A 57,671-nucleotide genomic window follows, 5' to 3' on the forward strand; every position below is an offset into this window, starting at 1 on the left:
CAGTAATAATAAAAAGTAGATAAATCCAAAATTTCTTATTTTTTGCAACAATTAGATAATTACTGACTAAATGACTAATATTCATTGCTTTAGGATTTTTATCTTTATTAGTTTCTGGTAATAAAAAAAGTACAGCAATAAATAAACTAACTGCAAAAATAAACATAAAAATAAAATTGCTCTGCCAACCAAAATGAAACTGTAAAAAACCTCCAATAACTGGAGAAATAGCTGGAGCTACGGCAAAAAATATACTCATCCAAGATACTGCTTTTAAAAAGTGTTCTTTTCTAAAAGAGTCCTGAACCAGTGTTCTAGCCAAAGTAATTAAAGCTCCTGCACCGAGACCCTGTATAGCTCTACTAAAAATTAGAAATATAATAGAATGAGATAGAATACATAATATTGAACCTAAAGCAAAGATTATAGATCCTATTAAAATTAAAGGTTTCCTACCGTATTTATCTGATGCTGGTCCATAGATAAGCTGAGATATAGCCATTGTTACAAAAAAACTTGAAACTGTCATTCTAGATAATGATGAACTTGTATCAAAATAATCTGTAATTGCTGGAAGAGAAGGTGTAAACATCATCGCACCAAAGAAATAACCACAACCTAAAGCTATTGTAAAAATTGTTAGCATTACAACACCTAAAGGTTTTTTTCTGACTAAAATCATAGGAAGAATCTCTTTATTCAAATTATTGAACACTTGATCAATAATATTATCACCTAATGATCGATCGTTCAATAGAATTTAAAACATACTATCTGCTATAATTTCTAAAAACTTATGAAACTCTTAAAATTAATGGAATCTAAAACTCATAAAACTGCTAAAAAAATTATTAAATCTGCAAAAGTGTTATTTCTTGAAAATGGTTTTAATGGAACATCTATTAGAGATATTGCTAAAAAAGCTAATGTACAAAGCTCTCTTATATATCATTATTTTTCTAATAAGACTGACTTATGGAAAGCTGTTAAAGAATCTTTAATAAATTCTGAAACATTTTCTGATATCAAAGACTGTATAAAGGAAGATACATTTGAAGAGTTCTTAAAAAAGCTAGTCAAAGCAAGGTTTAATATTCATACAAAAAATCCTGATATACTAAAAATGTTAGACTGGCAGCGCTTAGAAAAAAACTCTTCTTTATCAGGTATAAAAAATCAACAAAAATTCGCATCATTTGATCAACTTGAACAAAAAATAAAAGATTTTCAAAATAATGGACAACTATCCAAAGATTTTTCTGCTAAATATGTCCTTCTATTTATATCATCTGCAACATTAACTCCATTTATACGCTCTTATGAGTTAGATAAAGATATATTAGAAGAAAATGACTTTATTAAAACAACCACTACGCTTTTATTAAAAGCATTCAAATAATTATAAAACTAAATATTTCTCGCAAAAACAATAAGAGTTAATCCTAAAATATACGTTATAAACATTAGTACTATCAACTTATTTGTACCTTTTGGTGCTTTGGCAAATTCTTTCCAAATAAATACACCCCAGAATGCCGCTATCATTGTTGCACCTTGACCCAAACCATACGAGATAGAAGGTCCAGCAATACCAGAAGCTATAAAGTTAAGACAAGATCCAATCCCCCAAATCACACCTCCTAATATACCAATAGTATGCAACCATGGTGTACCTTGAGAGAAATAGTCTTTAAACTTAAGTTTCTTGCCTGAAATAGGAAATTTAATCATCCAACCATTGATTACAAAGTTAGATACAAAAATCCCTACAGCAAATATAAAACTTGCTGTATATGGTGTCATTAAGCCAGCTTGAGGAGTTACAAAATCATTTGAGATTGATTTAATAACCAATGGATAGAAAAAGCCCATTAAAATACCTGAAATAATCGAAACCATGAATCCTTTAAGCATATTTTTGCTTTTATTATCAGAAATACGCTTATATATAACAGCATCTATTATTATTGCTGCAAGTACGCTCAAAACTCCTAAAAACAAGACTATAGGCTGACCTAGAGGTGTTGCTATATAGTTTGTAATCACACCTATGACTAGAGCCAATCCAATAGCTAAAGGAAAAGCTACAGACATCCCTGCAATATCAATAGCAGCTACAAGTAGTATATTAGCTAAGTTAAAAACCACACCACCCATAAAAGCATAAATAAAACTCTCAGATGACGCCTGAGAAATATCACTAAAGAATGATCTACCTTCTGTACCAAAACTTCCCATAGTTATAGCCAAGACAAAAGATACTATCAAAATCCCTAAAGCATAATCCCAATAATACTGTTGAAAAGGCCATTCTTTTGTCGAGAGCTTTTGTGTATTTGCCCAAGAACCCCAACATAACATCGTAATTATGCAAAAAAATACCGCAACACCGTACGAGTGTAGTACAACCATTTTAAATCTCCATATATTATATTTTTTGTTCTAGATAAGTATTCAATTTCTCTAAAGTAGGTGCTGAATCTTCTGCTCCCTCTATAGTTACTGCTAGAGCTGCTGCTGTATTAGCTATCTCGATTGATTGTTCTATAGATAACCCTTTGTCTAGACAAAATGCCAAAACACCATTAAAAGTATCTCCTGCAGCTGTAGTGTCTACCACATCTACTTTTTTGGTAGCAAATAATTTTTGTTCTTGGCCATTATTTTTTGATAATAAAGCGCCTTGTTCACCCAAAGTTACTATAACTGTAGATACACCTTTATTATGCAGCTCTTTTGCTGCCTGCTTAGCTGTATTTACATCTTTGACCTCTATACCTGACAAAATAGATGCCTCAGTCTCATTTGGCGTTAAAATATCTACCTTTTTGAGTAGCTCTTGAGGTAGCTCTCTAGCTGGGGCAGGGTTTAATATAAAAGTTTGTTTATCAGTTATTTTATTTGCTAAATACTCAATAGTTTCTAAAGGAGTTTCTAGTTGGGTTAATATGATTTTTGCTTGTTGGATTTTTTGGTTATGTTTATCCAAAATTTGCTGATCTAACTTGGCATTAGCACCCATTACTACATTAATAATATTTTGACCTTGGTTATCAACACAAATAAAAGCTAAACCTGTATTACTATCAGAATCTTGATTAATAGTTGAACTGTCTAAACCTTCTTTTTTATAAAACTCTAAAAGCCTATCCCCAAAACTATCTTTACCAAGATTTGTAATAAAAGTTACAGTTTCTCCAAGTCTTCTTGCAGCTACAGCTTGATTAGCTCCTTTACCACCACAAAACTCTTCATAATTTTGACTTATTATCGTTTGACCTTTTTGAGCAAGTTGATCAACTTTTACAACTAAATCTCTATTAGCACTTCCTACAACAACTACTGACATATTATTATTTCTATATTTTTTATGAGTAAGTTATTATAAGGCTTTATCGATTATAGCTCTATAAAATACACGGTAATAATTATTATAGATCTGAGATACTTAGATAAATATAAAGAAAACTACAACTCTAAGCTCTTACTAACGATTTCAAAGACATTTTTACTAGGATTAGAAGCTTTGATTTTCTCAAGAGCCTGTTTCATCATAGCTTGTCTATCAGAGTCATAGCGTTTCCAGCTCATCAGATTTCGAGCCATTCTTGCCGCAACTTGATGATTAAATTTATCAAGCTCTAGCACAGTATCAGCCATAAAAGCATATCCTAAACCATCTTTGCGATGATATTGTGAGAAATTAGCACCAAAACCACCAATTAGTGAATAAACCTTATTAGGATTTTTTGCATTATATGCAGGATGATTAACTAAGCCTTTAACTATATCTAAAGCTGACTCATGAGAAATTTGAGCTTGAGATACTAGCCATTTATTTACAACTAAATCCTCATGTTTCCAACGCTTATAAAACTCATTAATAGCATTATCACGAACTTGCTTATCATTAGACTTTAACAATGCTGAAAATGCGGTTTGCTGATCTGTCATATTATCAGCATTATCAAATAGTTGTTGTGCTAGCTTTGTACCCTGACTTTGATCACTAGCATTCATCAGATAACTCAAGCAGACACCTTTTAGCTTTCTTTTAGCAATTTGCTCAGCTGATAGGCTATATGGCTTATTATCACTACATTGTTGATATACTGCTAGCCAATCATCTTTTAGCTTATCTGCTAGCTGATTCATGACTTTTTTACGAGATTTTACAATTTCATCAACCATAATTGTCGGCATTGCCTCAGCAATTGTAGACTCTGTTGGTATCATTAGAGCATCACTAATTAAGGCTTTATCTAAATCTTTATCATGTAAAATTGATTTAAAAGCATTTAAAAACTCCGTATCTACATCAGCATTGTTTAATATCATTTTAGTAGCTAATTGCTGTAAAGAATCCCAACGATTAAAAGCATTATTATCATACTTAACGATATGTAATAGCTCTGATTCAGCACGTTCATGCTCAACCTTCACAGGTGCCGAAAAATCTCTAAATAAAGAAGCTACTGGCTTTACAGCAATATTCTCAAAAGTATAGGTTTGCTTTTGCTCTGTTAGCTCAATAACTTGCTCGGCGATATTTTCACCTTCTGGAGTGATAAGCCCCATACTAACTGGTATATGAAGAGCTTGTTTTTCTTTTTGATCTGCTGTTGGCGGAGTAGTTTGCTCTAATGTTAGGCTATAAATTTGATTTTCTGCATCGTAGTTTTCTGTAACTTTAATGCTTGGTGTACCTGATTGAGCATACCATCTTTTAAATAAGCTAAAATCACGATTATTAGCATCTGCCATAGCATTTACAAAATCATCACAAGTAACAGCTTGGCCATCATGTCTTTCAAAATATAGTTTCATTCCTTTTTGGAAGCCTTGTTCACCTAGTAGGGTATGAATCATACGAATTATCTCAGCACCTTTATGATAAACCGTTACAGTATAGAAATTATTCATCTCAATGTAAGACTCTGGGCGGATAGGGTGAGACATCGGACTAGCATCTTCAGCAAATTGAGCACTTCTAATAATACGTACATCATCAATTCTTTTAACATCTCTAGAGTTTAAATCAGAAGTAAACTCTTGGTCTCTAAATACAGTCAAGCCTTCTTTTAAGCTAAGCTGGAACCAGTCTCTACAAGTAACTCTATCGCCTGTCCAATTATGAAAATATTCATGTCCCACTACACTTTGTACCAACTCAAAATCTTTATCTGTAGCAGTCTTATCACTAGCCATAATATATTTGGTATTAAAGATGTTTAATCCTTTGTTCTCCATTGCACCAGCATTAAAATCAGGCACTGCAACAATCATAAAAGTATCTAAGTCATACTCTAAGCCAAACCTATCCTCATCCCATTTCATAGAGTCTTTAACAGCTTGCATTGCATAATGACATTTATCTATATCTTGTTTAAAAGCGTATATTTCTAAACTAACTTTACGTAATGATTTTGTGATATAAGTATCTTTGATACTTGCCAGATCTCCAGCTACAAGAGCAAATAAATAGCAAGGCTTCTTAAATGGATCTTTCCATACTGCAAAATGCTGAGTATCTGAAATATCTCCAGACTCAACTTTATCGCCATTTGATAAAATTACTGGATATTTTTGCTTGTCTGCTATTATTTTGACTGTATAAGAAGACATCACATCTGGTCTATCTAGATAGTAAGTAATTTTTCTAAATCCAGTTGCCTCACATTGGGTACAAAACACCTCTCCAGACTTGTATAAACCTTCTAAAGATGTATTAGCCTCAGGATTAATCTCTACCACTGTTTCTAATACAAACTTTTCTGGAGCATCATCTATGATTAACTGGTTTTCATTAACTATAAAATCTGTATTTGATAGCTCTTTATTATCTATTTTTATAGATAATAGTTTTAGATTATTACCATCTAAAACCAGTGTGTTATTTTCACGATTTGCTGGATTAGCTACTATATATAAATTTGCTGTCACTCTAGTTTTTGACTCATTAAGTTCAAATTTTAGATGTGTTTCATTTATAAGATAATTACTTGGCTTGTAGTTTTTTAAATATTTAATTTCTGGTTGATTCATAGTTAGGGTGATATTAGATATTTTTATTTAGAATAGCAGTAGCTAAATATTGTTGCAATTATATATACTAACTATGAATTACTTTTAATACTTATAAGTTAAAATAAAGTGTGAAATAAGATGCTAGTAGTCTCTTATAACCTCAAAAACTTCTTTTAATTTCTGCTGATCTTTTTGTCCTGGCTCAGATTCTACACCTGAATTAATATCATAAGCAGAACATCTTAGCTCTATTGCTTTTGCTATATTTTTAGGATTCAGACCACCAGCAAGTATTATATTTTTTCTATCTTTGATAAGACTCCAATCAAAAGCTTTACCAGTACCACCTGATTTACCATCTACTTGAGCATCCAATAAGTGATAATCTACATTAGCAAAAAACTCTGGGACAGTTTTGTCAATTCCATAAGCTTTCCATATCTGACAGTTTCTATGTAGTTTTGATTTTAGTGCATCTATATATTCTTGATTTTCGTCACCATGTAACTGCACTGCACTAAGTTTCAAACCATAAGCAGTATTTACAACATCTTCAATACTAGCATTAGCAAATACACCTACATAGTTTAATCTAACTTTTTTAGTTATTTGTTTTGCCATGGCAAAATCTACACAGCGAGGAGATTTCTCTACAAATATAAATCCTCCATACACCGCTCCTGCATTATATGCTTTTTGGGCATTTTCTACAGAAGTAAGACCACAAACCTTATTAAAACCATATACAAGCTTTCTAACTGCAAGTTCTAGATTGCGTTCACTCATAATAGAACTACCTATCAAAAAGCCATTAACATAATTTCTTAAATCACGGATTTCTTGATTTTTATAAATTCCTGATTCTGAAATAATAATTGTTCCTTTAGGTATTTTTGGCGCTAAAAGACGCGTAGTATTTAGATCAATAGAAAGATCTCTTAGATTACGATTGTTAATACCTATAACTTTTGCTTTGAGTTTGATAGCTCTTTCAAGTTCTTCTTCATTACTAACTTCAGTTAAGATACCCATACCTAGACGATTAGCTACTTTTGCTAGTTTCTTATACTCATTATCATCTAATACCGAAAGCATCAGTAACACTGCATCAGCTTGATAATACCTTGCTAAATATATTTGATACTCATCTATAATAAAATCTTTACAAAGTATAGGTTGAGTTACTTGCTTTCTAACAATATCTAGATTTGCAAAGCTACCCATAAAAAATTCTTCATCTGTAAGTACAGATATTACATTTGCGTAATTTTTATATACTGCTGCTATTTCATTTAGATCAAATTTTTTACGGATAACTCCTTTAGAAGGAGATCCTTTTTTACACTCTAGAATAAATACTGCTTTGTCTGATTCTAAAGCCTGATAAAAATCTCTATCTGTTTTGATAACTTCTTTTTTGAATACATCTAGTGGAAATAATCTTTTTTTTGCAAAAAGCCAATTTCTTTTTGCTTCAACTATCTTAGCTAATATAGTTTCCATAATACTTATTATTTATATAATTTTATGAAGTATTTTAAACGAAAAAAGAATAAAAGTTGAATTTTTCTGTACTTTGTTTATTTGAAGATTATTTATTTTAAATATTCGACATTAACTTCAGCATAATCTTCAATAGGATTATATCTATCAAAATCTGCTTTATAAGCTCTCTTTTTAGAATTATCTGCCCAAATTTGTTGCCATTTATCAATAATAGCATCAGGTAGCTCGCCTTCAACACGGTGCGTTTGATGGTTAAGCTCAATTTGCACAGAATTTAACCCTGTTGGTACCTCAAAAGACTCTGCTACCTCATAACCTATCAAAAGAGTATATGGAGCCGTATGATCGCCTTCATAGCCATAATAAACAGATATTATATCCTGAGATATATTTTGACCATTAAGATACTCTAATACCTCACTATTAAAGAAAAGCTCCCAAGCTTCTTCAAGTAAATCTTCCCTATCATTAGAAACTTTTGATGCTACACCTACTACTTTCATTTTACTATCTTGTTAAACATTCTGCATAGCTAGATGGTATATTAAAAGGTGTTATATTACTATATTTCCAATCTATATTTTGCCAAACTTTATTCACTGTTACATCACGACCACATCCTGTACGATAATAGCAATATCTTTTAGGGTTTTTATGATGATAATCTTGATGATAACTTTCGGCTTTATAAAAATGTGTAGATGGTAAAATTTGAGTATATACAGGTTGGTTATGTTTTTTAAATTCTGCTTTTAATTTTTTAGTAACATCTTCAGCAACCTGTTTTTGTTTATCATCGCTATAATATATAGCTGATTGATATTGCTCACCTTTATCACAAAACTGTCCTTTAGAATCTGTAGGATCTATACGACGATAAAAATACTCTACTAAATCTTGATAACTAATTTTAGTAGGATCATATACAACCTCTACTGATTCTTTGTAGTTTGTAATACCTGCAGATACTGTTTTGTAAGTAGGATCTTTTTGCAAACCACCATCATAACCAGAAATAATCTTTATGATACCATCATGGCTTAAATCTTGATGTTTTTGCATATATTCAAAATCTGATTCTAAACACCAAAAGCAACCACCTGCAAATACAGCTTTTTGATATTTAGTATCACTATCAGCTGAGAAACTTAGACTACAAGATAGTATTGATAAACTATAAATAATCTTCTTAATCATAATATAATCCTTAATTTGAATTATGATACTAAAAAATTATATAAACAAATGTTGAATAAATAAATTTGCTGATGATTAGAATATTAAAAATTTTCTAAATCTAGATCTAGTTTCTTCATCCAGTCCTTTCTCATATTACGCAACTCCCACTTCAACTTATCATCAGGAATCAAAAATCCACCCATGCCATCATGAGTAAACAATAAATCAACTACCTGTTCAGTTACAGTTTCTAGTTCTGACTCTATATCGTCTGGATTATCAGGTTTAGCAGGCAAAATTATTGTAATAGCATCATCACTTTGCTCTATAACTTCAACATTTACTTCATCATTGATAGTGGTACCATACTCTTCATTTAAAGTAACTTTTGGATTTTTTATAAGTTTTTCTCTATATTCAAGGTCTGTACATATTTTTTGATAATGATCTTCTGTAAAGCGCTTACTCATCATTAACTCCTGTTCTAAATATGCTATTTCGAAGTTGTAGCAACTTTGCTTTTTGCTCTGCTGATGCTAACCATAAAAACATTTTCCCACTTGACCATATATCTATCTGATTAAGTTGAAATGGCTTTTCTTGACTACGCTTTTTATCAAAGGCAGGAATAGTGAAATATAAAGTATCTTTTTTTTGTTGTACTACTTTTAGCTTTATATTACCGGGAATAGATACTCCCAACTGAGCTAAAGCTTGATAAGGGTTACTAGTTAATAAATCTGCAAACTCCTTATCCTCCCAAGCTTTTTTAGTCAAAAGATACTCAAAATCATTTTTATCCATTTTCTTCTCCTATTTTATTCAAATCAGCGATAAGCTAAATAAAATATAGCTAGTTAATATAAGTAATTTCATTTCTCAAAAATCTTTTTAAGCTCAGGATGAATTTCACATAATTTAGTAAAATATTCAAAATCCCAAAAAGAATTTAGATAATGGATAATACCATTTTTACTATGGAGTACTTGTACCATAGTCATTTTTGCTTTACCTTGATTTACTTTCCAATATAGCTTAAATCTTGCAACACCGTGCAATTCAATTTGTCCATCTACATTAGCATTTTTACAAATCAATTCTTTAAGCTTAATCTTTTGTATATATTGATAACTATCTTTAGGTAAACCATGAGCATATTCTGCTAAAGTCCTAGTTCCATCAGCAGGACATAATTCAGGTCCATCCGGCGAAAATAAACTATCATCCATTTCTAACTTTGTAAAAAGCTGGACATATTTTTCAATAACATTCATTTTAAAAAAATTCTTATATTTATTCTAAAAATATAACAAAATTTATTGTTAAAAAAAATCAAAATACATACATTAATGGCTTTTATCACCATAATTTATAACTTGCTGTAACGTATAAAAACACTTACCTGATTTTATAAGTTCTAGTATTTCTTGAGTATTTTGTTTTAGATTATCTTTACCATAAAGCTTCATAAGCATAGCCACATTTACAGCTACAGCAGCATTATGCGCTTGTTTACCCTTACCTTGAAGTATTTGCTTTATAATCTCTCTATTTTGCTCTGGTAAGCCACCTTCAAGATCTTTGATTGCATATCTATCTATACCAAAGTCTACAGGAGAAACTTTATATTCCATTATCTGATTATTTTGTATTTCAGCGACATAAGTATCATCATGTATTGCTACTTCATCTAAGCCACTTCCATATACCACTACGGCTCTGTCTATCCCAAGATTAATTAGAGTTTTTGCCATTGGCAAAATTAAATCTTTTGAGTAAACTCCTATTACAACCTTATTTGGTCTAGCTGGGCTTATCAAAGGTCCTAAAATATTAAAAATAGTTCTTGTTTTTAAAATAGTTCTAGCCTCTTTTATATACCTAAATCCCTCACTATAAAATGGAGCGAATAAAAATCCAAGATTATATAGCTCTAAACATTCTTTTGTTTGCTCTGGTGATAATTCTATATTGACACCAAAAGATTCTAAAAGATCAAAAGATCCTGATTTACTTGATACACTGCGACCACCATGTTTAGCAACCTTATAACCAGCTGCCGCTGCAACAATCGCAGCTGTTGTAGAAATATTAATAGTATTAAACCCATCTCCACCAGTCCCAACTATTCCAGCTAAATCTCCATTTATTTTTGGGAACTCTTTTGTATTATCAAGTAGAGCTTCTACTGCGGCTGCTATTTCTGTCGAAGTTTCTTGTTTTAGTTTGAGAGCTATTAATATACTAGTTTGTAAAGGTAGCTCTATTTGACCTTTGATAAAATAATCAAAAAGCTGATAACTTTCTTCATAATTAAGATCTTCTGAATTAAATAATTTATCTACAATATCTCTTAAACTAATCATTGTTGCACCCATCTAACTATATTATCTAAGAGTTTAGAACCATGTATAGTCATTATTGATTCAGGATGAAACTGTAAACCACAGACCTTATTTTTATCATCTACTACAGCCATTACCAAATCATTAACTTCTGCCACAGTTTCTAGGCCAGTTGGTACTTTAATAGCTACTAAAGAATGATATCTAGCCACACTCAATGGTGATTCCAAACCTTCAAAAATACCATGCTTTATAAATTTAACTTTAGCAGTTTTACCATGAACAATTTCGTTAGCATGAGATACTATACCACCATAAGCTTCAACTATAGCTTGATGACCTAAACATATTCCTATAATTGGTACCTTACCTTTAATAACTGATATAAGATCAACTATACATCCTGCACTTGCAGGATTACCAGGACCAGGCGATATCACAACTATAGGATTATCAGTTGAATTAATTTTATCCAAAAGAACTTCCAGATATAAATTATTCCTAAATACTTCAACATTATTTCCTAGAACTCTAAATTCATCCACTAAGTTATAAGAAAATGAATCAAAATTATCTATAAATATAATATTAGCCATTAACTACACTCCATGTACATTTTTGATAGCTGATATTACAGCTTGCGCTTTTGTTCTAGTTTCATCAGCTTCTGCTATAGGTATAGAATCCAACACTACACCTGCACCTGCTTGAACCTCTGCTACTTCATCTTCAACATAAGCAGAACGTATAACTATACAACTATCTAAATCACCATACCCATTAAAATAACCAACAGCTCCACCATACCCACCTCTAGTCTGTTTTTCAACTGCTGATATTAACTGCATTGCTTTAATTTTTGGTGCACCTGTTAATGTACCCATATTCATAGAAGCTTGATAAGCATGCAAAGCATCTAAATCATCAGCAAGCTGACCTACCACTCTAGATACTAAGTGCATAACATGACTATATCTATCAACCTTTAAAAGATCAGCAACATAGCGAGTGCCTGTTTTTGATATTCTTGCAACATCATTACGTGCTAAATCTACTAACATCATATGTTCTGCATTTTCTTTAGCATCTAATCTAAGCTCTAGCTCAATCCTACTATCTAAATCTGCATTAATACTACCATCTGGATTTTTTGCTCTTCTACGTGTGCCTGCTATAGGATATATTTCTACTTGATTCGTAGATTTTTGATATTTTAAGGCACTTTCTGGCGATGCTCCAAAAATAATAAAATCTTCATCTTGCATATAAAACATATACGGGCTAGGATTTGTACGCTTAAGCTCTTTATAAACTTCCAAAGAATTTTGACATGGCAAAAAGAAACTTCGTGAAGGTACAACTTGGAATATATCACCATCTATAATATGTGATTTTAGTTTATCTACTACACCACAAAAATCTCTATCATTTATTGATTCTTTAGGTTCTAAATTGCTAAATTTTTCAACTTTTAACTCTATATCATTATTTATATTTTGCTTAATTACAGCAACACTATCCTCTAAATCTGATATTGTTTGATGTCCAAAGCTATTAACTTGTATAAACGTATTTTTTTCTTGATGATCACTTACAAGTATTGTATCAGCTAAATAAAATACATAGTCTGGACATTTATTCTTACGTTTTACTTGACCTATTTCTTCAAAACTACCAACAACATCATAAGCGAATAAACCAGCCAAAAAAATACTAAATTCATTATATATTTCAAAACTATCTTTTATAATTCTTAAGGCATCAAAAACTGACTGTTTTTTTAATTTTTGATGTTCATTGAGTTGATAATCTTTTATTGATTTAAAAGTTAATATTAATTGTTTGTTATCATATATATATTCAATACCTTCTTTGATGTTTTTTTGTATCTCTTTTAGGGCATATTCACCATTTTTGGATAATGGTTTCATAAAAACTTTATTTTCAATACAAGCTATACGCAAGGCACTATTTAGTACCAAAATACTTTTGAGTTTATCTTTTGTATCTATTTCTGCTGATTCTAACAATATAGTATTTTTTTTGTTAGTACATAAATTAGCAAAACATCTATTTAAATCTTCTTGATAATCTAAATTATATATATGCGAAGCTAAAAATTTTTCTGGCTCTTTTACTGACATTTAATCACCTTTTATATTATCAGAGAATATTTCTTTTACTCTTGTAGAACAATCTTTTAGGGCGTTAGAACATCTTGTAACTGTACAAATACTTATACCTATTTCTTTAGATATATCTCTTTGTGATTTAGTTTTTTTTATTAGTTCTTTAGTTAATAATACCCTTTTACTTAATTGTTCTTTTTCTTCTTTAGTTAATAAAAAATCACAAATAACATCAATATCTTTAGGATCTGAAGTTTCAGATAAAATATTTACTAATTGTTGCCATCCATTAATTGAATTCATAAAAAAATAATTTTTAATGTAATTTTGTAATGGTACATCATTACATAAAATATAACAACTTTTGTTCTTATGCATAAAAACATTAAATACTAAAAATCGTTGAGTATATCTAAATAACTTTTAGACACATAGATTTAAACTATCAAATTTAAAGACTGCCGATTTAATTATCAAGTCATTCTCACTAAGGTGAGAATTTCTCCAATATCTAATAGATCCGCGTGTCAAGCAAGGAGGATAACTACTGTTTTTTGTAGTACATACTGATTAAATAAACTGTCTTATTCATTTGTTTTAAAAGAAAAGGTAAAAAATTAAGGTCTAGATCAAGATATCAGAAGTAAAAAGGGGAAAACTGAGTTTTAAGAACTAGACCTTAATGAGAATATGGCGGAATGGACGGGACTCGAACCCGCGACCCCCTGCGTGACAGGCAGGTATTCTAACCAACTGAACTACCACTCCGTTATGGTGCCGACTGCCGGAATCGAACTGGCGACCTACTGATTACAAGTCAGTTGCTCTACCTATTGAGCTAAGTCGGCGACTATGAGTATGTATTATAGCTCTTTTTATTAAGCTGTCAACAATGTTTTGTAATTTTTTTTAATTTAATGGAATTATGTCATATTGGTTGTATATATGGTTACTTTCAGCTTTTAGATATATATTTTTATCAATCTCTAGTTCTAATTCTGCTAACCATATAGACTCTTCTCTTTCAATGTAATCTATAATTTTTTTTGAAGACATAAGCAAAAAATTATTATAATTTGGATAATTTTTTGATTCTGATTTAATTTCTCTAAAAATATCATAACAAATTGTTTGTAGTGTTTTGACGCTTCCCTTACCATTACAATGTTCACACGGCTGACATAATGTCCTTAACAAGCTCTCATGTACCCTTTTACGCGTCATTTCAACCAATCCTAGCTCCGAAATATCACTTACACTAGTCTTAGCCTTATCAAGCTCTAATTCCTTCTTTAAGGCTTCTAAAACTTGATTTTTGTGTGATTCATCCATCATATCTATGAAATCTATAATTATTATACCACCTAAATTTCTCAACCTTAGTTGCCTTGCTATCTCTTTTGTAGCTTCTAGATTTGTCTTAAATATAGTTTCTTCTAGATTTTTGGTTCCAATAAAACCACCTGTGTTTATATCTATAGTTATCATTGCTTCAGTTTGCTCAATAACCAAATAACCTCCTGATTTGAGATATACTGTTTTATCCAAAGCTTTATTTATTTCAACATCAATATCATATTCTTCAAAAATATTATGTTTTTGATAAAGCTCTATTTTATCTCTTAAACCAGGAATATATTTGTCAGCAAATTGGCAAATTTCTTTATATGAATCTATATCATCAACATGGATTTTATCAGGATTGTCATTAGCAAAAATATTAATTGTTTTTATTATCAAACTAAAATCTTCATATACAACACCAGGTTTGATTATAGTGCTTGAAATATCCAAAATATCTTGCCATAAATTATTTAAAAACTTGATATCATTTTCTAATTCTTCATAACTAGCACCCTCTGCAGCAGTCCTTAGAATATATCCACGAGGATTTTCACTTTGGGTAATTTTTTTAATTGAATCTAATAATCTTTGTTTTTCTTCTTCTTTACTTATCTTAAGAGATATACCAATATGGTCTAAATCAGGTAAAAAAACTAAAAAACGAGATGACACTGATAAGTGTGAAGTTAGTTTTACACCTTTATTACCAATACTTTCTTTGACAACTTGAACTAATACTTCTTGACCTTCACGCAACCATTTATTGATATCTTCAGTATTTAATTTATTTAGTTTGAAGTTTTCATCAGATTCTTCATCATCTCTTTCTAATGGAATAACTTCTGATAAATGTAAAAAACCTGCTTTTTCTAATCCTATGTCTACAAATGCTGCTTGCATACCAGGAAGTACTCTAATTATTTTACCTTTATAAATATTCCCAACAATTCTTTTTTGATTATCTCTTTCAATTAGAATTTCTTTAAGTATATTATTTTCTTTTATTGCTATTCTTTGCTCATATTTATTTATATTTAAAAATATTTCAGTATTTAATGACATTAGAAAAAGTATTTTTATCTTATTAACATCCATTATAAAGAAAAAAATTTTTTTTTATATTTTTGATTATTTTTCTTTTCTTTATTTATATATAACTTAATTTCTTTTTCTTTATATTATTATTTATTATGTAGACATTTTTGTGTGGATAACTTGCCGAAAGCTATATAGAGCTTACAAATTAGATAGTTTAAAAGAGATGTATAAGTATGTAAAAAAGTGGATGAAATAAACTGGACAAAAATGTGGATAAAAAATTATCAAATTTATCAACAAAAGTATCAACATATTTGTGAATAAGTTATTTAACAACATTCTCCTAAATAAATAAACAAATTAATTAACATAATTATCCACAGGTTTAAATAATTATATTTGCTTATTTTTTTTTATTGCAATAAAATCTTACACATTCAATTAATTTGTTATGCCAACTATTGGTTATCCTTTTAAATTAAAGGTTATTGGGACATTTTTTTATTATGACTACATGGAATAAGTGTTTAAAAAAGCTAAAAAAAAGCCTTTCTACGTTTGAATATAAAACGTGGATTAAACCTATACATGTAGAGCAGAATAACTACTTATTCACAATTTATTGTAATAATGAATATTTTAAAAAACACATCAAATCTAAGTATGGTGAAATTATTTCATCTACTATACAAGAGTTTCATGATGGTGATTTGCTTATAGAATATTCTAATAAAAAATTCTCTGGAGAAAAATCTCCAGAAGTTACTTCAGTTGGTCCACAAGCTAATTTTTTTAATCAAAAAAATGTTGAAATAAAAGACGATTCTGAAGAAACAAGCTTAAATCAAGAGCCTAAAAAGAGTCAGAAAAAATTATCTTCTAAAAATTCTGCATCTCAGGAGTTATTTGGTTTTGATGAAGCTATGCTAATTACAGATAAAGATGATCAAGAGTATTCTTTTGGTTTACCATTAAAAGAAAAATATGTTTTTGATAGTTTTGTAGTTGGTGATGCAAACAAAATAGCTAGAGCAGCAGCTATGCAAGTATCTATCAATCCTGGTAAATTGCATAACCCATTATTTATATATGGTGGTAGTGGACTTGGTAAAACTCACTTGATGCAGGCTATTGGTAATCATGCAAGAGAAGTTAATCCAAATGCTCGAATTATATACACAAACTCTGAACAATTTATTAAAGATTATGTAAATTCAATTAGATTACAAGATCAAGATGAGTTTCAGAGAGTGTATAGATCTGCAGATATTCTTCTTATAGATGATATTCAGTTTATAGCAGGTAAAGAAGGTACAGCTCAAGAGTTTTTCCATACTTTTAATGCTTTGTATGAAAATGGTAAACAGATTATCTTGACTAGTGATAAGTATCCAAATGAAATAGAAGGTTTGGAAGAAAGATTAGTTTCACGTTTTGGATATGGTCTAACAGTTTCTGTAGATATGCCTGATTTAGAAACTAGAATAGCTATTTTGCTCAAAAAAGCACATGACTTAGGACAAAAACTACCTAATGAAACAGCAGCTTTTATAGCTGAAAATGTACGTACAAATGTTAGAGAGTTAGAGGGCGCTTTAAATAGAGTGCTGACAACCTCTAAATTTAATCATAAAGATCCTACTATAGAAGTAGCGCAAGCTTGTTTAAGAGATGTTATAAAAATACAAGAAAAGAAAGTAAAAATAGATAATATCCAAAAGGTTGTTGCTGACTTTTATAGAATTAGGGTAAAAGACTTAACTTCTAATCAAAGAAGTAGAAATATAGCTAGACCAAGACAAATAGCAATGAGTTTGGCACGTGAGTTGACATCACATAGCTTACCAGAGATAGGTAATGCCTTTGGTGGTAGAGATCACACTACAGTTATGCATGCTGTCAAAGCTATAACTAAATTAAGACAAAGCAATACTTCAATATCTGATGATTATGAGTTGCTTTTAGACAAGATTTCTCGTTAAATAAAAATAGGAACTATTATCAAAGGGGTTTTTAAAAATGAATTTTGTACTAAATAGAGATGACTTACTAAAGCCTTTACAGTCAATGTTATCAGTGGCTAATAGTAAAAGTACAATGCCTTTATTATCATGTATATTGTTTGATATAAATAACAATAATCTTAAAATTACAGCTTCTGATCTTGATACAGAGATATCATGTAATATAGCTGTTAGTTGTAATACAAACATAAAGTTAGCGTTAAATGCTGACAAAATATACAACATTGTTAGAAGTTTAAATGATAACTCTATGATCGACTTTAGAATTGATGATAATAAAGTTACAATTATTTCTAATAATAGTACATTTAACCTTATATCGCTAAATGCTGATAATTATCCTTTAATTGACAGTAATATTAATGAGCAAGCAAGCTTTGATCTTTCTCAACAAGACTTTCATCATATTATCTCAAAAGTAGATTTTTCTATGGCTAATGATGATACTAGATATTTCTTAAATGGGATGTTTTGGGAAATTAACTCAAATCTATTAAGAGCAGTATCTACAGATGGACACAGAATGTCTATTACAGAGTCTATAATAGATAGTAAAGTTTTAGATAGTGATTCGCAGTCAATAATTCCTAAAAAGGCTATTTTAGAACTTAAGAAAATAGTTGGCAAAACAGAAGAAAATATCAAAATATGTTTAGGTAAGAACTATCTTAAAGCAGAGTTTGGTAATTATGCATTTATATCAAAACTTATAGATGGTCGTTATCCAGATTATCAAAAAGTAATCCCTAAAAATAATACTAAGCTTCTTGCTGTAGATAAGCAAGTTTTGAAAAATTCATTGTTAAGAACATCTATTTTAGCTAATGATAAATACAAAGGTGTACGTTTGAATATATCTCAGGGACAAGTACTTTTATCTGCAAATAATCCTGATAATGAAAAGGCTGAAGATAAAGTAGAAGTTCAGTATAATGATAATGATATGGAAATATGTTTTAACTACAAATATCTTTTAGACATTATTAATGTTTTAAGTGAAGAAACTATGACTATTTATCTTGATAATCCAAATATGAGTGCTTTGGTTAAGGATGAAAAAGATAATAGCTTGTTTATCATAATGCCAATGAAAATTTAAATTATTTAGTAGTATCTAAAATTGAATTAATAAAGCTTTTTATAGAGTCTTTAGGGATTCCATAAGTAATATAGAAGTTGTCATCAGTATCTTTATTATAGTTTTTCTTTATACTTTTAATTATATCTTTGGGAAAATAAACTAGATCAGCTAAGCCGTAATCAATAGCACTATTCTTATATGTATTTTTAGCAATAAAAATAACATTTTTTGAAGCACTTAAAGCTTGTGAACCCATAGAAGATTTATGTACTATAAAAATATTACTTAAAGTTGATAAGCATATAGTGGATGGGTTTTTTGAATCAGTATCAGCAATTACCATATTTTTAATATCTAAAATATTCTTTATATTTTTTTCAAATTCACCATTCGTTTTAGGGTGATAGCTTACTATAGCTATATAATTAGGCATATTTTTTATAGCTTCAGCAAAATTATAAAAAGACTCTTTATAATCTTCAGTAGTATCTCCCGCAAAAACAATAAAATTCTTCTTATAATCAATATTTAAATATTCTATTAAACTTTTTTTTGATGGACATTTTTTATTTGTTTTTTGCCACTCTATAAGGGAGGGATTACCCACGACTATAATATCTTTCGTAGATATATCAATTTTTTGTTTGAATGAATTCTTTGTTTTTTCTGCAACAATAAATAATTTGTCTAGAGATTTATTTTTAAGAGTATTTATAAAGCTGGATGTATAATAATTAGGATCATTTTTTGGATATGGATCAAAGTTATCATAATAAGCAACTTTTTTAACATTATCAAAGCTATTAAGTATTGCTGCTAGCGAGCCACTAGACATACCACTGATTATAATATCAGGCTTATATTTTAAGCTATTTTTTAGGCAGACTATATTATTTTTACTTATTAGATTAGATCTATCTTTTATTAAATAATCATTATCAAACTCTCTTAAACAGTTAATATCTTTTATCAGATTATCTTTGAACCTATCTCTAGATTTTCCAATAGCTATAATTTCATAATTTATTTTTCTATTAGATAATTCAGGCATTAATTCTTTAAAAGCATTTGCATCGCCGTAATCATAGCTTAAAAATAAAATATTAGTTGCATAAGAAGTATTTAAAAAAAGTGTTATAAAAGTAACTAAAAATAATTTATATTTCATGTTGATTACTATTTATCAAAAACAACCATTCTATGGTATTTTTAATATATTAGTCAATTTTTATCCCTGCAGATTATTTTATTGATTAAAATCTATTTATTAAGAATAATATATTTGTTTTTGGATACAAATCTTAAAAAATAGGTGAAATAAAATTATGAAAAATACAAAAAAACCTAGTCTATTTACTGCTATAGCATTAAGTGTCGGTACTATGCTTGGTAGTGGATGGTTATATGCTTCTTATTATGCCTCACAAGCAACAGGAGCTTCATCAATTTTCTCATGGATTATAGGAGCTTTTGTAGTTCTTTTAATGGCTTTCTTATTATCAGAACTAGCTGTTAAATATCCTACAAATGGATTATTTACGCGATTAGTAACCATATCGCATAATCAGCATTTTGGTTTTGTAACAGGATTATCAAACTGGATGCTAGGGCTTATAATTGTACCGTCAGAAGCTATGGCTACAACACAATATATTTCTTCTATATATGAGCCAATTACTCCTTATGTATTTAGCAATGGTGAACTTACTTTTGTAGGTGTTTTGGTAGTTGCAGTGTTTATGCTATTGTATACTTTAATAAACTATTGGGGTATCAAATCTCTATCAAAAATCAATAACTCACTAACATCTATAAAGATAATCATACCCATAGCTACATCTGTGATAATAATGATAGCAGCATTTCATTCAAGTAATTTTGGTGGTGAAAATGTTAAATTTATGCCAGATGGAGTTAGTGGTATTTTTAATGCTATTGTTACTTGTGGTATATTTTATTCATTTTTTGGATTTCAGATGGCAGCTAGTTTCTCAGCAGAGCTAGATAATCCTAGAAAAAATATTCCAATAGCATTAGTTAGTAGTGTATTGATAGTATTATTCATATATTTATTATTACAAATATCATTTATTGGTGGTGTACCTGAGAAAATGCTAGAGAATGGTTGGGGTGGCTTAAATTTTGAATCTCCTTTAGCTCAATTAACAGGAATATTAGGTTTAAATGCTTTAGCTTTGGTACTTTATGCAGATGCTCTGATTAGCCCATCAGGAACAGGTATTATCTATCTAGGTGCTAGTACGCGTATGCTAAATGAAATGTCAAAGGCAAAACAAATGCCTGGTTATTTTGCTAGAGTAACTGAGGGTGTAAACGTTTCGCGTACTTCATTAATTTTTTCATTTATATGCTCTTTGATTTTGATATTTTTCTTTAGAAACTGGCAGATGATAGCTTCTTTAACAACGACTTTTATATTAGTATCATGTATAGCTCTACCTATTGCATACGCAAAAATCAAAGCAAACAAGGTTGATCCTTTACCTTTGAGCTATCTACCTTTTTCTAGAACTATAGCTTTTTTAGTATATATGTTTTTGACATATTTGTTGATGATTGCAGGAGTACTTAACTTAGTTGTTGCATTAGTTCTCCATATAGTGTTTTTCTTAATATACGCATATATAGATAGCAAAGGAGATTTTTCTAAAATCACAAAAGCATTTGCTTCATCATGGGTTATTTTTGCATACTTAGTATCTGAATTAGTATTTGGATATATATATGAAAATATATCTTCTTATAACTTATTTACGCTAGTATTTGTAGTTATATCTGCTATTTTATACGTTTTATTGATAAATCAAAAAAGTTATACAAACATTAAAAATTAAGGCTTTATAACCTTTATATTAAACTCTTTTCTAATTTCTGAAAGAGGTATATTTAGATATTCATCATAATTATACCAATTCCATTTTTTAGACATTTTATAAGCTCTAAATATAGTTAATAAACATACAGGGATATAGCTAAGAGTCACTAAATAAATGATGATAGTATACTTATACTTTCGTTTATAACTATTTATAACAGTTTTATAATCAACATGGCTAAGAAACTTTTTATAACCTTTGAGAGTGACATTAGTACCTACTAAAGTCCAAGTGTCATTTATAGCTTCACCTCTAATTTCAAAAGGAATAGTTCCAAATAAAATATGTGTGATATCATGATTTCTAAACCATTTGCTAGCTTCATCATGTCCATCATTTGAGTTTAGGAAAGAGTAATTTTTATTATATTCTTCTAGACTCTCGTGTAATGTTAATTTACAGTTTTGTTCTAAATACTGCATTATCTAAATTTTAGAAAAAAGAATTTGAATATATAGATATTATAAGACATAAATATAGTAATTAGTTATGAAAAATAGATGTCCGAAGATTTATTCAGCAGAGTTTTCCTTATTTGAATCACAACATTTACTAGCTTGATTTTTGTTACAAGGACAGTCACATTTGGGACCACAGCCACAGTGGCCTTTTTTATGGTATTTAGCGGCAAATAGTACTAAAACGATAGATATAACTACAAGCCATGTATTTTCGTGTACAGAACCAGGAAATATACATAAAATTAGCGTTATAATTTTCAATGCGACAGCAACTCCTAATACTGTTAAAAAGACAGCTAACGCACAAAACCAAAACTGCTTACAGCAAGAATCATTTTCTTTAAATGGACATTTCATTTGTATTCTCCTAAGATTTTTAATGACATTTATATTTTATCAAAGAAGTAGTGATCTAGCATAGAAAATAATAAATCATAAATAATGATTAGTGTTTAGTTATATAGTTAAGGCTAACAGCAGATAGGATGATAATTAAAGATATCCAAACAGTTATGTTAGAAGGATCATGGTTGATTAATATACCAAAGATAACTCCAAACAAAGGTACTAAGTAGTTAGTAAAAGAGGTAAAAACGGGACCAGCGACTTTTATCAAAGAAGCATAAAGAAAATATACAATACCAGCACAAAATATACCTAAATATACTAAAGAAGATAGTGCAAAAGTAGAAGAATGAATGCTGGCATAGCTTGGCTTAAATATAATCAGTAAGATAGATAACTGTAAAGTTGAAGCAATAAGAATATTTCTTGAAACAATAATAGGATTATCGTGGAAACAAGATTTACTTAAAAGTAATAAAGCTAGCGCAAAGGATGTAGTTGCTAATAGTATTGCTAATATCCCATATATATTTATTGAATGATTGTCAGCTACTAAATTTGGATAAAATAATATTAATAAACCAATAAATCCGACTGAAATACTTAAAATATTAGCAAAAGTTATTCTAGAATTAACTACTAATGGTCCAAGCAAAACAACAAAAAAAGGCACTGTTCCAGTCAGAATAGCAGTAATGGATGGACTAGTGAATTTTTGACCCCATGGTATTAGCATAAAAGGCATTGTAGCTTCAAGAAAAGCTATTAAGGAGTAAATAGCAAAATCTTTTTTGAATGATTTGGATTTTAAACCTAAAAAATAACAAACAAAACAAAGAATCAAACAACCAATAAATGATCTAGCAAAAGCGATCAAAATTGGTGGGAAATGTTCGATAGCTTCTTTTTGAAAGATAAATTGTGAGCCCCAAATAAGTCCTATAGCAAATAGTAAAGAATATTTTTTAATCATTTTTATAAATATCTTAAATTAATAATTGATGACTATTCTATAAAATATTTTCACAAAGCATAAACTTTTTATTGTAAAAAATGTTCGTTGCATGTTTACATTTTCTTAGTTAGAGTTATTACTAAATAGTTTTATAAGAAAATATCCATATGAAAAAATTTTTGATTACTTTTATAACTGTATTGTCATTTAATTCAATAGATGCAAAAAATTTAGAGCTTATGCAACAAAATATCCAAAACGCAAATCAGAATACAGACCAAATTAGCAGCGAAAACAGACAACAAGTATCTAATCAGTCACAGCAGCTTTTCAATAAATATAAAAATCAAAGTTAGTAGTTAGGCATATTTGATAAAATCAAAAAATGGTTTGTTACCTTGGGTTTTATTAGTAAGTAATGAACTTTGCTGTCTCTGTACAAGAGGAGTAGCGCTAGAAGTTACATTTCTATCGTTTATCAAGGTACAGCTGCCTAATAATGTAATAATGAGAGCAAAAGTTAATATTTTTTTCATTAAAATCTATACCTGAGTTCTTATATATAAATAATAACTATTTTAAATTATTATTCAAAAAAAATGAATACAACTGGTGGCGGCGGGATACAAACTATCAGCCACAACCCTTTATTTATATACACTCAAATTTAAACTATTAGTTCTAGTATGTATTTGAGTATGTATCTTTATATTTTTTAGTATGTTATTTAACCAAAAAACTAAGGGTATTATAGCGGTAATTAGATATCTTTTCTAGGATATCTGTCAGGGTCGCCTAATAAACCAGTTGCTAGACTTCTTTGTAGTAGGTCGTATTCCTCTTGATAGTCTATTTGTAAACCTGCTTTTCTTTTATCCCACTGTTTGAGCTTAGCGACTGTATTAATAGCCTGTATCTTTTCAGCCATAGTACTATCATCACTATCTATAATCTCATCTAGTTTATCTAAATACTTTTGTCTAGTATTAAAAGCTCCTAGCATTTCCCTTTTTTGGATAGTTTCTATAAACTCTGCTACTTTTTCATGTTTGAGCAATTTGCTAGCCTCGTTATATATAGTTTGCTCTTTCATGTTTTCAGTATCGTAGGCTTGTATATATGCCTCTGTAGCGTTTCCACTCTGTAAGTAGTATTTGCAAAACTCTAATTGTTTAGCTGTTAGATTATTAGCCATATAATTAAGTAATAGATAATTTTGATAATAGATATTATATCAGCTGTTAGATTGTCTGATTTTAGCTTTGAAATAGTATTTTTTATTTTCTCTAACACATCCAACACAATTAACACAACATAGCCAAAAGCATTGATATATAAAGGTTTGAGCTGTGGGGTAGTGCTAACACATAAAAACATGATTTTAACACAACTTTTATTTATACCCTTGTGTAAACCTTGCTATATTAGAGTTATAAGAAGTTAATTAAGTTCCTATTGAATTTACAGATTAATGATTTAACTATTACGCTATAGCCTACTCCATGTTGGTTAGCTGTGTTTTTAAGTTGCTGTAGCTCGTTTTCATTAAGTCTTAATGTTATTGGTATAGTTTTGGTTTTAAAGTCTATATTGTGGTTTTGCTCTCTCATATCTTTATACCTTGCTCTTTTTCTACTAACTCGCCATTAATTACTTTGTATCTCTCGCCTGTTCTTTTATTACCAAAGACAAAGCTATCCCAATCTACCCTTACTATATATTTGCTCTTATCAAACCATCTATATTTAGCCATAGTTTGAGTTTCTACATTATCGGGTAATGTATAACCATGTTGCCATGCTATCGCCTCTATAGTCATTTAAATAGCCTCCATATAGTCAAATAACTTGATAAGTCTTTGTTTAAGCTCTGATTTCTTAATACTGTTATCTTGATACTCTCTATCTGCTACATCTCCAAGCCCAAAAAGTAAATCAAGTAATAAACCTAAATCTTTACCTAGAATATTCAATAAATACATAGTTGTTATTTCTTTTTCTTCAGCTGTACCTTTTGTTAATATATGCTCTAAACCATAAGTATATAAGGTTTCGTATATTTCGCTTATTGATAAGTTTTCTATAGGCGTGGGCTTTTGTATTTTATCCATTTTTTAACCTTACTTTTTGTATATTGATTGTCATTATAAGTATTACATTTTGTTAGTTATGTAATGTTAGAAGTAATTATATAATGATATAAATTAGGCTGATTTTTATATAGTTGTGTTATTTTTATGATTTTGTGTGTTAAAGGTCTAACATATCCCAAAGCCTTTGTTTAAAAGGTTTCTAGGGTGGTTGTGTTAATTGTGTTGGTTGTGTTAAGGAATTAGAAAAAAGATATTATAACCAGTCATATTTAATATATTTAACTCCTTGTTTGTCAGTTTTCTTTATATGGTGGTATTGCTCTAATATATCTAAAGATTCTTGTACTAGCTCTTTGTCCAAATCTCTAAAGCTATTTTTACTTCTAGTAATATCGCCAATACTAAAACCATTTTTCTTTTTTAACTTAGTTTTGATATTAACAATCTTTTTGGCTAAATCTAACGACTTATTGAAATTATAGCCATAGAGATAATCTGCACAATCATAGAAATAATCTAATGTAGTTATAACCTTTTGTACTACTTCTTTACTTATATGGTCGCTATTGTCATTATCTGCTAGATGATATATCAAAGCCAAAGCATGAAAAGTATTAGTAGCTTTACCTAGATACTCTATCATTAAATCACTCTGGCCACTCTCATTTTTTACTTTTTCATTATTATTAAACCAGTTAATATATAGGCTCTTGGCTTCGGTTGTATAACTGTATTTTTTAGGCTCTGCTTTTACCTTTTCATTATCAACTATATTAAATCTTTGCGGGATATTCTTTAGCTTATTAAGTAAGTTTATATACTCGCTTTTTATGCTAAAATCTAGTTTAGTATCTTTATATATTCTTTGCTGTTTTTCAGCTATAGGGATTAATTGAAACCTAGCTAACAAGCCACTACCATTATATTTATTGGTAAACTCTAATAATCTTTGAGTTTGTACCCCACCAATAATAGATATTGTTACATTTTCTATATATTGAGTACCCCTAGATATAGTTTTACTCTTAAAGCTTCCATTATTATAAGCCTCTACATAAAGTTTATGGTCTTCTATCTTTTCACTTTTAATAATTGATTGTATAAAGTCCATAAGCTCATCAATTTCTAATATTAAACCGTTAGGGCTGTCATCTGCTAACTGACTTAGTAAAGCTTCTTTAGTAGCTGTATTAATACATATTTCCCTAGAATATGGTTTTATTGGTTTGAGCTTCTTAGAGGCTTCTATTCGCTCTTTAATACTCTGCTTTTGCTCATCTTTACAATCTTTAAGTTTAGACTTTAATTTTTTTAGCTCAATATCGTATAACTCTAATAATGTTTGATAATTAGCATAGTCTTTTAAATAATCATCTAAAAGCTGTTTATCTATTTCTTTTATTGGTTGCATAGGCTCATTAATGCTAGGCGTTTTGCCAGTTCCACTATCGCCAATCAACATACCCCAAAGAATAGAGTAGGCTTTTCTATCATCAACATCTAAACAAACTTTATTACCTAGTAAACCAGCTATACTAACTAGACATGAAGTAGCTATATACTGTCTAGGCTGTTGTATTGCATTTGCTAAGTTATCTACATAATTAGCTATAACTTTTGGTAAGCAATCAATATTAAATATTGGTAGCTCTTTTCTATCGCTTGGTAATGGTAAAGGCTTAGGCTGTACTATATCTTTTTGCATCTCTAAAATATTCATTTCTAAAATTCCCCTATAGTCGGTATGTAGTCGTTCCAATCAGATAAACCGTTTTGTTTTTCCTCATCTGTTAACGGTGGAGGATTGATATATACATTAGGGATACTATTAGCAACCTCCTTAGCTTTTTGAATACCTACCCCGCTTAAGTCATCATCAGCCCATATCTCTAGTTCAGCCTCAGGATATAAGCCATAGAAATAACTAATAATAGGTTTTAAACCATTACAATTAAAACAAATTATTACGCTGTACAAATGGTCTAACCTTTGACTTTTTGCAAATCTTAAAACACTCAAACCAGTGGCTAAACCCTCTACAAAAATAAACTTTTCATTTGATGATTTATTTAGCATTAGAAAACTACTGCTAGCATTAGAACCCTTGTAGAATTGTTTAAAGCCGTTAGGTAGTATCGTTTGTATGCTCTGTAGCTTCCCGTTAAAAGGCTTATTTATCCCAATACATGGGATAATCAATTTATCATTATCTTGTTTGATAGCTTCATGACTTTTAATACCCTTAGCGACTAAATACGGGTGGCTATCATCTGCACTTGGTAAAGATAAATAATAACTTTCTAACTTACTTGCTAGCTCTTGCTTACTCTGTAGCTCTGCTTTTTTTTGCTGTTGTATCTTGTAGCTAGTTTCTTTTTTATTATGGTAGTTATACTGATTGTCATTATCTATATAATTGTATTTCTCGCCTGTTTTCCAGTCGCCAAAGACAAAGATATTATTATCAATATTTTTTAGCCATAAATCTTTATTATCTTTATTTTTATTAATATCTTTAAATCTAATCAGCTCATCTAAACCTATGTTATAATTAAAGCTATTAGGTAATGAGTATCCTATATCTGATACAAAATCATTAAATTTAGTGATATTCATTATCTACCCCCTAGCTTCTATCTTTGACTGTATCCAGTCGTTTATATCAGCTTCCAGCCACCCTACACTACTACTAGATAGATTAATCGGTTTAGGGAATTGGCTATTACTTATCCATCTATAGATAGTACTTTTGCTAGTTCCTGTCAATTCTACTACTTGGTTTAATCTTAATATTTTTAAACTCATATCTTTATAACCTTTTTCCTTAGTTATCAATTAATGTTTAGTTTTAATTGCTGCAGCAACTAAAGATTAGCACTGTTTAAATACTGCTGATTTAGCATGGTACTTGCTATAAATGATAAGGGCTTTTTTGAGTTTGAAAATATGCCAATAATGCCACTATTTATATGCCACTATATGCCATAGTTATTGTATGTATTGAATTATAAGGGTTTGAGATATGCCACTACTTTTTTAGTTTGTAGTGTGTTTGGATAAGGTTATTTAATACTCTTATATCATGGTCTTTTAAGTCTTTATAATTTTCTTTAAGCCATGGCTGTATATGATTAGTAGATTGTATTCTAATATTGTCATTAGATAGTCTTTGATACTCACTATCAAAAGCCAAAATAATATCATTATATGGCTTCAAAGCTTCACTATATTTATAGCTATCATCTTGATTAGTAATTGGCTTTGGTTGGTGGTTTTTATCTATATAAGGTTCTAAACCTAAAATATTCTTATAAGTGAATATAAAATCTTTTGTATCAACTTCATATATATCTGCATTTTCTTCTATATAAAGTTCAAAATTTTGTAATGAATTATAAACATCTCCAGCATCATAGTTTATACCAAAGTATTTAAATATTAAGGCTAATTCCTCTAGGTTTAAAATACTTCTAGATAAATATTCTTTTATTAGATTTTTATTTGGTTCTAATTTATCGTATTCTTTTGCTAGCTTAGACCATGGTTTATCAGGCAATATAAACAATAACTTTTCTTTTATGTATTTTTGTATTTCGGGATGTTTAGGGAATATCTCAATAGATGATAAGTGCTTTATTACTTCATATTTTTTAAATAGAAGTCTATCTATAAATATTGAGTTAAATTTACCCTTAGAAACTGCTCTATATCCATTTTCTAAACTGATATTTATAGCTTGTATATAACCATTAAAGTTATTATTGTCATACTCTAAAAAGGGCTCTACTATTTCTACATAATGTATCCAATCATCAAAAGTACTAACTCCTTTTAAAACATCATTTAAAAAAGCTTCATCTTTATTTCCTAAAAAATCGACTGCTAACTTATCCTCATTTATTTGAAAATAGAATTTTAGTTTAGAGTTATTATTAAAAGCTATACTAGATAATTTTTCTATACTAAGTAAGTCACCATAAATTAAACTTAATTCATCATAACTAATATAATCACTATTATTAAGTATGATTTTTATATCAATATCATTTATAGTAGCAATCTTATATCTCAGTCTTGTTAAATAATCTTCATAAGGGTTTTTAAAATTGATTTTATGTTTGCTCTCCAAACATTCTCTTATATTAAACCTATCAACAATACTCTTTGTTTCAAACCATGCCATATCTAAATCTTCAAATGAATTTATATTATAATCACATTCTAAAATATCTTCAGTAAGATAAATTTCAAGTATGATTTGTTTTGTTTCATCTATACTTTTAGATAATTCTATAAAATTAAACAATACATCTATATCTGATATAGTTAAATAACTTTTAGATAATATGTGTTTGACTTTGATATTTGACAAACCAATACCCCCATAGTATCCCCAAAATATTAAGCATTGCCAAAATACTTGGGCTGTATTCTTTCGGGAGCTACCCTAGACAATGCCAACCTTTTAAATTAACTTACTTCCATATTAATAATATTACTATTTGCTTTAACATCATCTACATAATCAGCCCATAGCTGTAGCATTTGGCTACGCTCTAATAGAAAATCATTTTTATCATAGATGTTATCTATAGCATTTTCTTTACTATGGCTTAATATCATTCTGATACTATCACTACACCAATTATATTTACTTCTAATACTACTTATATATGTTCTTACTGACTTTCTAAAGCCGTGTGTATGCTGTTTTGGTTTATCTGTACCATTGTAGCCTAGTGTATCTCTTAAAGCCTTTGATAAGCTTTCTATAGTAATATGTTTTTTCTTACTTAATGAGTGAAATACATACTCAAAACCGCCGTTATATTCTTTTATTTCCATTAGCAATTTATAAGCCTGTTTACTTAGTGGCTGTCTAAAATCTCTGCTCATTTTCATATTATCAGCTGATATAAATACAAAAGGTATTTTTTTACCATCTATATTAGTTTCTTGTATGTCTTCCCATTTCATACTTACTATATTATTTGGTCTAAAGCCAACTAGTACTGCAAGCTTTAAAGCCATCTTTGTATTATATTGTCCTTTGTAATTATCAATATCATTAAGTAGTTGGCTAAAGTTGTATTTGTCTTCTACGGGCTGTATAAACTCAAAGCCTTTAGGGTCTTCTTTTTCCGCTTGTATATCTCTAGCAATGTTATATTTTAATATCCCTTTACCAACTGCATAAGTAAAAATCATATTTAATAAGTTTTTTATTTTTCTTTGATTGCTAGGGGTGGTAGTTTCTAATATTCCAGCTAATTGGTACGGCTCTATATCGTTTATATTGAATGTTTTTAAACTTGGTAATATAAACCTATTGTATATAGATAAGTTTCTAGTATAAACCTCTTCACTTTTCCAGCCGTGTGGTTTGCTAGGGTGCTTAGTTTCAAAAGCCTTAGCTGATACTATAGAAAAAAGATTATTATCTTGATACTTGGCTTTTTCTTTTTCTAGTTTAGGGTCTTTTCCATCTGCTAATATTTGGCTATATTTAAATGCCTCATCTCTAGCCTGTTTTAAACTTATTGCGGGATAACTTCCAATACCTATAGTAGTTCTTTTGCCGTTAAGAGTGTATAAATAAAAAAAATACTTATTATCATTTTTATCTATTTTTATGTTTAATCTATCGCCTAAAGACATAGTTTTTATATCTTTATATTTTAGGCTCTTTACCTTGCTATCAGTGATTTTAGTAGCCATAGATACATACTCGGTTAAGTGATTATGTATCTAGTATGTATCTTAGTATGTATTTTTGCAAGGGATTTATTAATACTGATTGGGACTATATAAAACCATAAAACTAGCTAAGAGTATTGATCTTAAAGGGTTTTTGATACTTATTGAAACTGTTTGAAAATACTTTTTGGTGGAGGCGGCGGGACTTGAACCCGCGTCCACAAACTCTCTATCCTTGGATCTACATGCTTAGGCTAATCTATTTGAGTTTAGCTTGACTATTCCCCAATTAGCCAGGGTAATAGTTAGCGAGTCTGTTAAATACAGCCTGAACTTCCAGACAAAAAGCAAAGACCGTCTTATGCGGAATATGAACGGATGTAAAGATAGTGTCATAAGAAAGACTATCATATCCGTGCGTCTCTAGGTTATTAAGCTAGACTAGGCAGCTTTAGCAACAGCAGCAAAGTTGCTGTCGTTAGCCGCTACGCGGTTTGCTTTTTTGTTGCCAGTTATTATTGGCATTTGTACTGTTATTAACGAGGTTACGGTACTTCCTCGACATGCACCTTAGATTTTGACATTCATGTCGAAACCATATTCGCCCCCATTTGGGTGGATACAATTTATACTTTATTATGATAAATGTCAAATCTTAAGTATGACTCTAGAATAAAACATAGATAGCTGAAGATAATGCCACAATACCAACAAAAAGTATGAAACCATCAGCTAGTAGATTTTTATATTGCTTTAAATATTTGATTTTATAGATACTATAGATAGGCATAATAAATAGTATTACAGCCAAAACAAGTCCACCAATACTAGATATCATATCAAGTATATTCGGGTTTAAGTAAGCAACTAACCAACATGACAAAAACACTATAGAAAGTGTAATTGGTTTTATAGTTTTTTGACTGATTGAGTTTTTTGAGATTTTGCAAACTATACCATCTATACCTTCTTTTGAGCCTAAATAATGACCAAAAAAAGACTTACTCATAGCTACTATAGCAACCAATGGGGCTATATAGTCTAAAGAATAGTTATCAAAATGGTTTGCTAGATAAGATAATATTGAAACATTCTCTTCTTTAGCAGTCATTAAGTCATCTGGAGATAGAGTTAACATTGAGCTAAACACAAATATAACTACTGTAACAATCATTAAAATGTTACTAAAAGCAATAATTCTCGATGCTTTTTTATCGGCATCTTGCTTATATTTAGTTTTTGCATAAACAGCTAACGATGAAATAATTGGCGAGTGATTAAATGAGAATATTAGTATCGGCATGATTATCCATATAGCTAATAAAACACCCGAAAAAGAGTGATTATACTCAAAGCTATTGCGTAGAATATTAATATTCCAGTATGGAATCATCCATAGTGAAAGCACTAATAATGCTATGATGAATGGGAAGACCAAAAAGCTCATTACACGAATAATTAGTTTCTGACCAAAGTTAATTATAAATACTAACGAAAGTATCGTAAAAAAGCTTAAAAGGAATCTATTTTGTATATCATAGTGGAGCTGATATTTAAAAAAGCTAACTAGAGTATTTGTAATACCAACGCTATAAACTAATAGTATCGGTAATATGGCAAATAGATATAAAACATTAAAAATAATACCACCAAACTTACCAAAATAGTCATCAGCGACTACAGTAATGTCAGAATCAGTATTTGGGTTAGATATTACAAATCTGCACAATGCTCGATGTGACAAAAACACCATTGGAAAAATAAAAACTAATACTACAAGTATTGGTATAATTCCTGAAATTCCAGTTTGAATTGGTAAAAAAAGTATGCCAGCGCCAATAGCCGTACCAAACAGGCTAAGTGACCACATAAAGTCTTCATTTCTTTTCATAGTAAATATCTAGTTAAAAATATAAAAATAGTATTTACAGAAAGCTATATTCAGCAATCTATAAACTAAGTTCAAAAATAATTAATAAAATTTAATGTAAAAAGAAGAGATTGTCAAAAAAACAAAGCTATAAATATCTAATTAAATTTAGTTTTGTGACTTTAGAAGTAATGATAATAGAGACATTCTGATAGGAACACTATATTTGATTTGTTCAAAGTATTTTGCACACTCAAGCTCATCAATAGATCTATCCATTTCATCAACTCTTGGTAGAGGATGAAGGATTATGAAGTTACTAGAGGCTGAAATATGCTTTCTATCTAAGTAGCATAAATCTTTATTTTCTAAATAACTCTCTTCATTTGGAAATCTCTCTCTTTGAACACGAGTTACATATAGTACATCTAAATCTTCTAAGACATCACTATTTACTTGTTCTAGTTCTATGAAAGAATTGCCATTTTTTTCAACAAAATCTCTAAGTTTCTCTGGTATTTGCAGTTCTTTTGAAGATATAAATTTAAATGTAGCATTATATTTAGCTAGGATATTGGTTAGAGAATGAACTGTACGACCATATTTCAGATCACCTAAAAAACCAACTTTTAGGTTATCAAGAGAGCCTTTCTCGGAATAGATAGTATATAAATCAACCAATGATTGAGTAGGGTGTTCATTCTCACCGTCACCAGCATTTATCACAGGTGAGTGAACATATTTTGAGAACTCTTCAACACTGTGAGGCTTAGGATGACGCATAACTATGATGTCAGCATATTGATCCATCATTCTACCTGTGTCATCAAGGGTTTCGCCTTTTTGAGTAGAGCTAGAAGCACCATTTTCTAATGATATAACCTTACCACCAAGTCTATTCATAGCAGACTCAAAAGAGAACCTTGTTCTAGTGCTTGGTTCAAAGAAAAGAGATGCTAATATTTTGCCTTCTAAATCTTTGATAGGCTCTGAATTAGCTAGTTTATTTTTATAAATATCAGCTTGATGAAATAGTTTATATAAATCATCTTTGGTAATTTGATCGCCTCGCAGAAGCTTTTGAAATGATAGCATTTTGATAGCATCCTTCTTTTATGTGTAAAATAGTTCAATATTGATTTAATGGTGAGATATCATTTTCTTTATAGCTTGACTCTCATAATAATCTTGTGCAACTGCAGTTTCTATAAATTCAATATCAAGACTTGTATATTCTGTTACAGCTTTTTTAATTTCACTTAATTCTACATTGAAAAACTCTTTGCGTTTATTTTTCATATTTAATCTGGAGTTATCAAATTTATCATGTAATCGCTTTTCTAACTCAGGAGCGTTATTAGTATGAATCATTGCATGAATATCAAAGACAAAAGGAACAGAGGCGTTGCCAAGTTCACTAACTCTATCATTAGGTTCTAAACGACGAGTCATACCAATTTTATAAACATTTTCCCCAAAAGATCCTATATTTGAAATAACATATACATGTCCTTGTTTTGTTTGTTCTGCCATTGATTTTAAACGCTGATGTTTTTCTATTATTTCAGAGATTTTAATATTTAATTCAGTTATTTTTTCCTCAAGCTTTACTCTAGCACTATCAGAAGCTAACTGTAGTTCTTTTCTAGCAGTATCTAGAGCTTTTTGATAGATTTTTTGTTCTTTAAGTGCTTCAGCTTCAGCTTTTTTAATTTCAGCTTCAACTTTAGCTTCTTCTCTCATTTGAGCTTTGATTTCTGCTTGTTCTTCTTTTTCTTTTTGTTTTTTTACTTTATATTCGTATGTTAAATGTAGTTCTTTTATTTTTTCCTCTATATAAATATCTCTAATTTCTATATATGGTACTTGATTTAAGCTATTAATGTATTCACTAGATTGATATATACGCTCCTTCATTTGTTTAAAATTTTTCCATGTACAAGATGATATGATTACATCACATTCATTGTTAAACGCTCTAATAATTAAGCGTATTGTTTTGTTCGTTTGTTTTTTACCTTCAGATTTAGAGCCATTGATATACCAATTATAGTCAGCATATATTGCGCCATTTTCACTTTTATCACGCAATAAAGCTTTTTGACGCTCTTTGCATGCTCTAATTTCCTCTTTAAAACTTTCTGATGTTTCAAAATCAAATTGTGGTTCATAAAAACCTAATTCAATTAAATCTAATTCATCTTTAAATGTTTTAATAGTTTTTCTAAGCGCATTAAGCTTATTTCTCTTATTGTCACATTCTAATTTCAAAAGTTGAATTTCATCTCTAATTTTTTTATTCTTTGCAAGAATAGAATAATTATCAGACTCTAATTGTATTTTTATTTTTTTATATTCTTCTTCAACATCAATTATCTTTGAATATTTGGTGCTTAATTCATCTATAATTTTAGATTTTGAATAAATATCCTCATTTAGAATATTTATTTTTTTATGTAAATCAACAAGTTCTTTATTTGAAGTAGCTAGTTCTTTATGCTTTTTTAGAGCTGTTAGTGCCATAAGTAAAATTAAGGCAACAAGAATAATTAAAACTGTAGTGTAAATCAAAAATACATGCATTAAATAATCCTCTAACTATTAATCCACTCTTTAACAGTTTTAACATCAAAATCATTGTTGATTTTGCGCATATCTCTAACAGCGATAACAAAAGCCTCAAAAGCACCAATTGTTGTTACATAAGAAACTCTACTCATAATAGCAGCTCTTCTTAATGCTAAGCTTATTTTTAGCTCTTGTCTAATTGATGTATTAACAAGTAAATCGACTTCGCCTGCTTCAATAGCTTTGACAGTACTGTGTACTTGATTATTACCGATATTATCCGAAGCTTTATCAAAAAGCTTACACTCAATACCATTTTCTTTTAAGAAGCGCTCGGTACCTTTTGTTGCAAAGATGTTAAATCCTAGTTCTATCAGCTCTTTAACAGGTTCTATTATTTTTGGTTTATCAGCGTCACTTACAGATATTAGAATATTTCCTTTTAGAGGTAGTTTATTAAAAGACATCTCTTGAGCCTTATAGAATGCTACTCCAAAAGATCTATCCATACCCATTGCCTCACCTGTAGATTTCATCTCAGGGCCTAAATAGCAGTCTACATCAGCAAATCTACCAAATGGGAATACCGCCTCTTTGACAGAGAAATGTCTAGGGATAGGGTTATTTAAGATAAATTCAGATAGCTTCTTACCAAGCATAAGTTTAGTAGCAATATTTGCGATACTATTACCTGTTGCTTTTGCTACAAATGGTACAGTTCTTGATGCTCTTGGATTTACCTCAATTACATACAACTCGCCATTTTGATATGCAAATTGGACATTCATTAGACCTATGACATTTAGTTCTCTAGCTAACTTGATAGTTGCTTGTTTAACTTCTTCGATTTGCTCATCCGATAATGAACGAGTAGGGATAGAACAAGCTGAATCTCCAGAGTGAATACCTGCTTCTTCAATATGCTCCATAATGCCTGCGACAAATACGCGATCACCACCATCAGCTAAAGCATCAACATCTAGTTCAGTTGCATTTTCGAGGAATTTGTCAATCAAAATAGGGCCTTCAAGGATACATTTAGCATTAGTTTTAATATATGCATCAAGTTCTTCTTTTGAATGAACAATCTCCATTGCTCTACCACCTAATACATTAGAAGGTCTTACAACAACAGGATAGCCAACATTGACAATTTTCTTCTTAAGTTCATTAATAGTATAGGCAATAGTATTTAGAGGTTGTTTCAAGCCAACTTTATCTAGTAGTTCTTTGAATCTTTCTCTATCTTCAGCTAGATCAATTTTATCTGGATCTGTACCTAGTATAGGGATGTTGTTTTCATGAAGAGCTGATACAAGTTTCAATGGAGTTTGACCACCAAACTGTACAATTACACCTAGCACTTCGCCTTTACGCATTTCATTTTTGATAATATCAAGAACATTTTCAGCCATCAATGGTTCAAAGTATAATTTATCAGAAGTATCGTAATCTGTAGAAACTGTCTCAGGGTTACAGTTAATCATGATAGTTTCGATACCTTCTTCTTTGAGAGATTTAGCAGCATGAACACAAGCATAATCAAACTCAATACCTTGACCAATACGATTAGGACCGCCACCTAATATTATAACTTTCTTTTTGTCAGAAATTTCTGATTCACAGTCGCGTACGATTTCTTCGTAGCTATAGTGCTCATAAGTTGAATATAAATAAGATGATTTAGAGTCAAATTCAGCGGCACAAGTATCTACTCTCTTAAAAGTAGGGTAGATTTCTTTACCAAATCTAAAGTTTCTAATATATCTCTCAGTTCTACCAACAAGCTCAGCAATTTTCGCATCAGAGAAACCTAGATTTTTATAAACAGAGAATTCTTCTTTGCTATTTGGTAGACCTGTTTTTTTAAGCTTCTCTTCAGCATCTACAATAATTGCAATTTGTTCAATAAACCAAGGATCTATTTTACAAGCATTATAAATTTCTTGTTGAGATATACCATATCTAAGAGCCTGAGCTACTCTTAGTATTCTCATAGGAGATAACTCTTCTAATGATTTTAGGATAGCTGCTTGGTTTTCTTGTTTGGTATTTGACTCACTTACACCTGCTATTTCGACTTGATCAAGACCTGTTAAGCCAGTTTCAAGTGATACCAGAGCTTTTTGTAAGCTTTCTGTGAAAGATCTACCAATTGCCATAGCCTCACCAACAGACTTCATCTGTGAAGATAGATTTGATGGTGTAGTAGGGAATTTTTCAAATGTAAATCTAGGAATCTTGGTAACGATATAGTCAATAGTTGGCTCAAATGATGCCGGAGTAACTTTTGTAATGTCATTATCAATCTCATCAAGAGTATAGCCAACAGCTAGTCTAGCAGCTACTTTTGCAATAGGGTAACCAGTAGCTTTAGATGCTAATGCAGATGAGCGAGATACTCTTGGGTTCATCTCGATTACAACAAGCTTTCCAGTTTCAGGGTTTACAGCAAACTGTACATTTGAACCACCAGTCTCTACACCTATCTCTCTAAGTACAGCGATCGAAGCATCGCGCATGATTTGGTATTCTTTATCTGTTAGAGTTAATGCTGGAGCTACTGTGATACTATCACCTGTATGGATACCCATTGGGTCGATATTCTCAATTGAGCAGACAATGATTGAGTTATCAGCTTTGTCACGGATAACTTCCATTTCGTACTCTTTCCAACCTAATATTGATTCATCAATTAGTACTTCATTTGTTGGTGATAGGCTTAGACCATTTTTGACAATTGATTCAAACTCTTCTTTTGTATAAGCGATACCACCACCACTACCACCAAGTGTAAATGATGGTCTGATAATAGCAGGCAAGCCGATATCTTCTAGAGCCTTATAAGCTTGCTCCATCGTTTGTACTACAACGTTTCTAGGTACTTCAAGACCAATTTTTGCCATAGCTTTGTTAAATCTTTCTCTATTTTCTGCTTTGTCGATAGAGTCAGCTTTTGCACCAAGCATTTCAACATTATATTTTTCTAAAATACCAGCTTTGTCTAATGCTAAAGCACAGTTAAGCGCAGTTTGTCCACCTACTGTAGGCAAGATTGCATCTGGTCTTTCTCTAGCAATAATTTTGCCAACACTCTCAACCGTAATTGGCTCAATGAATATCTTATCTGCAGTTGTTGGATCTGTCATGATTGTTGCAGGGTTTGAGTTTACAAGATAGACTGTGTAGCCATCTTCTTTCAAAACCTTACATGCTTGAGTTCCTGAGTAGTCAAACTCACATGCTTGACCGATAACAATTGGACCTGCACCTAAAACTAAAATACTTTTTATATCTGTTCTTTTTGGCATTTTATTAATTCCCTTTTTTACTTTCTGCTATCATCTCAGCAAATTCATTAAATAGATATTTACAGTCATGCGGACCAGGTGAGCTCTCTGGGTGATACTGTACCGCAAAAGCTGGTCTGTCTTTGAATCTTAAGCCCTCAACTGTACCATCAAATAGTGAGCTCATATGAATCTCGATATTATCTGGAACTACATCATCACAAACCACGAAACCATGGTTTTGGCTGGTAATAAGAACTTTTTTAGTATCGGTATCGAGTACTGGTTGGTTTACACCACGATGACCTTTGTGCATTTTTTTAGTTTTTAGACCAGCAGCTAGAGCTAGTAGCTGGTTACCTAAACATATACCAAATATTGGCATCTTAATTTCTAGAAGTTTTTTGATAACTGGCATAGTGTAGTCAGAAGTGGCAAATGGATCTCCAGGACCATTTGATAAAAACACCCCATCAGGATTGTGTTTCATAATATCTTCATAAGTACTATCAGCAGGTACTACAGTTACCTTAAAGCCAGCATCTACTAGATTTCTTAAGATATTATATTTGACACCATAGTCGATAACTACAACACTATACTTATAGCTTTCTTGCTGTTTGTACACTTGTTGACCTAGTGAGAATGTATGTTCATTCCAGTCGTATTCTCTATTTGTAGTTACACTGATTGCAAGGTCTCTACCGTTTAGGTTTGATTTGTTTTTGATACGCGATCTAACGTAGTTTGCATCTAGAAACTCGCCTGGTTTGACCGAAAGTATAGCAACTCTTACCGCACCTTCTTTGCGTACTTTACGTACGATTGCACGAGTGTCTACACCACATATACCAACGATATTTCTATTTTTTAGCCATGTATCTATATGTTTTTTTGATCTGAAATTTGATGGGTTAGTTAAATTCTCTCGTACGATTAAACCCTTAGCAAATACACCTAGTGACTCGTTATCTTCATTATTTATACCTACATTACCTATATGGGGAAATGTAAATGTGATTATCTGACCAGCGTAAGATGGGTCTGTAAGAGTTTCTTGATAACCTGTCATTGATGTATTGAAACAAATTTCGCCGTCTGTCCAACCACGAACTCCTATTGATCTACCAAGATAGTATGTACCATCTGGAAAAACCAATATAGCATTAGTCATATCGTTAGCTAATATCATAATAAAAACAACCTTTTTGTGATGAATTGAATTGGAAGAAAAAATATTTGAAAAACTTTTCTGTCATTACTTTTTACAAAGTTAATAGGCAAATTGAAAGTATTGTAGGCATTCGAGACCTATATGTAAAGGCTGTTTTCTCAAGTTTTGACTAAAGTTGATTTTGGTCTAGTTTTAAAGCTATTTTTATACTACAATTAATTTTTATCTCTTTTGATTTTTCACTTTCATAGTCTGCAAATACCTATTATAAAAATACATATTAAATATCTGCTGTAGGAATTGTGATATTTGGTTTATGCTTGTGCTAGATATTCGTAGGAGAGTTTTTGGGAAATTTGGTGTAAAAAACTATGCTAATTGCATAACAGGAGGTGGAAAAGAGTTAGAACTCATACCACTAACTTTATATAAACTAAAACCAAAATTTAAAGTTGCTAAACTAATTGTGATTACGAGGATTGCTTTTTTCATTTTTAATTACCTTTTTTATTATGTTCTGTATCGAGATGTGACTATTATTACAGAGTTTTTTTATAAATAAAAATATGTTATTTTGATTTCATATATAAGATATTTTGATATGTAACGATTTATCTAAGTCGATCTGATAAATAGCTATATCAACCTATAAAATCATAGTTTTCATTTTTTAAAATGTTAATATATGAGAATTATTTAAAAAGACTTCTCAACAAAGTTATGAAAAAAATTATTGCGACTTTCACATTACTATTTTTGTTAATACCACTAGGTTATTCGGAAGGTAAGCTAGTTTTTGTATCGATGATTACACGCCATGGTGATAGAGCACCTTTTGCCAATATCAAAAATGCTGAATATGATTGGGGAACAGGACTGTCTGAACTTACTCCAATTGGTATGAATCAAGAGTTTAATCTAGGTAGTCAGCTAAGACAAAGATATATCAAAAACTTTAAATTACTTAATTGTAAGTATGATAATCAAAGTATTTTTGTGTTATCAAGTCATACTAATCGCACTGTAGAGAGTGCGCAAAGTTTATTAATGGGGCTATATCCAGCAGGTACAGGTCCTGTTTTAGATAACGGACAATATGCTATCAATGGAGGCTTTCAACCAATTCCTATTATGACTTTGTCAGCTGAATCTAAACTTATACAATTTCCTTATGAGCAATATCTAGCTGTGTTGAGAGAATATATCTATAACTCTAAAATATGGCAAGATAAGACTAAAGAAGCAGAACCTAACTTTGCAAAATGGCAGCAAATATTAGGTAATAAAATATCAGGTTTAAATGATGTTATTACAGTAGGAGATGTTTTGATAGTTGCTAAGGCACATGGTAAACCTCTACCAAAAGGACTATCTCAAGAAGATGCTGATCAGATAGTAGCTCTTACAGACTGGGGCTTGGCACAACAGTTCAAATCACAAAAAGTTGCCTACATTATGGGTGGTGAACTTACTAATAGAATAATACAAGATTTAAATAATGCTGCTGATAGTAAATCTAAATATAAAATGACTTATTATTCAGGTCATGATTTGACTCTTTTGGAAGTAATGGGAACATTAGGAGTACCTCTAGAAGAAGCACCAGGATATGCAAGTAATATGCAATTTGAGCTTTTCAAAGATGGCGATACTTACAAAGTTAAACTTAGATATGATGGTGAATATGTTAAATTACCAATTATGGATGAGGATGATAGTTGTACACTAGATGCTCTAAATAAATATATGCAAAACATCAACGATAAATTCAAAAAATAGATTTAATTATTTTCTTAGATAAGCTGTGTAATATTGCTCAGTCATCCCTTCAGCCTTTCGATAGTCTGGGATATTTTCTCTTTGCTTACTATCAATTAGTTCAAACTCAATATTTGGAGAGAAGTTCTTTATCAGCTCAGCTTGAGTAACACTATATGGAGGAGTCTGAGATTTTTTGTCATGCTCCATCACGAGTAGTAGTATTTGAGTATTATCAGAGCATACTTGTAGCATCATTTTTGCATATCTAGCTCTTATATCTTCTGGCAAAGCAATATAAGCACCTCGGTCGTACCAAATGTCAAAATCTGGTAAGTTTTTGGCTGTTTTAGGTAAGTCGAAAATATCTGTTACATATATCTCAATATCATTACCTTTGTAACACTTATTGTCACTCTCTTCGATAATTTCATATTTGATATTATTTTGGCTAAAAAATGATAAAACAGCTTTTTCTGAAAGTTCGATACCGACTACTTTAATTCCCTCTGATAGGAAGTATAGCATATCTATACTACAGCCACACATTGGCACCAAACACACCGAAGAGTCGTTTATGTTGAATCTACAAAAGTGTTTAACCAAAAATTCATTAGGAGCTTCTTGACAAAAATCGACATCATTATTTTGCCATCTATCAAGCCAGTATTGATTATTATTAAGTTCAAACTTATTCATATTTCAACCTTGTAAATAGTAGGATTTCCCATAAAGTTAGTGTCATCCTCATGCTTGACACAGGGATCTCTTAGATATCTGAGAGATTCCAACCTGTGTAGGGATGACCAAATGGATCAGATCGCTATTTTCTAATTAGCAATTATTAATCTATAGACATATTAACATGAACGATTAGATAAATATTACTTTTAAATATGGCGATTTATACTATGGTTCTTTATAATCTCGATAGATTATAAAGGAGGAAAAAATGTCAAATCAAAGTTTACTTATCAAAAATGCTACAGTTGTAAATGAAGGCAAAACATTTAAATCTGATGTTTTAGTAGAGAATGGCAAGATCGCTCAAGTTGCTGCAAATATAGACAAATCAGCAGATAAAATCATAGATGCTACAGGGCTTCATTTACTACCAGGTATGATTGATGATCAGGTGCATTTTAGAGAGCCTGGGCTTATGCATAAGGGCGATATCGAGTCAGAATCGCGTGCTGCTGTAATGGGCGGTATCACATCTTATATGGAGATGCCGAATGTAAGTCCAGCTACTACAGTAGTTGAACGACTAGATGAGAAAAAAGAGCGTGCTGCGGCTAGATCACATGCAAACTATGCTTTTTATTTAGGTGCGACAAATGATAATGTTGAGGAACTAAAACGCCTAAAGCCAAATGATGCTTGTGCTATCAAGATTTTCATGGGCGCTTCAACGGGTAATATGTTAGTAAATAATAAAGAAACTCTAGAAGGCTTCTTTAAAAACAGTCCATTACTTATAGTAACTCATTGTGAAGATACTCCAATGATTACGGAGCTTGAGAACAAAGCGCGTGAGAAATACGGTGATAATGTACCTTTTGACTTACATCCAGAGATTCGCTCGCGTGAGGCTTGCTTCAAATCATCAGAGCTAGCAGTAAATTTAGCAAAGAAATATAACTCAAGATTGCATGTACTTCATCTAACAACAGCTGAAGAGATGGTACATTTTGATAATACTATTCCTCTTGAGGAAAAGAGAATCACGGCAGAGGTTTGTGCGCATCATTTATTCTTCTCACGCAAAGATTATGCTGATAAAGGTTCTCGTATCAAATGCAACCCAGCAATCAAAGAAGAAAGCGATCGTTTGAAACTTCTAGAATGTGTAGCTAATGATACTATTGATGTAATCGCAACAGATCACGCACCACATACTTGGGAAGAAAAGCAGGGCACTTATTTCAAAGCTCCAGCAGGTTTGCCACTTGTTGAGCAGGCGCTTATTTCAGTTTTAGAGCACTATCACAAAGGTTTCTTAACTTTAGAGCAAGTAGTACAAAAGACAGCACATGCTCCGGCAATTGTCTACAAAGTAAAAGATCGCGGCTTTATCCGTGAAGGGTATCATGCTGATTTAGTGCTTGTAGATCTTAATGATCCACATACTGTGACTGATGAGTGTTGTCATTATAAATGTGGTTGGACTCCATTTAATGGCATCACTTTCCAATCAAAAGTTCAAACTACAATCATTAATGGTGTAGTGAAATATCATAAAGGTAAAGTTGTTAGTGATCAAAGAGGACAGTGTTTAGAATTTAATCATGAGTTTTAGAGGGATGTAATATCGATGTTTTCAACAGTTCTATCTGGTGTTATAGTCTTTGTAGTATCTCAATATGTGCTTGAACTTATGATAAAACCTTATATTGAAGCTAATAAGTTATATGCTTTAATAAGTGAAGAGGTTTTAAGTAACTTGGCAAAAATAACTAATGGTAATATTGAAGATGATACTAGAAAAAGCTTAAGAAATTTAGGAGCAAAACTAGTATCAGTTAAGCAAGCCTATTTTATTTTCAGCAAAAAAAGCAAGAAAGAAGCTTTAAGCGTAGCACAACAATTAAATTGTATCGCTAATACACGAAAAGAGTTGGATAAAAATTGGTGCGAGAATATAGTAGAGTCATTAAATAAACTGAATACTCATAATAAGATAGTAATTGGTTACACATCTTAGTTAATATATTTCGCTACTTACTCCGTAAGTTTTAGCGACATACTTTTTTCATGGCAGAAAAAGTATGCAAAACTGCCTAGCACTACGCTATCGTAGCCAAAATCAAATGGAAAATAAAAAACTCACTTCGTTCAAACAGCTTTATTTTCTAATCATTTGTTTTTGAAGCTACTAATCGCTAATGTGCAGAGATTCCCCTTCAAATATTGAAGGGGTGGCTTGCGTAGCAAGACGGGGTAGTTAAGTTATTTGTCATCCTATGGCTTGACCATAGGATCCATAGGTATATTTAAATAAAAGTTTTAAAAGTTAGATTCTAAGATCAAGTCGTAGAATGGCAAAATGAGTTATTTTATATACTCATCAAACCAAGTAATTTGCTTAGCCAATATCTTCTGTAGAGGCTCGCCTTCATAACATTCATAGTGACTAATTCCTTCTAGAACCATTAGCTCTTTTGGCTCATTAGCTTTTTCATACAATATATGTGACTCTTCAACTGGGTTTACAGAGTCAGTATCAGAGGCAACTATTAGTACCGGAATTTTTAGATTACCAATATAGTTCTCTGGTTTATGCGACATAGTTTCATTAACTGTTAAAAAAGGAATCTTAATATCAAAAGCATCATATTCTTTGCTATATCTTTCATAGAAGCCTATAGATTGCTCATCTGTTAGTACCTTATGTAATGGCACCGTCATTTCTTTGCCAGTTTTTTCTTTCTTAGCTAACATTTTGTCAATCATGCCAATGAACTTTTCTTTTTCCTCATCTGACATATTACCTGTGATTACTCTCTCACCATTTCCAAAAGTTAGCTGAACTGATAGACACTTGACAATATCATTTTGTGCAGCTGCTGTGATAGCGTTAGCACCACCATAAGAAGTACCCCAAAGTCCAATTTTATTAGAATCAACAAAATCTAAACCAACAACATAATCAATCGCAGAATGAATATCTTCAATTTGTAGTTTTGGTACTAGTCGACCTCTTTCGCCTTCGCTCTCGCCAAAGCCTCTATAGTCAAAGTTAAGTACAACATACCCAGCCTTTGCAAAAGCTTCAGCATATGCCGGTAACAATACTTCTTTAAACCCAGCAAAACCATGACATAAAACTATCGCAGGATATTTGTTATTTTGATCAAAGTTTTCAGGTTTATATAGCTGTGCTGATATATTACATCCATGAGATGTGAAGTTTACTTTTTCCATATTTCTTCTAGTTGTTAGTTTATATACTTGTGTAACTTTATTTTAGCAGAAATTAAGCGCGGTAACTTACAGAAGAGATTTTTATATACAAACTTATTATGACAAAAGAGTATAATGGTAAGTAAATTTTATTATTGATATTGGACATGGATAAACAGCAAATAATCACTACTACACAAAATTGGGTCAAAACATTTGTTGTAGGAATGAATCTTTGCCCATTCGCTAAGCGTGAAGTTGTTAAAAATAGAGTTCGTTATTTTGTCTCAGAAGCAACAAATACAGAGCAATTATTAGCAGAAGTACAGACAGAACTAGAGTTATTAGAGAGTGACACGAATGTTGAGACAACTTTAGTTATTCATCCGTATATTTTACAAGACTTTTACGACTACAATGACTTTCTATATGATACAGATAACCTTTTGATTGATATATCATTAGAAGGAGTTTATCAGATTGCAAGTTTTCATCCTGATTATCAGTTTGAAGGGGTAGACTTAAATGATGTTGAGAATTATACAAACCGTTCGCCTTATCCGATGTTGCACTTGATTCGAGAAGAGTCTCTTGAGAGAGCAATAGCAAACTATCCAAACCCAGATGATATTCCTCAAAGAAATATTGATTTGATGAATAAGCTTGGAATAGATAAAGTTAAAGCTTTGTTGAAGTCTTGTATGGATATAGCTAATCCGAATGACTTTTGAAACCATTTTTGTCATCTTATGTCTTGACCATAGGATCCACTTATTATGAGCTTTAAACTTGGATTCTACGATCAAGTCGTAGAATGACATATTTTCTTTCGGACTAACTATATCTGAAATATAAGAGACTATTTTATCGGTATCATAACCTCATTAGTACGTAAGAATGGTATTGTCCATGGCGGATTATACCCAGCTGCCTCTGGTTGGCCGACTATCTCGTAATTGTTGGCTTTTATCCATGTTTTAAGTTTAGTAGTATTGCTATCTATAGAATCTTTGTCTAGGAAACCACTAAATGTAACTACCGCCATTTTAGTTTCTGGTTTCTCAACCAATTTGATTTTATCACTAGTCGGTTTTGGAGCATTTTGTAGAGTATATTGAGCCGGTAATACAAAAGCTATAGTCCATGATTTATCATCTCCAGCTATCATTACAGGAGCTGTCATCTGAATTTTTTGTGATGATTGTTCTATTTTGACAGGAGCAGTCATTTGTATATCTTGCTTGGCAATATTTGCACCTGTTATGTATCTAAACAAGTAACCAAAACCTTTGTTGACAGCAGACTTATAGTCAGAGTCTTCGACAGTTACTTGAGCTTCAGTAAGAGGAGCATAAACTCTAACAGAGAAATTATCATCTGTTTTAATATTTGTATATTTAGCTTGAGGAGTATTATTGATTCCAACTATGCTACAAGATGATAATGCTAAAGCAGATATTACCGATAAAGATTTTTTTAACATATCTTACACTCCTTAGGAATTGCTGTAAAAGATATCTATACTTATCATTATAAATCACAATATGGTTATCTAAGAGTTAAAGTTTTGTAAGGTTAAGTTGTTATAATTGTGCAAAACTTAAATAAAATAAGGTTTAAATATGACTAAATTACTCAAAATAATAGCGCTACTTGCTGTTATGGTAGGAGCCTCTTATGCTTCAGTTGAAAAGCCACTTAATCTTTTGGTCGAAAGAGCTTCTTTGATGCAAGGTGTCGGAATATGTAAGCATAAGCTTAATAGTCCTCTATATGATGCAGATCAAGAGCTTAGAGTACTACAAAATGCTCAAGGTTTAGCAAAAATGAATCATTTAGAATCTAGCTCGTTTCTGATTTTTATCCAATTACAAATGGATTTATCTAAGCAAATAGAAGATTATTATGCAAAAAATGCAACTCAGCAACAGCTTGAGCAACAAAGCTCAGATTGTTTGTCTATATATCGAGATAAGATTAAAAAAGTTGATGAACAACTCTATCCGGCAATAAGTCAAAACATCAGCGAAATTAATAAAGATAAAGACTTAACTAAAAAGCTTAGTGAGCTTGTGAAAAAACAAAATATTAAAGGTATCCCTCAAAATCCAAACTATATAGAGTTATTAGCAAATAGTTTGCAAAGTATTAAAGTAGCTCAATAAGTTGATTTAAAGAATTAAAAAGAGAAAATTTAAGATATTAGTTATTTTTTATCCATTTTTGTCTTAAGTCTAAAGTAAATGGATATTCTTTATTCTTAGGCATTTGATGGTAATTAAACTGCTTAGAGCTACCTTTTTTATCTACAATAACTCTCTTAGTCTCATTACTGTAAGCAGTATTACCAGTAGCTGATACAACAGGATCATTTTCAACAAGATCACCTTGTGAATGATTGAAATCCCAGTATCTATTAATTCTACGCGATTCCGCTTCGTATGAGTTAACAGGGAATGTCTCATAACTTCTGCCACCTGGATGAGAAACAAAGTAGTTAAAGCCACCTATAGATCTATTATTCCATTTATCAACGATATCAAAAGTTAATGGAGTATCAACACCAATAGTTGGATGTAATGCTGACCACGGCTGCCATGCTTTGTATCGAACACCACTGACATACTCGCCTTCAACATTTGTCTTTGATAATGGGATTTGTACACCATTACATGTAACAGCATATCTTTCATCGTTAAAATTTTGGATTTTCAGCTGTAATCTCTCTACAGAAGAGTCAACATATCTTGCAGTTCCTTGAGAGCTAGATTCTTCACCTAATACATGCCATGGTTCTATCGCAGCTCTTATCTCGCAGTGCATATTGTTGATAGTAGTCATACCATATAGAGGGAATCTAAACTCAAAGAATGGATCAAACCACTCAAGTTTAAACTCATAGCCTTCTTCATTTAGGAATTGTACAACTTCTCTGATATCTTCTTTTACATAATGCTCTAATAAGAACTTATCATGTAGTCTTGTCCCCCAGCGTACTAAGTCGTGTTTATATGGTTTTTTCCAAAAACAAGATACCAATGCTCTTACTAATAGCATTTGCAATAGTGCCATCTGAGAGTGAGGAGGCATATCAAATGCTCTAAGCTCTAAAATACCTAATCTGCCAGAGCTACTATCTGGTGAGTAAAGTTTATCGATACAAAACTCACTTCTGTGTGTGTTACCAGTAATATCAGTCAGCATATGCCTAAACAATCTATCAACTAACCAGAATGGTACATTTGAGTCATCATCGGGTATTTGTGAGAAGGCTATTTCTAATTCGTATAGATTTTCTAATCTGCCTTCATCAACTCTTGGTGCTTGAGAAGTAGGACCAATAAATGCACCACTAAATAAGTATGATAAACCAGGATGATGTTGCCAAAATGTTATCAAACTTCTAAGCAAATTAGGTCTTCTTAATAGTGGTGAATCACTTGGCTTAGCAGCACCTAGAGTAACATGGTTACCACCACCAGTACCCGTATGTTTGCCATCAATTGCAAATTTCTCTGTGCCAAGTCTGCACTGTCTAGCATCTTCATATAAACCAAGTATATTGTCACTTAGCTCTTTCCATGAGTGTGCTGGCTGTATGTTTACTTCTATTACACCTGGATCTGGAGTTACTTTTATTCTATCTGTTCTATTATCTTGAGGTGGCTCATAACCCTCTATAATAACTGCTATATTTAATTTTTTGGCAGTTGCTTCTATAGAGGCTATTAGATCTAAGAATACTTCAGTATCATTTATCGGTGGTAAGAATATACATAGCTTATTATTTCTAATTTCTGTAGAAATAGCAGTTCTTACAAATGCACTATAAGTATTATGAGGTGTCGTATTTGAGTTAATCTCTTTTGATCTTTGCTCAACCGGTGTTATATAGTCCCCAAGGTTAGGGTATGATGCAAACAAGTCTGTTTCGACAGATTTTTCAATCTCGACATGTGGCTTAAGAATTAATGAGTCTAAAGGAAGTCTAAAGCCAAGCGGAGAATTACCCGCTAACAAGAACAGGTTCCCTCTTCTAAACTCCCATTTAGAGCTTATCCATTTTGTTTTACCAAAATCTAAAGGCAGTACATAACCAACTTCTTCATCTAGTCCAAAGCTTAACTTCTCAGCTATAGTACGTCTTTCTAAAGGATCTTTGAGATTATATTTCATCGGATCGACATCTATCGGAAGTTCAGCCTCTTTCATTATGTAGTAGATAGGATCTTCATAAGCAGCTACGATATTCTGATCACTAACTCCTAAAACTAACGATAGTGTAGATAAGAATTTTTTAGCATCAGCAGTTTTGTATGGATATGATTTATTCATATCTGCCAATAATTCTGGGTTTTTCCATACTGGATTACCATCTTTTCGCCAATAAACAGTAGTCTGCCATCTTGGAAGAGGCTCTCCTGGATACCATTTACCCTGAGCATGATGTAACAATCCACCATTAGTTGTAGATGATAATAATTTTCTAGCTAATTTATTAGCTAGTTCTCTTTTGTGTGGACCATCGGCCTCTGTATTCCATTGAGCTGACTCCATATCATCTATAGATACGAAAGTTGGCTCACCTCCCATTGTTAATCGCACATCATTTTCAACTAGATCTCTATCAACTTTGAAGCCCAAATTGTAGATATCTTGCCATTGGTTTTCTGTGTATGGTTTGGTAACTCTTGGAGACTCAAATATTCTTGTGACCTTGTTCTCATAGAAGAACTCTGTTTCACAGACATCAGTAGCACCCTCGATAGCATGAGCACTATTGTAGTGAGGTGTACAAGCTAATGGAATATGACCCTCTCCAGCAAAAAGCCCACTAGTAGAATCTAGACCAATCCAGCCAGCTCCAGGTACATAAACCTCTGTCCAAGCATGTAAGTCTGTAAAGTCTTCTTCTGGTCCATTAGGTCCATCTAATGATTCAACATCAGCTTTTAGTTGTACTAAATAGCCAGATACAAATCTTGCTGCAAGACCAAGATGTCTTAAAACTTGTACAAATAACCAAGAGAAGTCTCTACAGCTACCAAGTTTTTTATCAAGAGTTTCTTTAGGTGTTTGCACACCTGGTTCAAGTCGGATAGTATAGTTAAGAGTGTTATATATTTTTTGATTTATCTCTACTAAGAAGTCTATTATAGGTTTTTTAGATTTGTCTATAGAAGCGACAAAGTCTCTTAACTCTTTTGAGTCATCTTCTAACTCTAGATATGGTGCTAATTCTTTTTTCAAATCTTTTTTGTATTGGAAAGGATAGTCTTTTGCTCCCTCTTCAACAAAGAAGTCAAATGGGTTGATAGTAATCATGTCAGCGATAATTTCAACATCAATACAAAACTCATCAGTTCGTTCGGGGAAGACTAATCTAGCTAAATAGTTTCCAAAAGGGTCTTGTTGCCAATTAATAAAATGGCTATTTGGCTTAATTTTAAGCGAGTAAGATTCTATTGGTGTTCTGCTATGTGGAGCAGGTCTTAACCTTATAATATGAGGAGATAATGAAATTTTCTTATCATATTTGTATTGAGTTCTATGAGAAATAACTACTTTTAAAGCCATAATAAACCTACCTTTTATGCTTCTGTAATGAGATATATAGATAAAAATAATTATCTATATAGTCTAATAATACATAATTTTAAGGATTTTATGAAAAGTAAGTTAGTATATAGAGTTAAAAATTTTGAAAAATATAAATTAAAAAGTAGAAAAAACTAAATTAATCTGAGGCTTTTAGATAGATTTATCATAATTTGACATAGATAAAAATGAGAAGCTCAAAATATAGTTTACTATCACCATAAATTAAACTAATATATACTTTCAACATCGATTAATCATTTGAGAAACTTAATGAAAATAATGTTCTCAGCAGATGGTATCTCTAAGTCTGATTTAGAGAAAACAGCCACTGTTTCAAAGTATGTTGACTGTGTTAAAATTGGTCATATCCTGTGTTCAACGCTATCCTTTAAAGAAATTCATCAATTAGTTGGCGATAAAGATATTTTTTTGGATTTTAAGTTACACGATATCCCAAATACAGTTAAAACTGCAATAGAAAACTACTCAAAAGCTATTCCAAATTTTAAATACTTCACATTTCACGGTACTGCTAGTGATGAAATGGTCAAAGCAGCACTTGCAGCAGATACTCAAGCAATACCATTAGCTGTGATTACTCTTAGTAGTGATGCTAATTTTGATAAGGCAGATAGTCTAGCAAAATTTGAGAGATGTGTGGATTTAGGTGTGGAAAACTTTATATGTCATCCACATTTAGTTGCAGATGTTAGATCAAAATTTGGGGATAAAATCAAATTGTATGTACCAGGTGTGAGACTTGAGAGTGACTTAAGTGATGATCACTTTAATGCTTTGACACCTAAAAAAGCTAAAAAGCTAGGCGTTGACTACATTATCGTAGGTAGACCTCTTCTACGTGCTGATGATATTGTTGAGAAGCTAAAAGAGTTTGAGTGTTAAGATGCAAAATCAAGATCTTAAAAGAATAATAATCTCGCCACCGTTTGGCAAATATCTTAAATTTACCGAAACCTCTAATGTTTATGGTTCTTTTACAGTTAATAGACGCTGGGGACTTATCAAACAAGCTCTCAAAACTATCCGTAAAATAGATAAAAACGCTTGGCGTAATAAGATTGGTTTGCGTAATCCAGGGTTAGCAAATGCAAAGCCACCGAAAAGGTCGCAAGATATTATATCTTTGGCGGCATTAGAGATGTCAGACTGGCATAGTTTTGCAGAGACTTTAAAGTTACCAAAGTTTGCCAATCATAAAAATATTGAGATAAATATAGGTTGTCCTAATGCTAGTATTGTTGATTTTCCTGCTGAGCTAGCTCCGATATTTGTTGGTAGAAATATCAGTATCAAAATGCCACCAACTGTAAATCATAATGCTAAGATTAGAGAATATCTTGCCGTAGGGATTACAACTTTTCATTTGTGTAATACTATCCCTACAGCTAAGGGTGGAGTTTCAGGTTATCCATTACATGAGTATAGTTTGCCTGCTATCAAAAAAGCTAGAGAAGAGTTCGGCGATAGTATCACTATAATTGGTGGAGGCGGTATTTATACTCTTGAAGATGCTAAAAAATATATAGATACAGGGGCAGATCACTTATCTCTAAGCTCTATAATGTTTAATCCTATTAAAGGTAAAAAGCTAGTAAAAGAGATTGTTAGGAAGTTTGGCTTTTAATTTATGATTTCAAAAATTATAGAGTTTACAAGGATTGGTATAATAGTTGTTGGTGGCTTTGTGGTCTCCTTTCTGTTTAACCAAAACTCTATAGAGCTACTGCACTATAATACATTGATTATTGTTATATCACTATCAGGACTCTCTGGATTAGAGGGGATATTTTTTAGTAAACAATCAGCAAAATCTTTAGGTAGGCAAACAAATCGACCTTACCAACTACAATCTGGTGTTAATAATTTATCTGTAGCTTTAGTTGCTAGTTTTGTTTGGTATATGCAATGGGGAATCTATGCTGATGCTACTGTACTACTATGTTGCTTAACCTTTTTTACTCTATCGGCAGTTATCCATACTTGGGAGTTTTTGACATCTAAGAATTTAACTAGAAAAAATGCTATGAGAGTAGTATTGATCTTAGGGTTACTAATTTGGCAGATACCTATTATATATGGTGCTCTGAATACTTATTCATAGTCTTTCTTTTTAAGCAGTAGCTTATCTGTATTTTTATATGATTGTGGGGCAAAATCTCCCATCCATTCTTTAACTGCTTTGAAGCTCTCGATAAATGTTTGTTTATCGCCATCCGATACTTTTTCAGCATTAGAGTTTACAAATTCAGCAAATTCGGCGATAGTTTGCTGTCTTTGCTTATCTGACATAATAATATCAGCATATAAGCCTGGACCTTGGCTAAAAAGTCTACCAACAATATTAAGTTCCATCTTATATACTGGGCTAGCTAGTTTTAACATTTTTTGAATATCAACATTTTTGTGCTTAAGAAATAGCCCTAGACAGTAGACACTAAAATGCTCAATACCTTGGATAAAAGTCATAGCTTCATCATGCTCTTCGGCAGTCATTTTTTCGATACTAAAGCCAATTCTCGCTAGATCATCGATAAAGTATTGATACTTATCTTGCTGTTTACCATCACAGACTACAATTACTTGATTGTCGGGAGAGCTAATAGTTGGACCAAATATGGGATGTAGCCCCACCACAGGACCATCATAATTAGTTAACATACTATCTAAAGGTTCTTTTTTGATACTAGTATAGTCAGCTAATATAGTGCCTTCAGAAAGATAGGGTATTGTTTTTTTGATAATTTCATCAGTTAAATATATTGGTACAGATAGTATTACAATGTCTTGATTAGCAAGTTTTTGCTCGGGGGTTTGCCAATCACTTTCATCAAAAATAGTTAGTGCATATTCAGGTAGGAATTTGCTAAAGATATTTTGAGTCATCTGACCCATTTCACCACTACCACCAATTATACAAATTCTTTTTTGCATATTTATACCTTAAAAGTAAAAGTTACAGGACCATCATTTGTCAAAGACACTTTCATATCAGCACCAAATATTCCAGATTGGACTTTATCATATTTATTCTTGAATATATCTACAAACTCTTTGAATTTTTCTTTTGCTATTTCAGGAGGACAACCACTACTAAAGCTTGGCCTATTACCTTTCTTTGTATCAGCAGCAAGTGTAAATTGTGGTACAAGAATTATCTCTCCATCAATATCTGCTAGAGATAAGTTCATCTTGCCTGCCTCATCTTCAAATATACGATACTTGATGATTTTATCAGTCATTTTTTCGAAGTTTTGGTGAGTGTCTTCATTCTCAACACAGACTAGTGCTAAGATACCTTTATTTATATCAGCAACTTTTTGACCATCAACTACTACATTTGCGCAGTTTACTCTTTGTATGATACTAAGCATATCAATATATTGTTTTTGTTAAATCAATCCTTAAATTGTATCAAAAACATCTGTATACTCTTACAAAAATATTTGTTAAATAAAATCTCTAAATGAAAAAAATATTTCCCTTGGTTCTTTTTGTCATTTTGTATCTTTTGATATGGGATGGGCTAACTCTTTTGATTCATTCGCCTTATAGTATTTCTCCTGATACTATAGAAAATATTATGTGGGGTATGCATCCAAGTTTAATGTATGATAAGCATCCTGGTTTAGGAGCACTATTCCTCAAGCCATTTGTATTACTTTTTTCGCCATTATTAGCGAATCTATTAGCAACATCTATTTGTATAGTTGTTACATGGCTATATATATACAAGATAATGAGGCTATATTTTGAGCATAAAGAAGCTATCTTTGTTACCTTACTATCATTATTAAGCTTTTTTTATATGGGAGAATTTTTTCTTCAATATAATCAAAATATAATACTGCTACCATTTTGGACAGCAAGTGCTTATTTTTTTATAAAAGCTATAGATTCTAATAGAACTATCTATTGGCTTTTAACTGCTTTAATAGTTGCTTTAGCAGTGTATGCTAAGTTTCAAATAGCTATAGTAGCAGTAGCAATGCTGGCGTATTTAATATTTAATTATAAAGTTTGTTACACTAAGAATATTTTGTTATCAGCTGTATTTGGTTTTGTATTACTAATACCAGGTATGGTTTCTTTGTATGAGCTTAACTTTATCACTATACATTATGCGGCAGCTAGAGTTGCTGAGCCTAATTCTAGTATGCTTTTTAACATATTTAATGGCTTATTTGATAGTATATTTCAGCTACTTAATTTTGCTGTTGCTATAGTTATTCTTGTATATTTAGCTTTTAGAAAAAATATAATAAGAGTCTACTCTAAATTATCTAATAACCAAAAAGCTATAGTTTATATAGGAGTAACGCCATATATAATCTTTTGTTTATTAGAGATGTTTAATGGAGCATTACCAACAGAGTGGTTGGTGTGTGCTACAGCATTACTTATTCCAGCTATATATATATTATTTAGACTAAAAACTACTAATATTTCTCTATACAAGATAGCGGTATTTGGTTTAGTTGTGAATTTAATTTATTTTATTGCATTTAATATTAGTACCTTCACAAATAATAAGATAGAGCATAACAACATTGGCAATGGTATTGCCGTAGTAGCCGATAATTTAATTAAAGATAATCACTTAGCTTACCCAGAGTATGCATCAGGAAGCTGGGATTATGGACTTTATCTGACAGCATTTATGAGTAAACACCCTAACTTTGTAAGAGAGTGGTACAAGTTAAGCTCTAAAGGCTCTATGGTTATGGTTTTCCCTGGCTGTGGTGGTGAATATGGTTATATAGATAATGATATTAAAACACTAGGCTATACTCTGATATATAAGACGTGCCAAAATGTACAATTAACAGATAAAATAAAACCTCAAGAGAAACCTTTTACGTTCTATTTTGTTGAGAAGTAGACTTTCTTATATGCGCCATAAGAATTATAACTATAATAATTACACATAAAACGGGTCCAAGTATAATGGGAACCTGTTTGTCTATATGTTGACCTAAGAATCCAGAAATAAACAAGCAGATTGAAGCGCCGATTGAGCCAGACATTATCAAGAAAGAAGACACTTTAGGACTTGAGTAATTAGCATTATTTATACCATAGCCTAGAAGTGTAGGGAACATCGCCGCACATCCAAATCCTAACACTACACCGCCTAATATAAATCCATAAAGACTCTCAGCAATCAAGAATATTATAAATCCTATCAAAGTAATAAATGAACTTATCATAATATAAACAGCAGGCTTAATTCTTGTAAGTACGAATAGTCCTACAATCAATCTTGAAATGGCAATAATACCCCAAAATAAGCCGATAATAAGACCGACATCTGTGACTTTTAGATGCTTAGCTTCTTGTAAATATGGTGAGAACCAATATGAAACAATATATTCGATATATACATAAATCATTATCGCTAATGCAATCAGCACTACACTAAGATTTAGAAGTTTTGGTTTAGATGATTCGAGCTTGTTATCTATGTTATCAATTTTGATAGAGCTTTTATCTTCAAATTTAGTCAAAAATATAATTACTAATAACACTAAGTATAAGCATCCCATGCCTATAAATACTGCACGCCATGAGAAGTGTTCAACTATATGACCACCAATAAAGGGTACAAATGCAGATCCTGCGCCAAAGAAGAAATTTAGAACATTTAGGCGTGATTCACTTTTGCCACTTTTAGAGTATGCTGCATGAATAGTCTGACTAACAGCAGGAACTAAAAAGCCTACACAAGTACCATTTAAAAGAGCGCACAAAGCATAGATATATAAAGGAAATCCTGCTGCTATGGTAAATTGAGCGATAAGGCCTATTATCAAGGCAATTAATAAGGTATTTCTGCAACCTAAAGAGCTCATTGTTTTTGAGCTTAAGGCGTTACCTATCAAGAGACCTAATATATTCAACACATCAATATAGACAATATGTGATACATTTACATGATAATGACTAGAAATTTGAGGTGATACTAGTCCTAATATAGCTCCAAAACCACCTGTAATAAAAGCGGCTATGAAACAAATACTTACGGCTTTTATTTTTAAGTTTTCTGGGACTATAAAAGTTGATAATTGATTACTTGTATTAATTGATGCCATTACTATACTCTCTTTTTTTTTATTCCCATATTGAACTAAGCTCATGTAGCTTGACAGTTATATCATTTTTATTAGCTACACTTATCTGTAATGTATTTTCTATTATATTAGAAGGGTCAAATCGCATCGTAATAGACTCTTCACCTTTATTAACAAAAAGCTCTATACTAGTTGTATCTAAGAAAATATCTACACTTACATTTTGAGATGATATGTCTACTATAGAAGCCTCTGTTATAACCTCCGAGAAGTTATTTTTTACTGTTAATTGATTATT

56 protein-coding genes, 2 tRNA genes and 1 other RNA gene (2 of these 59 running past the window's edge) are annotated in these 57,671 nt (G+C 31.1%); 14 read left to right on the top strand and 45 right to left on the bottom strand.

Annotated elements, in window-relative coordinates; translation table 11 throughout:
* Positions 1 to 682 carry the 5' portion of a multidrug effflux MFS transporter gene (locus IMS64_RS09170; protein ID WP_211490504.1) on the bottom strand. It extends 557 nt beyond the left edge of the window, so the window shows 682 of its 1,239 coding nt (coding positions 1-682); its start codon is at positions 680 to 682; its stop codon lies off the left edge, out of view.
* A 132-nt stretch (positions 683 to 814) separates the two neighbouring features.
* On the opposite strand from IMS64_RS09170, the gene IMS64_RS09175 reads away from it, so the two are divergent.
* On the top strand, positions 815 to 1,399 hold the full coding sequence (locus tag IMS64_RS09175; protein WP_211490505.1) for a TetR/AcrR family transcriptional regulator: 585 nt from the start codon (positions 815 to 817) through the stop codon (positions 1,397 to 1,399).
* A gap of 8 nt (positions 1,400 to 1,407) precedes the next feature.
* Here the strand turns inward: IMS64_RS09175 and IMS64_RS09180 are convergent, their stop codons facing one another.
* From IMS64_RS09180 to IMS64_RS09255, 16 genes are all read right to left on the bottom strand, one after another.
* Positions 1,408 to 2,412 (bottom strand): GRP family sugar transporter, encoded by a 1,005-nt coding sequence (locus IMS64_RS09180; RefSeq protein ID WP_211490506.1) that lies wholly within the window; start codon positions 2,410 to 2,412, stop codon positions 1,408 to 1,410.
* A gap of 16 nt (positions 2,413 to 2,428) precedes the next feature.
* Positions 2,429 to 3,349: a ribokinase gene (gene rbsK, locus IMS64_RS09185; RefSeq protein WP_211490507.1), complete on the bottom strand. Its 921-nt coding sequence runs from the start codon at positions 3,347 to 3,349 to the stop codon at positions 2,429 to 2,431.
* A 119-nt stretch (positions 3,350 to 3,468) separates the two neighbouring features.
* A complete protein-coding gene (pepN, locus tag IMS64_RS09190; RefSeq protein ID WP_211490508.1) occupies positions 3,469 to 6,045 on the bottom strand; it encodes an aminopeptidase N in 2,577 nt (858 codons plus the stop codon).
* 123 nt (positions 6,046 to 6,168) lie between these two features.
* A complete protein-coding gene (gene trpCF, locus IMS64_RS09195) occupies positions 6,169 to 7,530 on the bottom strand; it encodes a bifunctional indole-3-glycerol-phosphate synthase TrpC/phosphoribosylanthranilate isomerase TrpF (protein ID WP_211490509.1) in 1,362 nt (453 codons plus the stop codon).
* 92 nt (positions 7,531 to 7,622) lie between these two features.
* The gene (locus tag IMS64_RS09200; RefSeq protein ID WP_004286840.1) at positions 7,623 to 8,036 is read right to left on the bottom strand and encodes a GyrI-like domain-containing protein; all 414 of its coding nucleotides are present in this window, start codon (positions 8,034 to 8,036) and stop codon (positions 7,623 to 7,625) included.
* Positions 8,037 to 8,040: 4 nt separating this feature from the next.
* Positions 8,041 to 8,730, bottom strand: a complete 690-nt coding sequence (gene msrA, locus IMS64_RS09205; protein ID WP_088821795.1) for a peptide-methionine (S)-S-oxide reductase MsrA — start codon at positions 8,728 to 8,730, stop codon at positions 8,041 to 8,043.
* An 83-nt stretch (positions 8,731 to 8,813) separates the two neighbouring features.
* Positions 8,814 to 9,182: a nitrile hydratase subunit alpha gene (locus tag IMS64_RS09210; protein ID WP_211491109.1), complete on the bottom strand. Its 369-nt coding sequence runs from the start codon at positions 9,180 to 9,182 to the stop codon at positions 8,814 to 8,816.
* The gene (locus IMS64_RS09215) at positions 9,175 to 9,516 is read right to left on the bottom strand and encodes an NHLP leader peptide family natural product precursor (RefSeq protein WP_211490510.1); all 342 of its coding nucleotides are present in this window, start codon (positions 9,514 to 9,516) and stop codon (positions 9,175 to 9,177) included. Before IMS64_RS09215 ends, IMS64_RS09210 begins: the two co-directional genes overlap by 8 nt.
* Before the next feature lie 68 nt (positions 9,517 to 9,584).
* On the bottom strand, positions 9,585 to 9,986 hold the full coding sequence (locus tag IMS64_RS09220) for a hypothetical protein (RefSeq protein WP_211490511.1): 402 nt from the start codon (positions 9,984 to 9,986) through the stop codon (positions 9,585 to 9,587).
* 72 nt (positions 9,987 to 10,058) lie between these two features.
* Positions 10,059 to 11,078 (bottom strand): anthranilate phosphoribosyltransferase, encoded by a 1,020-nt coding sequence (gene trpD / locus IMS64_RS09225; RefSeq protein ID WP_211490512.1) that lies wholly within the window; start codon positions 11,076 to 11,078, stop codon positions 10,059 to 10,061.
* Entirely contained in the window at positions 11,075 to 11,653 is a 579-nt protein-coding gene (locus tag IMS64_RS09230; protein WP_088821800.1) for an aminodeoxychorismate/anthranilate synthase component II, read from the bottom strand. Before IMS64_RS09230 ends, trpD begins: the two co-directional genes overlap by 4 nt.
* Positions 11,654 to 11,656: 3 nt before the next feature.
* Complete coding sequence (locus IMS64_RS09235) at positions 11,657 to 13,201, bottom strand: anthranilate synthase component 1 (RefSeq protein ID WP_211490513.1); 1,545 nt, start codon at positions 13,199 to 13,201, stop codon at positions 11,657 to 11,659.
* Positions 13,202 to 13,489, bottom strand: a complete 288-nt coding sequence (trpR, locus tag IMS64_RS09240; protein ID WP_004286833.1) for a trp operon repressor — start codon at positions 13,487 to 13,489, stop codon at positions 13,202 to 13,204.
* A 388-nt stretch (positions 13,490 to 13,877) separates the two neighbouring features.
* Positions 13,878 to 13,954 (bottom strand) — tRNA-Asp (locus tag IMS64_RS09245).
* A 4-nt stretch (positions 13,955 to 13,958) separates the two neighbouring features.
* A tRNA-Thr gene (locus tag IMS64_RS09250) sits at positions 13,959 to 14,034 on the bottom strand.
* Between the two features lie 61 nt (positions 14,035 to 14,095).
* On the bottom strand, positions 14,096 to 15,592 hold the full coding sequence (locus IMS64_RS09255) for an Rne/Rng family ribonuclease (protein WP_004286832.1): 1,497 nt from the start codon (positions 15,590 to 15,592) through the stop codon (positions 14,096 to 14,098).
* Positions 15,593 to 16,074: 482 nt separating this feature from the next.
* Here IMS64_RS09255 and dnaA point away from each other — a divergent pair, with 482 nt between their 5' ends.
* On the top strand, positions 16,075 to 17,550 hold the full coding sequence (gene dnaA / locus IMS64_RS09260) for a chromosomal replication initiator protein DnaA (RefSeq protein WP_012280268.1): 1,476 nt from the start codon (positions 16,075 to 16,077) through the stop codon (positions 17,548 to 17,550).
* A 37-nt stretch (positions 17,551 to 17,587) separates the two neighbouring features.
* Positions 17,588 to 18,691: a DNA polymerase III subunit beta gene (gene dnaN / locus IMS64_RS09265; RefSeq protein ID WP_012280269.1), complete on the top strand. Its 1,104-nt coding sequence runs from the start codon at positions 17,588 to 17,590 to the stop codon at positions 18,689 to 18,691.
* A 1-nt stretch (position 18,692) separates the two neighbouring features.
* Here dnaN and IMS64_RS09270 read toward each other — a convergent pair whose 3' ends face one another.
* The gene (locus IMS64_RS09270; protein ID WP_211490514.1) at positions 18,693 to 19,841 is read right to left on the bottom strand and encodes a glycosyltransferase family protein; all 1,149 of its coding nucleotides are present in this window, start codon (positions 19,839 to 19,841) and stop codon (positions 18,693 to 18,695) included.
* Positions 19,842 to 19,998: 157 nt separating this feature from the next.
* Between IMS64_RS09270 and IMS64_RS09275 the strand changes: the two genes are divergently transcribed.
* Positions 19,999 to 21,528, top strand: coding sequence for an APC family permease (locus tag IMS64_RS09275; RefSeq protein ID WP_211490515.1), 1,530 nt, complete (start codon positions 19,999 to 20,001; stop codon positions 21,526 to 21,528).
* Here IMS64_RS09275 and IMS64_RS09280 read toward each other — a convergent pair.
* From IMS64_RS09280 to IMS64_RS09290, 3 genes are all read right to left on the bottom strand, one after another.
* Positions 21,525 to 21,992: a hypothetical protein gene (locus tag IMS64_RS09280; protein ID WP_211490516.1), complete on the bottom strand. Its 468-nt coding sequence runs from the start codon at positions 21,990 to 21,992 to the stop codon at positions 21,525 to 21,527. The genes IMS64_RS09275 and IMS64_RS09280 overlap by 4 nt on opposite strands.
* Positions 21,993 to 22,082: 90 nt before the next feature.
* Complete coding sequence (locus tag IMS64_RS09285) at positions 22,083 to 22,388, bottom strand: hypothetical protein (RefSeq protein WP_004286827.1); 306 nt, start codon at positions 22,386 to 22,388, stop codon at positions 22,083 to 22,085.
* A gap of 88 nt (positions 22,389 to 22,476) precedes the next feature.
* Positions 22,477 to 23,349: a DMT family transporter gene (locus tag IMS64_RS09290; RefSeq protein WP_150463363.1), complete on the bottom strand. Its 873-nt coding sequence runs from the start codon at positions 23,347 to 23,349 to the stop codon at positions 22,477 to 22,479.
* Between the two features lie 149 nt (positions 23,350 to 23,498).
* Between IMS64_RS09290 and IMS64_RS09295 the strand changes: the two genes are divergently transcribed.
* Positions 23,499 to 23,687: a hypothetical protein gene (locus IMS64_RS09295; protein ID WP_211490517.1), complete on the top strand. Its 189-nt coding sequence runs from the start codon at positions 23,499 to 23,501 to the stop codon at positions 23,685 to 23,687.
* Between the two features lie 404 nt (positions 23,688 to 24,091).
* Here IMS64_RS09295 and IMS64_RS09300 read toward each other — a convergent pair whose 3' ends face one another.
* The 16 genes from IMS64_RS09300 to IMS64_RS09890 all read right to left on the bottom strand — a co-directional run bounded on the left by IMS64_RS09300 (position 24,092) and on the right by IMS64_RS09890 (position 40,514).
* A complete protein-coding gene (locus IMS64_RS09300) occupies positions 24,092 to 24,526 on the bottom strand; it encodes a terminase small subunit (RefSeq protein WP_211490518.1) in 435 nt (144 codons plus the stop codon).
* A gap of 235 nt (positions 24,527 to 24,761) precedes the next feature.
* On the bottom strand, positions 24,762 to 24,941 hold the full coding sequence (locus IMS64_RS09305) for a CopG family transcriptional regulator (protein WP_211490519.1): 180 nt from the start codon (positions 24,939 to 24,941) through the stop codon (positions 24,762 to 24,764).
* Positions 24,938 to 25,150: a hypothetical protein gene (locus IMS64_RS09310; protein WP_211490520.1), complete on the bottom strand. Its 213-nt coding sequence runs from the start codon at positions 25,148 to 25,150 to the stop codon at positions 24,938 to 24,940. The genes IMS64_RS09305 and IMS64_RS09310 overlap by 4 nt, the downstream gene beginning before the upstream one ends.
* Positions 25,151 to 25,441, bottom strand: a complete 291-nt coding sequence (locus IMS64_RS09315; protein WP_211490521.1) for a hypothetical protein — start codon at positions 25,439 to 25,441, stop codon at positions 25,151 to 25,153.
* A gap of 235 nt (positions 25,442 to 25,676) precedes the next feature.
* A complete protein-coding gene (locus tag IMS64_RS09320) occupies positions 25,677 to 27,143 on the bottom strand; it encodes a DUF3987 domain-containing protein (RefSeq protein WP_211490522.1) in 1,467 nt (488 codons plus the stop codon).
* 2 nt (positions 27,144 to 27,145) lie between these two features.
* A complete protein-coding gene (locus IMS64_RS09325) occupies positions 27,146 to 28,039 on the bottom strand; it encodes a primase/helicase family protein (protein ID WP_211490523.1) in 894 nt (297 codons plus the stop codon).
* Between the two features lie 3 nt (positions 28,040 to 28,042).
* Positions 28,043 to 28,228 (bottom strand): helix-turn-helix transcriptional regulator, encoded by a 186-nt coding sequence (locus IMS64_RS09330; protein WP_211490524.1) that lies wholly within the window; start codon positions 28,226 to 28,228, stop codon positions 28,043 to 28,045.
* 223 nt (positions 28,229 to 28,451) lie between these two features.
* On the bottom strand, positions 28,452 to 29,795 hold the full coding sequence (locus IMS64_RS09335) for a hypothetical protein (protein ID WP_211490525.1): 1,344 nt from the start codon (positions 29,793 to 29,795) through the stop codon (positions 28,452 to 28,454).
* A 98-nt stretch (positions 29,796 to 29,893) separates the two neighbouring features.
* A complete protein-coding gene (locus IMS64_RS09340) occupies positions 29,894 to 31,141 on the bottom strand; it encodes a tyrosine-type recombinase/integrase (protein WP_211490526.1) in 1,248 nt (415 codons plus the stop codon).
* A 167-nt stretch (positions 31,142 to 31,308) separates the two neighbouring features.
* Positions 31,309 to 31,729, bottom strand: a transfer-messenger RNA (tmRNA) gene (ssrA, locus tag IMS64_RS09345).
* Positions 31,730 to 31,787: 58 nt separating this feature from the next.
* Positions 31,788 to 33,011 (bottom strand): aromatic amino acid transport family protein, encoded by a 1,224-nt coding sequence (locus tag IMS64_RS09350; protein ID WP_042517159.1) that lies wholly within the window; start codon positions 33,009 to 33,011, stop codon positions 31,788 to 31,790.
* A 147-nt stretch (positions 33,012 to 33,158) separates the two neighbouring features.
* Positions 33,159 to 34,085 (bottom strand): aspartate carbamoyltransferase, encoded by a 927-nt coding sequence (gene pyrB, locus IMS64_RS09355; RefSeq protein ID WP_211490527.1) that lies wholly within the window; start codon positions 34,083 to 34,085, stop codon positions 33,159 to 33,161.
* Positions 34,086 to 34,130: 45 nt separating this feature from the next.
* Positions 34,131 to 35,573, bottom strand: coding sequence for an SNIPE associated domain-containing protein (locus IMS64_RS09855; protein ID WP_244972906.1), 1,443 nt, complete (start codon positions 35,571 to 35,573; stop codon positions 34,131 to 34,133).
* 11 nt (positions 35,574 to 35,584) lie between these two features.
* Positions 35,585 to 38,869, bottom strand: coding sequence for a carbamoyl-phosphate synthase large subunit (carB, locus tag IMS64_RS09365; protein ID WP_042517164.1), 3,285 nt, complete (start codon positions 38,867 to 38,869; stop codon positions 35,585 to 35,587).
* Between the two features lie 4 nt (positions 38,870 to 38,873).
* Entirely contained in the window at positions 38,874 to 40,040 is a 1,167-nt protein-coding gene (carA, locus tag IMS64_RS09370) for a glutamine-hydrolyzing carbamoyl-phosphate synthase small subunit (protein WP_211490528.1), read from the bottom strand.
* Between the two features lie 351 nt (positions 40,041 to 40,391).
* The gene (locus IMS64_RS09890; RefSeq protein WP_267906257.1) at positions 40,392 to 40,514 is read right to left on the bottom strand and encodes a hypothetical protein; all 123 of its coding nucleotides are present in this window, start codon (positions 40,512 to 40,514) and stop codon (positions 40,392 to 40,394) included.
* A gap of 228 nt (positions 40,515 to 40,742) precedes the next feature.
* On the opposite strand from IMS64_RS09890, the gene IMS64_RS09375 reads away from it, so the two are divergent.
* Positions 40,743 to 41,801 carry a histidine phosphatase family protein gene (locus tag IMS64_RS09375; RefSeq protein WP_211490529.1) on the top strand — a complete coding sequence of 353 codons (1,059 nt, stop codon included), beginning with the start codon at positions 40,743 to 40,745 and terminating at the stop codon, positions 41,799 to 41,801.
* A gap of 6 nt (positions 41,802 to 41,807) precedes the next feature.
* Here IMS64_RS09375 and IMS64_RS09380 read toward each other — a convergent pair whose 3' ends face one another.
* Complete coding sequence (locus IMS64_RS09380) at positions 41,808 to 42,479, bottom strand: thiopurine S-methyltransferase (RefSeq protein ID WP_211490530.1); 672 nt, start codon at positions 42,477 to 42,479, stop codon at positions 41,808 to 41,810.
* A gap of 253 nt (positions 42,480 to 42,732) precedes the next feature.
* Here IMS64_RS09380 and IMS64_RS09385 point away from each other — a divergent pair, with 253 nt between their 5' ends.
* The gene (locus tag IMS64_RS09385; protein WP_211490531.1) at positions 42,733 to 44,079 is read left to right on the top strand and encodes a dihydroorotase; all 1,347 of its coding nucleotides are present in this window, start codon (positions 42,733 to 42,735) and stop codon (positions 44,077 to 44,079) included.
* Between the two features lie 15 nt (positions 44,080 to 44,094).
* Complete coding sequence (locus tag IMS64_RS09390; protein WP_088820625.1) at positions 44,095 to 44,484, top strand: hypothetical protein; 390 nt, start codon at positions 44,095 to 44,097, stop codon at positions 44,482 to 44,484.
* A gap of 347 nt (positions 44,485 to 44,831) precedes the next feature.
* Here IMS64_RS09390 and uilS read toward each other — a convergent pair whose 3' ends face one another.
* Positions 44,832 to 45,704 carry a UilS family quorum-quenching N-acyl-homoserine lactonase gene (gene uilS, locus IMS64_RS09395; protein ID WP_211490532.1) on the bottom strand — a complete coding sequence of 291 codons (873 nt, stop codon included), beginning with the start codon at positions 45,702 to 45,704 and terminating at the stop codon, positions 44,832 to 44,834.
* 146 nt (positions 45,705 to 45,850) lie between these two features.
* Here uilS and IMS64_RS09400 point away from each other — a divergent pair, with 146 nt between their 5' ends.
* Positions 45,851 to 46,414, top strand: coding sequence for a DUF1415 domain-containing protein (locus IMS64_RS09400; protein WP_211490533.1), 564 nt, complete (start codon positions 45,851 to 45,853; stop codon positions 46,412 to 46,414).
* Positions 46,415 to 46,542: 128 nt separating this feature from the next.
* On the opposite strand, the gene IMS64_RS09405 is transcribed toward IMS64_RS09400, so the two are convergent.
* Positions 46,543 to 47,166, bottom strand: coding sequence for an SOUL family heme-binding protein (locus IMS64_RS09405; protein WP_211490534.1), 624 nt, complete (start codon positions 47,164 to 47,166; stop codon positions 46,543 to 46,545).
* 139 nt (positions 47,167 to 47,305) lie between these two features.
* Between IMS64_RS09405 and IMS64_RS09410 the strand changes: the two genes are divergently transcribed.
* Positions 47,306 to 47,848 carry a chorismate mutase gene (locus tag IMS64_RS09410; protein ID WP_035737327.1) on the top strand — a complete coding sequence of 181 codons (543 nt, stop codon included), beginning with the start codon at positions 47,306 to 47,308 and terminating at the stop codon, positions 47,846 to 47,848.
* 37 nt (positions 47,849 to 47,885) lie between these two features.
* Here IMS64_RS09410 and IMS64_RS09415 read toward each other — a convergent pair whose 3' ends face one another.
* A complete protein-coding gene (locus tag IMS64_RS09415; protein WP_211490535.1) occupies positions 47,886 to 51,260 on the bottom strand; it encodes a transglutaminase family protein in 3,375 nt (1,124 codons plus the stop codon).
* Between the two features lie 294 nt (positions 51,261 to 51,554).
* Here IMS64_RS09415 and pyrF point away from each other — a divergent pair, with 294 nt between their 5' ends.
* Genes pyrF through IMS64_RS09430 form a run of 3 tightly spaced genes read left to right on the top strand, consistent with a single transcriptional unit; the run spans position 51,555 to position 53,406 of the window.
* On the top strand, positions 51,555 to 52,187 hold the full coding sequence (gene pyrF / locus IMS64_RS09420) for an orotidine-5'-phosphate decarboxylase (RefSeq protein WP_211490536.1): 633 nt from the start codon (positions 51,555 to 51,557) through the stop codon (positions 52,185 to 52,187).
* A gap of 1 nt (position 52,188) precedes the next feature.
* Positions 52,189 to 52,929, top strand: a complete 741-nt coding sequence (locus tag IMS64_RS09425; RefSeq protein ID WP_211490537.1) for a HisA/HisF-related TIM barrel protein — start codon at positions 52,189 to 52,191, stop codon at positions 52,927 to 52,929.
* Between the two features lie 3 nt (positions 52,930 to 52,932).
* On the top strand, positions 52,933 to 53,406 hold the full coding sequence (locus IMS64_RS09430) for a DUF6790 family protein (protein ID WP_244972907.1): 474 nt from the start codon (positions 52,933 to 52,935) through the stop codon (positions 53,404 to 53,406).
* Here IMS64_RS09430 and tyrA read toward each other — a convergent pair.
* Positions 53,397 to 54,236 (bottom strand): bifunctional chorismate mutase/prephenate dehydrogenase, encoded by an 840-nt coding sequence (tyrA, locus tag IMS64_RS09435; RefSeq protein WP_211490538.1) that lies wholly within the window; start codon positions 54,234 to 54,236, stop codon positions 53,397 to 53,399. The two genes, IMS64_RS09430 and tyrA, sit on opposite strands and share 10 nt — an antisense overlap.
* Positions 54,237 to 54,238: 2 nt before the next feature.
* Positions 54,239 to 54,676 (bottom strand): D-aminoacyl-tRNA deacylase, encoded by a 438-nt coding sequence (dtd, locus tag IMS64_RS09440; RefSeq protein WP_211490539.1) that lies wholly within the window; start codon positions 54,674 to 54,676, stop codon positions 54,239 to 54,241.
* A gap of 92 nt (positions 54,677 to 54,768) precedes the next feature.
* On the opposite strand from dtd, the gene IMS64_RS09445 reads away from it, so the two are divergent.
* The gene (locus tag IMS64_RS09445) at positions 54,769 to 56,184 is read left to right on the top strand and encodes a glycosyltransferase family 39 protein (protein ID WP_211490540.1); all 1,416 of its coding nucleotides are present in this window, start codon (positions 54,769 to 54,771) and stop codon (positions 56,182 to 56,184) included.
* Here IMS64_RS09445 and IMS64_RS09450 read toward each other — a convergent pair.
* Positions 56,159 to 57,394, bottom strand: coding sequence for an MFS transporter (locus tag IMS64_RS09450; RefSeq protein ID WP_211490541.1), 1,236 nt, complete (start codon positions 57,392 to 57,394; stop codon positions 56,159 to 56,161). The genes IMS64_RS09445 and IMS64_RS09450 overlap by 26 nt on opposite strands.
* 19 nt (positions 57,395 to 57,413) lie before the next feature.
* On the bottom strand, positions 57,414 to 57,671 hold the end of the coding sequence (locus IMS64_RS09455; protein WP_211490542.1) for a glycoside hydrolase family 32 protein. 1,458 nt of this gene lie beyond the right edge of the window; 258 of the gene's 1,716 nt are visible here — the last part of the coding sequence; its start codon lies beyond the right edge, outside the window; it ends in the stop codon at positions 57,414 to 57,416.

This window comes from Francisella philomiragia (assembly GCF_018135955.1).
Classification (GTDB): Bacteria; Pseudomonadota; Gammaproteobacteria; order Francisellales; family Francisellaceae; genus Francisella; species Francisella philomiragia.

Bases quoted from the DNA above. Each gene is read 5' to 3' on its own strand.
- rbsK (WP_211490507.1), bottom strand. From the start codon at position 3,349: ATGTCAGTAGTTGTTGTAGGAAGTGCTAATAGAGATTTAGTTGTAAAA.
- IMS64_RS09235 (WP_211490513.1), bottom strand. From the start codon at position 13,201: ATGTCAGTAAAAGAGCCAGAAAAATTTTTAGCTTCGCATATATATAAT.
- IMS64_RS09290 (WP_150463363.1), bottom strand. From the start codon at position 23,349: ATGATTAAAAAATATTCTTTACTATTTGCTATAGGACTTATTTGGGGC.
- dnaA (WP_012280268.1), top strand. From the start codon at position 16,075: ATGACTACATGGAATAAGTGTTTAAAAAAGCTAAAAAAAAGCCTTTCT.
- IMS64_RS09315 (WP_211490521.1), bottom strand. From the start codon at position 25,441: ATGGATAAAATACAAAAGCCCACGCCTATAGAAAACTTATCAATAAGC.
- IMS64_RS09410 (WP_035737327.1), top strand. From the start codon at position 47,306: ATGACTAAATTACTCAAAATAATAGCGCTACTTGCTGTTATGGTAGGA.
- IMS64_RS09890 (WP_267906257.1), bottom strand. From the start codon at position 40,514: ATGAAAAAAGCAATCCTCGTAATCACAATTAGTTTAGCAACTTTAAAT.
- IMS64_RS09275 (WP_211490515.1), top strand. From the start codon at position 19,999: ATGAAAAATACAAAAAAACCTAGTCTATTTACTGCTATAGCATTAAGT.
- IMS64_RS09430 (WP_244972907.1), top strand. From the start codon at position 52,933: ATGATTTCAAAAATTATAGAGTTTACAAGGATTGGTATAATAGTTGTT.
- IMS64_RS09415 (WP_211490535.1), bottom strand. From the start codon at position 51,260: ATGGCTTTAAAAGTAGTTATTTCTCATAGAACTCAATACAAATATGAT.
- IMS64_RS09280 (WP_211490516.1), bottom strand. From the start codon at position 21,992: ATGCAGTATTTAGAACAAAACTGTAAATTAACATTACACGAGAGTCTA.
- carB (WP_042517164.1), bottom strand. From the start codon at position 38,869: ATGCCAAAAAGAACAGATATAAAAAGTATTTTAGTTTTAGGTGCAGGT.
- IMS64_RS09305 (WP_211490519.1), bottom strand. From the start codon at position 24,941: ATGAGAGAGCAAAACCACAATATAGACTTTAAAACCAAAACTATACCA.
- IMS64_RS09180 (WP_211490506.1), bottom strand. From the start codon at position 2,412: ATGGTTGTACTACACTCGTACGGTGTTGCGGTATTTTTTTGCATAATT.
- IMS64_RS09300 (WP_211490518.1), bottom strand. From the start codon at position 24,526: ATGGCTAATAATCTAACAGCTAAACAATTAGAGTTTTGCAAATACTAC.
- IMS64_RS09390 (WP_088820625.1), top strand. From the start codon at position 44,095: ATGTTTTCAACAGTTCTATCTGGTGTTATAGTCTTTGTAGTATCTCAA.
- dnaN (WP_012280269.1), top strand. From the start codon at position 17,588: ATGAATTTTGTACTAAATAGAGATGACTTACTAAAGCCTTTACAGTCA.
- msrA (WP_088821795.1), bottom strand. From the start codon at position 8,730: ATGATTAAGAAGATTATTTATAGTTTATCAATACTATCTTGTAGTCTA.
- IMS64_RS09255 (WP_004286832.1), bottom strand. From the start codon at position 15,592: ATGTCATTAAATACTGAAATATTTTTAAATATAAATAAATATGAGCAA.
- IMS64_RS09330 (WP_211490524.1), bottom strand. From the start codon at position 28,228: ATGAGTTTAAAAATATTAAGATTAAACCAAGTAGTAGAATTGACAGGA.
- IMS64_RS09270 (WP_211490514.1), bottom strand. From the start codon at position 19,841: ATGAAATATAAATTATTTTTAGTTACTTTTATAACACTTTTTTTAAAT.
- IMS64_RS09215 (WP_211490510.1), bottom strand. From the start codon at position 9,516: ATGGATAAAAATGATTTTGAGTATCTTTTGACTAAAAAAGCTTGGGAG.
- IMS64_RS09400 (WP_211490533.1), top strand. From the start codon at position 45,851: ATGGATAAACAGCAAATAATCACTACTACACAAAATTGGGTCAAAACA.
- IMS64_RS09230 (WP_088821800.1), bottom strand. From the start codon at position 11,653: ATGGCTAATATTATATTTATAGATAATTTTGATTCATTTTCTTATAAC.
- pepN (WP_211490508.1), bottom strand. From the start codon at position 6,045: ATGAATCAACCAGAAATTAAATATTTAAAAAACTACAAGCCAAGTAAT.
- IMS64_RS09325 (WP_211490523.1), bottom strand. From the start codon at position 28,039: ATGAATATCACTAAATTTAATGATTTTGTATCAGATATAGGATACTCA.
- IMS64_RS09285 (WP_004286827.1), bottom strand. From the start codon at position 22,388: ATGAAATGTCCATTTAAAGAAAATGATTCTTGCTGTAAGCAGTTTTGG.
- IMS64_RS09380 (WP_211490530.1), bottom strand. From the start codon at position 42,479: ATGAATAAGTTTGAACTTAATAATAATCAATACTGGCTTGATAGATGG.
- tyrA (WP_211490538.1), bottom strand. From the start codon at position 54,236: ATGCAAAAAAGAATTTGTATAATTGGTGGTAGTGGTGAAATGGGTCAG.
- IMS64_RS09220 (WP_211490511.1), bottom strand. From the start codon at position 9,986: ATGAATGTTATTGAAAAATATGTCCAGCTTTTTACAAAGTTAGAAATG.
- IMS64_RS09210 (WP_211491109.1), bottom strand. From the start codon at position 9,182: ATGAGTAAGCGCTTTACAGAAGATCATTATCAAAAAATATGTACAGAC.
- IMS64_RS09450 (WP_211490541.1), bottom strand. From the start codon at position 57,394: ATGGCATCAATTAATACAAGTAATCAATTATCAACTTTTATAGTCCCA.
- IMS64_RS09320 (WP_211490522.1), bottom strand. From the start codon at position 27,143: ATGAATATTTTAGAGATGCAAAAAGATATAGTACAGCCTAAGCCTTTA.
- trpR (WP_004286833.1), bottom strand. From the start codon at position 13,489: ATGAATTCAATTAATGGATGGCAACAATTAGTAAATATTTTATCTGAA.
- IMS64_RS09310 (WP_211490520.1), bottom strand. From the start codon at position 25,150: ATGACTATAGAGGCGATAGCATGGCAACATGGTTATACATTACCCGAT.
- IMS64_RS09375 (WP_211490529.1), top strand. From the start codon at position 40,743: ATGAAAAAAATTATTGCGACTTTCACATTACTATTTTTGTTAATACCA.
- IMS64_RS09425 (WP_211490537.1), top strand. From the start codon at position 52,189: ATGCAAAATCAAGATCTTAAAAGAATAATAATCTCGCCACCGTTTGGC.
- IMS64_RS09855 (WP_244972906.1), bottom strand. From the start codon at position 35,573: ATGCATGTATTTTTGATTTACACTACAGTTTTAATTATTCTTGTTGCC.
- dtd (WP_211490539.1), bottom strand. From the start codon at position 54,676: ATGCTTAGTATCATACAAAGAGTAAACTGCGCAAATGTAGTAGTTGAT.
- uilS (WP_211490532.1), bottom strand. From the start codon at position 45,704: ATGGAAAAAGTAAACTTCACATCTCATGGATGTAATATATCAGCACAG.
- IMS64_RS09340 (WP_211490526.1), bottom strand. From the start codon at position 31,141: ATGGCTACTAAAATCACTGATAGCAAGGTAAAGAGCCTAAAATATAAA.
- trpCF (WP_211490509.1), bottom strand. From the start codon at position 7,530: ATGGAAACTATATTAGCTAAGATAGTTGAAGCAAAAAGAAATTGGCTT.
- IMS64_RS09385 (WP_211490531.1), top strand. From the start codon at position 42,733: ATGTCAAATCAAAGTTTACTTATCAAAAATGCTACAGTTGTAAATGAA.
- pyrB (WP_211490527.1), bottom strand. From the start codon at position 34,085: ATGCTATCATTTCAAAAGCTTCTGCGAGGCGATCAAATTACCAAAGAT.
- IMS64_RS09295 (WP_211490517.1), top strand. From the start codon at position 23,499: ATGAAAAAATTTTTGATTACTTTTATAACTGTATTGTCATTTAATTCA.
- trpD (WP_211490512.1), bottom strand. From the start codon at position 11,078: ATGATTAGTTTAAGAGATATTGTAGATAAATTATTTAATTCAGAAGAT.
- pyrF (WP_211490536.1), top strand. From the start codon at position 51,555: ATGAAAATAATGTTCTCAGCAGATGGTATCTCTAAGTCTGATTTAGAG.
- IMS64_RS09175 (WP_211490505.1), top strand. From the start codon at position 815: ATGGAATCTAAAACTCATAAAACTGCTAAAAAAATTATTAAATCTGCA.
- IMS64_RS09200 (WP_004286840.1), bottom strand. From the start codon at position 8,036: ATGAAAGTAGTAGGTGTAGCATCAAAAGTTTCTAATGATAGGGAAGAT.
- carA (WP_211490528.1), bottom strand. From the start codon at position 40,040: ATGATATTAGCTAACGATATGACTAATGCTATATTGGTTTTTCCAGAT.
- IMS64_RS09350 (WP_042517159.1), bottom strand. From the start codon at position 33,011: ATGAAAAGAAATGAAGACTTTATGTGGTCACTTAGCCTGTTTGGTACG.
- IMS64_RS09405 (WP_211490534.1), bottom strand. From the start codon at position 47,166: ATGTTAAAAAAATCTTTATCGGTAATATCTGCTTTAGCATTATCATCT.
- IMS64_RS09445 (WP_211490540.1), top strand. From the start codon at position 54,769: ATGAAAAAAATATTTCCCTTGGTTCTTTTTGTCATTTTGTATCTTTTG.